The following is a 57,671-nucleotide window of genomic DNA, read 5'->3' as shown; positions in this document are numbered from 1 at the left end:
TTTGTCTGGGCAGATTATATTATTTACCACACTCCGATTTGGTGGTTTCAGTTGCCGAATGGTTTGAAAAAATATATCGATGAAGTTTTCACAGCCGGTCATGCAAAAGGAATTTATATGAGCGACGGTAGAACTTCTGAAAATCCGAAGATCAACTACGGAACCGGAGGAATGTTGGGTGGAAGAAAATATATGGTTACTACAAGCTGGAATGCACCGGAAACAGCCTTCACACTTCCCGGAGAATTTTTCAACGAAACAAGTGTAGACAATGGACCATTATTTGGTTTTCACAGAATGAATGCATTCGTTTCTTTAGAAAAAATGGAAAGTTTCCACTTCCATGATGTAGAGAAAAATGCAAATATCGAGCGCGATATGAAATTATACAGAGAACATCTTACAAACGTTTTTGAAAAAGAACTAAAACCACAATTAGTCTAATGAAAATCTATCTTACCGCAATAATAAAAGCAAAAGAAGAGCACAGAACCGAAATTTTGGAAGTTCTTCAAAATATGGTAACAGAAACCAGAAAAGAAGAAGCCAACGAGCTGTACACACTTCATCAAGGAATTGAAGATAAAAATCATTTTGTTTTCTACGAAATATGGAAAAATGAAGAAGGATTGAAACAGCATAACGAACAGCCTTACATTAAAGCCTTTGGAGATTTAGTTGATGAAAAGTTGCAGGAAAAACCACAGATTTATTTAACTGAAATTATTTAAACATTAAACTATTAAGAAAATTTAAGATGTTAAGTTTAATTAAGGAAAATCAACAGATTTTTTTTTAAAGCAAACGCTTAAAGCGTAACTAGATCTTAATATTCTAAACTTCTTAAATAAACCTTAATGGTTAGAAAATTATTAAATATGAAAAAATTAGCATTATTAATTCTTGCATTATTTACAGTAGGATTCATACAATCACAAACCAAAAAATCAAAAAATATGAAAAAGAAAATTCTGTTTGTCGTGACCAGTCATGACAAAAAAGGTGACACCGGCGAAGAAACCGGATACTATCTTGGTGAAGTTTCGCATCCTTGGGAAGTTCTTCACAAAGCCGGTTACGAAATTGATTTTGTAAGCCCGAAAGGCGGAACTCCGCCTGTTGATGGATTTGATTTAAAAGATTCTGTCAATAAAGAATTCTGGGAAAGTAAAGACAAAAGTAAAATCGACCAATCTTTACAGCCTTCACAAGTAAATCCAAATGATTATTCTACCATTTTTTATGCAGGAGGTCACGGCGCAATGTGGGATTTTGCGGACAATACAGAATTATCAAAAATTGCTTCAAAAATTTATGAGAACGGAGGAATTGTAGCTGCAGTTTGCCACGGTCCGGCTGGTTTGGTGAATATTAAATTGAATAGCGGAAAGTATTTGGTTGACGGTAAAAAAATTAACGCTTTCACCAATGAAGAGGAAGCTGAAGTAAAATTAACAAACGTAGTTCCTTTTCTTTTGGAAGATAAACTGAAAGAAAGAGGTGCGAAATTTGAAAAATCTAGACTTTGGGAAAATCATGTTGTAAGCGACCAAAGAGTAATTACAGGACAAAATCCTCAGTCTGCAAAAAGTGTGGGTGAAGCTATTTTAAAGGAATTAAATAAATAATTTCAGTAAAAACAGCCAATAATACGTTTGTCATTATGAAAGAAACGAAGTGGATTGAAGAGTCTCTAAAATTGAACCTAGATTCTTCCTTCGTCAGAATGACAAAAATTGAAAATATTTTAAGGTTAAATTGAAAACAAAATCAAAAAATAAGATAAAGACAAAATGCAATATAGAAAATTAGGAAACACAGATCTAGAACTTTCAGTGATCACTCACGGAGCGTTTGCGATTGGTGGAAATATGTGGGGTGGAAATGAAAAACAAGATTCCATCAACTCAATCCATGCTTCTCTAGATCATGGTGTAACTTCCATTGATACTGCACCTTTTTATGGTTTCGGATTGAGTGAGGAAATGATCGGTGAAGCTATCAAAGGAAAAGACCGTTCGAAAATCCAGTTATTAACAAAATTCGGATTGGTTTGGGATGGAAGCAATAATGGAAAAGGTGAATTTTTCTTCGATGCAAATGATGACGGCAAAATAATTCCTGTGTATAAATTTGCTTCAAAAGAAAACATTATCAAAGAAGTTGAGGAAAGTTTAAAAAGATTGGGAACAGATTACATCGATCTTTTACAATTGCATTGGCCCGATTCTACAACGCCGATTAGTGAAACGATGGAAGCGATGGAATTGCTCATTCAACAAGGAAAAATCCGTGCAGCAGGTGTTAGTAATTATTCTGTTGAGCAAATGGAAGAAGCCAATCAAACATTCAAATTAGCAAGCAATCAGGTTTCTTACAGCATGCTTAACCGTGCAATTGAAAATGATTTAGTTCCTTATTCTTTAGAAAATAATTCGGGAATTATCGTTTACAGTCCAATGGAAAGAGGCCTTTTAACCGGAAAATATTTTAAAGAAGATCAATTAAAAGAAAACGATCACAGAAACGGATATTTTTCACAGTTCGATTTAGATAAAGTAAAAAAATTCTTAGAAAAAATAGAACCTATCGCACAAGACAAAGGAACTACTCTTTCTCAATTGGTTTTACGTTGGACAACTTTACAACCCACAATTACAGTGGTTTTAGCAGGAGCAAGAAACGCTCAACAAGCCATTGAAAATGCAAAAGCAATGTCTTTTGATCTATCTCAGGAAGAATTGAATTTTATTAACTCTGAGCTATCTCAACTTTAATATCGTACTTAAAATTCGTTAAAAAACGAAATAATTCTCTCGCTGATTTTTCAGATTAAGCTGATTTCGTATACTTTTAAATTTGCAAAATCTGCATAATCAGCAAGTGTTAAAAATAAAAGAGCTTTTCATAAAACTTGAAAAGCTCTTTTTATAAACGACTTTAAAGTATCTAAAGATCTACTTTGCGATCGGCAAATGTGTAGAAATTGCAATTCTGTTCCAAGCATTTATGGTAACAATCGCCATGATAATTTGAGCGATCTGACCTTCATCAAATAATTGCTTAGCCTTATAATACGTTTCTTCAGTCAAACCTTTTTGGCTGATCAAAGTAATTTCTTCCGTCATTGCTAAAAGCACCTGTTCCTCTTCTGTATAAAGATCCAACGCTTCTCTCCATGCGTTTAAAAGATAAATTCTTTGTGGTGTTTCGCCGTATTTCATCGCGTCTTTTGTATGCATATCCAGACAAAAAGCACATCCGTTGATTTGCGACGCTCTTATTTTGATCAATTCTTTCTGAATATGGTTTAAAGAAATGGTTTGAAGATATCCTTCCAATCCCATCATTGCTTTGTAAGCGGCAGTGTCTACAGTTGCCATATTAATTCTTGCACTCATATTGTTTATGGTTTTTTAGTTAATGTATCTATTGAAAAATAAAATTCTTTTTGTGTTGCCAATAAAAAAGCTGCTGCACTTCCTACCCAAACCGAATAATCTAAAGGCGCTTTTATTCCCAAAGCAATACTCATTGATAAAGCGAAAACAAGCAATAAAATTCCGGTTCCGTAAGCTGCGATTTTTGTTTTTAAACCCAAGATCAGCATCAAAGGAAAAAGTATTTCTAAAAAAGTAGCGGCATAAGCAGAAAACGCACTTAGAGTTTCGGGAAGAAAAAACGTTAATTGCCGAGTATATTTTTCAAAGTTTCCCCAGTTTCCCCAAGCTGAGTTGTCACCCCAAAAACCAAATCTGTCTGCCACTGCAGAAAGCATCGTCATCGAAATCGTTAACCTTAAAAATAACTGTGGAAATATAGAATCTTTGCCTGTCATTGCGTTTGTTTTTATGAACAGGACAAAGTTGCGAATTAAGAATCGCAAAAATCTTAAACTGGTTTAAGAACGTAATTTTGCTCTTATTTCACTTAAATATTCCGGTGTAAAACCTAAAAAAGAAGCCAATAAATATTGTGGAATTCTTTGGATAAACCAAGGATACAGAGTACTAAAATGCACATAATATTCTTCCTTCGTCATCTCATAAATATAGCGGATTCTTTTTTCAGCAGCTGCATAAGCGGTTTGATAGATCATTCTGAAATAACGTTCCATCACCGGATGTTTTTGAAGCAACAATTCCTGAGAATGGAAATCAATCACTAAAATCGTAGAATTTTCAACAGACTGAATATTAAAATCTGTTTTCACCTGTTTTTCAAAAGCAAAAGTGTCGGAAATCCACCAGTTTTCGATGGCAAATTCTGTGGTTTGCTCTACACCTTTTTCATTTACAAAAAACTTTCTCAGACAACCTTCGAGAACGAAATATTTGAATTTACAAACATCTCCTTCAAGCATTAGATTTTCTTTCTTTTTTGTTTTTAAAACCTGGAAAAAAGAAAATACAGAAGCAAATTCTTCATCATTGATGGTAATAAATTTAAACCTGTTTAAACTTTTATTTTTCTGAGAAACAAAATAGAGAAAGCGAGATAATGTAGATTTGTCCAAGTAATATTCAAAGTCTCAAATCTTACTAATAAAGCTTTGAAGCTATCAAGCCATGCATTTGCTTTTTCTATTTTGAATCTTCTTTTATACAACTCATTATCAAAATATTTTTCATTCTTTGTATCCCTGTTACGAGGATTCCCTTTGATATTTCCAATAATTTCTTTTTTATACAGCATATCTCTAAGTTTTTTACTGTCAAAACCAGAGTCGGCATTAAGAAATAATCCCTTACACTCTATATCAGCAGCATCCAGAAGACCGAAAATCTCTTCCAAAGTATCTTCAATATTATAAAGATCATGATGTTCACCGCTTATTGGCTTTCCCATTGAAAGCATTTGTCCCTGATTATCACAGAGAAAAATACAATTACTGGTCTTAGATGATTTTCTTCCCTGATAACCTACCGATTCTCCTCCTGTTTTACTTCGGGTATGGCTTCCATCCAATTGGACACTGGAAAGATCTAATTTCCTTTTATTATTTTGAAGAAGAGAAATCCAAATTCTTTTGAAAGAGCCGTCCTTACACCATTTATTGAAATAATAATAGACTAATTGCCAGCTTATTGTTTCTTTTGAAAAATATTCTTTGAGGCTTAATTCCCGCCATTGGCAGCCTGTTTTCAATCGTTTTATAATGAGTTTAAAGATTTTTCCTAAATCAAATCTCGTGGAAAACCCTCGTTTGTCTTTGCTTAAATGAGGTAAAATCCATTTTTCCAGTTTATCTTTGCTTATGAGTTCCAGATTTTAGTTCTTTTTTTTGCAACTCTAAATTGCTAATTTTCTGGAAACTCTTTTTCTAAAAAGTTTAAACAGGTTTTTTATCTAAATGCGCTTTGAAAGTTTCCATTTTTGAAATTGTATAACCAAACTTAACTTTATTTTTTTAGTTTTACAATAACAAACAATAAATCATGGAAATCGTTGCCAAAATCTTAATCGCAGTTGTCGCTCTAGAACACCTTTACATTCTTTGGATGGAAATGTTTGCGTGGGAAACCAAAGGAAAAGAAGTTTTTAAAGCTGCTTTACCTGCCGAAATGTTTAAACCCACAAAAGGGTTGGCCGCCAATCAAGGTTTGTATAATGGTTTTTTAGCCGCAGGATTAATCTGGTCTTTTTTTATTGAAGATGAAAAATGGCAAACCAATATTGCTTTATTTTTCTTGAGTTGTGTGGCTGTAGCAGGAATTTATGGTGCCATTTCAGCGACTAAGAAGATTTTTTTCGTTCAGGCTTTGCCGGCAATTTTGGCGATTATTGCGGTGCTTTTGAAATAATTTAGTTCAAAAATATTTATTATTGAGAACACCATTTTTTCTATCGTTTATATAAAAATTCAGCTTTCTTCAAACCATAAAACATAATAAAAGCAACTATCTATAATTCAATACATTCCAATCTTAAATTTCGATTAAATATAAAATCCGTAAATTTGCACCATCATAAGAAATTGATGTACAGCTTTTTTATGCTTTCAGCATAATGATAAATTTAAGTTGTTCTGGCAAATATCTTTAATAATCCTGATGATAATTATTCTTTGATTCAATTTAAAAAAGATTGATTTCTTTTTTTACGTAATACATTCTTTGTCAAAGTAAAACCTTTTTAAGACAATAAACACGATCATTCATTTGATATGATTTTGTATGCTTTTTGTTATTAAAAAAAAGATTTTACTGTAAAAATCATACTGAACATTTTTGCATGCGGTGATATCACTCATCAAAGCATCGTTGTTTCAATTTCTTATTTCAAATACATTAACAAAATCTGAATATGGATACAATTGATACTAATCGAAAAGTAAAACTTAAAGTTGAAGATCTAACGATAATTTTCGGGAAAAATAAAGAAAAGGCGTTAGAACTTCTGGATAAAGGTTTTTCTAAAAAAGAGATTCTTGAAAAAACAGGATGCACAGTAGGAATTAATAAAGCAAGCTTTGAAATCTATGAAGGGGAATTCTTTGTTATTATGGGACTTTCAGGAAGCGGAAAATCAACTTTGCTGCGTTGTCTTAACAGACTGAATGAGCCGACTGCCGGAAAAGTATATATCAATAACGATAATATTACCGATAAAAATAATAAAGACCTTCTGGAAGTCAGAAGAACAGAAATGAGCATGGTGTTTCAGAAATTCGGATTGCTACCTCATCATACTGTTTTAAGCAATGCAGCGTTCGGACTTGAAATACGAGGAGAAAGCAAAACGATTCGTGAAGAAAAAGCGCAAAAAGCATTAGATATTGTAGGTTTAAATGGCTTTGAAAACCAATTGCCTTCACAGCTTTCAGGAGGTATGCAGCAAAGAGTCGGCTTAGCCAGAGCTCTAGCGAACGATCCCGAAGTTTTGTTGATGGATGAGGCTTTCTCTGCACTCGATCCGCTGATAAAATCTGAAATGCAGGATCAGCTTCTCGAATTACAGGAAACTCTACAGAAAACAATCGTCTTTATTACTCATGATCTGGATGAAGCCATCAAGATCGGAGACCGAATCGTCATTATGAAAGACGGTGTCATCGAACAAATAGGAACTGCAGAAGATATTTTAACCAATCCGGCAAGTGATTATGTAAAAGCTTTTGTAGAAAAAGTTGACCGTAAAACGATTATTACAGCGAAATCTCTAATGTTCGACAAGCCAACTGTAGTTCGTTTCAGAAAAGATGGTCCGGAAGGTGCCCTCAGAAAAATGAGAACCACAGGTTTGGAAACTTTACCCGTCGTAGATTTCCAAAATAAATTTCTGGGTTTTGTGACGCTGAGTGATATTGTTCAAATCGCAAAGAAAAAAGAACCAACTGTTGAATCGGTGATTAACAGTAATGTTCCTTCGGTATATCAGGAAGCAACCGTCGAAGAAATGCTCCCTTTAATTTCGGGAAGCAAATCAGCGATTGCTGTGGTAGATGAAACCAATAAATTTTTAGGACTGGTCACTCAATTATCTCTCATCATCGAGGCTACAAAGTATAATGAAGAAGAAATTATTGAATTAAAAGAAATCGCAAACAACCAATAAGATGAATAAAACTATAGATATAGGTCAATATGTAGAAACTGCTATCAATTGGCTCACCGATAACGCAAAACCTTTCTTTGATATCATAAAAAATGTTGGCAACTCTTCAATTTTAGGAATTGAATGGGCTTTAGTCAACACGCCTTTTTACATCATCATTCTACTTTTCACATTATTAGCTCTATGGAAAGCAGGAAAAGGAACCGCCATTATGACGGCAGCCGGACTTACTTTAATATTTTTAATGGGATTCTGGAAAGAAACCATGGAAACATTATCACTTATTTTTGTGGCAACACTTACCGCATTGATCCTTTCCGTTCCTCTCGGAATATGGGCGGCAAAAAATCAAATTGCGGCGAAAATTATTCGTCCATTACTCGATTTAATGCAGACAATGCCTGCTTTTGTTTACTTAATTCCTGCTGTATTATTTTTCAGTATCGGTAAAGTTCCCGGTGCATTTGCAACCATTATTTTTGCCATGCCACCTGCAGTACGTTTAACGACTTTGGGAATTGAATCTGTTCCTAAAGATATTGTAGAAGCAGCCCGAGCTTTCGGAGCAACTAATCGTCAAATCTTATTTAAAGTAGAACTTCCTTTGGCTATGAACACAATTTTAGCAGGGATCAATCAAACTATTTTATTATCATTATCAATGGTTGTAATCGCTGGAATGATTGCAGCAGGCGGTTTGGGTGAAAAAGTTTTGGAAGGAATTAATAATCTGGATATCGGTTTAGGATTTGAAAGTGGTTTATCAGTCGTGATTTTAGCCATTATTCTCGACCGGATCACTCAAGGATTTGTAAAGAAAAAAACAGCAAAATGAAAAGAATAAATTATATATTATTACTTACTTCTGTTCTCATTTTAGGAGTATTTAATTCTTGTAAAAACATAAAAAATTCCAAATACATCAACATTGGAATGGTTGATGGTTGGGCAGAAGACGTCGCAATGACACACGTTGTAAAAGCTATTTTGGATGAACAGGGTTATCATGTTGTCATTCAGAAAGCTTCCACAGATATGATTTTAGCTTCAATGAATAACGAAGACACAGACCTTTTTCTGGGAGTTTGGTTACCTTATACTCATGCAAGTAAAATAGCTAAGTTCCCGGAGTTGACCAACCTTGGAACAAATTACGACAACGGAAAGATCGGTTTAGTAGTTCCCGATTATATTCCCATAAAATCTATTGAAGAATTACCAAAATATGAGGAAAAATTCAAAAATAGGATCATCGGTATAGAAAAAGGAGCCGGAATGACCGCTGCAACAGACAGAGCCATTATTGATTACAAATTAAATTATAGACAGATCAATTCTTCTACAATCGCTATGATTACCGAACTTCAGAATGCAATAAAACGTAAAGAATGGATCGTTGTTGCAGGATGGCAACCTCACTGGATGTTTGGCAAAATGAAATTAAAATTTCTCGAAGACCCCAAAAAAACATTTGGGGAAGCAGAAAAAATTAAAACGTACAGCAGAAAAAGTTTTGGAAAAGATCATCCTGAATTAACGCAGTTCTTTTCTAAAATGTATTTTGATGACCAAACCATGACTGATCTTTTGACTAAAATGGAAAACAGCAAGAACAAAGAAACTACAGCTAAGGAATGGGTTAAAGACCATTCTGAACTCGTCAATTACTGGTTGGATAAAAACTGATCTTAATAAAATTATTTTTTAGTTTCTCTCGCAGGTTTTGCAGATAGCGCATATTTTTTCAGAAAGAATCATCTGCTAATCAACCTAATCTGCGAGAGATTTTATATTTACTCCAATAAAAGACTGATTCTCAAGAGCTCATCGATTCCTTAATTTTTTCACGGTGAATCAATCCCCAATTCACCAAAGTTTCGGTAACCGGAAAAACAGATTTCCCATATTCTGTAACAGCATATGTTACGGTGATTGGTTTTGTATCCTGAATCGTTCGGGTGATCAATAAATTTATTTCCAGTCCTTTCAATTCTTTGCTCAGCATTTTTGCAGAAATTCCCTCAATTCCTCGTTCCAGCTTTTTGAAATGAATATTTTGATCTGTACGATTGGTTAAATACCGTAGAATCATCAACTTCCATTTCCCACCTAAAACATCCAGACTGTCGCGCATTGCGAATAGTTCTTCTGTACAATTCGCTTCCCTTTCTACTCCGTTTTCTATGATCTTTGCCATCGATAGTTACTTTAATGTTACTAGTTACCAAGAGTTAACTAATAACAAATATAAACTATTCTGTTTTTACATTTGTACTTCAATGGAGAATTATGAAAGTAGTTATTTTAAATAAAAATTTACAATTGGAAGATGGCTTTGTTGAAAAACCTGAACCAAAAAGTAACGAAGTTTTAATACAAATTAAAGCAAGTGGTTTCAATCCGATCGATTATCAAATGCTGGAAAACGAGTTGGAAAGAAAGCTCATCAGTTCCCCAATTTTAGGACGTGAACTTTCAGGAATCATTGTCGACAAAGGCAATGATGTTACTCAATTCAATATTGGAGATAAAGTTTTTTGTGGAAGTGGCTCTATGGGAAGCAACGGAACTTATGCAGAATTTATCGCTGTTCCAGAAGCAATTGTAGCCTTGAAACCTAAAAATATTTCTTTTGAACAAGTAGCTGCAATTCCGTCAGTTGGAATGACTGCTTTACAGATCTTCAATCGTTTAAAGCTTAACCAAAATGACCCTGTATTCATTACAGGAGCCGTTGGCGGTGTCGGTTCTTTTTTAATTAAACTTTTATTGGCTCATAATTTCCATAACATCACTGCAACAGTCGGAACTGAAGAAAACAGAAATATTCTACTGAAAATGGGATTGAAAGACCATCAAATAATTAATTATAAAAATGAAAATCTGGTCGAAAATATTCTCAATGCCAATAACAATCATTTTTTTGATGTTGGAATTGATCTGGTTGGAAATTATATGTCAGAAATCACGGCACAAGTTCTACAAATCAATGGAACTTATGTCGATGTAACAGCATTGACTCATAAACAATCGCGCGAAACGCTTTTCAATAAAGGAAATATAATCATGAATATTTCAAATTATGCATATGCAATGACCCAAAATTATCAATATTATCAAAACAGTTTAAATGAAATTTCAAGATTGATTGAAAACGAAATCATCACTCCTCCTAATTATAAACATTTAGGAAGTCTTTCTCTGGAAACAGTCTTGAAAGCTCATTCGATGCTAAAAAACAATCAAACCCAAGGAAATAAATTAATAATGACTCATGAATAAAATACCAAGAAGAATTGTAACAGGAATTGAGAACGGAAAATCAACTATCATCGAAGATCAACCAATTGAAAATGTTGTAGAACATCTTCCGGGCTTGATCATTTCAGACATTTGGAATACTCAGAAAATGCCAGCAAATTTAGATTTTGAAACTCAAATTCCTAATACAGGATTTCCGCAAACACCGAAAAATGGAACGTACTTCAGATATGTTTTCATTCCGCCTGACAAAGATTTGGGAGTGGAATTTAAAGTTGGAGAACCTCATCCAATGATGCACCAAACTCAGACTTTAGATTATATCATTATACTTTCCGGAGAATTGTATTTAATTATGGAAGAAGGAGAAACACTGTTGAAAGCCGGAGATATTGTTATCCAAAGAGGAACCAATCACGCCTGGAGCAATCGTTCTGATGAAGCTTGCATTCAATTGGCGGTGTTGATCGATGCAGAATAATTTCTTTCGCAGATTTTGCGAATAATGCAGATTTTTTGTTTAAACTCCTTACACACAATCATCTGCTAAATCTGCAAAATCTGCGAGATATAAAATTAAAGTTTTAAAATTTCATTTAATTTTTTCTTCATTTTTTCAGGCTTAAATTGTCCTTCATGATAATACACCAACTCCTGATTTTCATTTAAAATAATCCACAATGGGTAAACAGGTTGATTTTTATTTTTAGATAAAGCCAAAACCAATTCATGAATTCCAGAGTTTCCGTTGGGTAAATAATTGAATTCTTTCCCTTGAAAAATGATTTTTTCTTTTGTTTTTTCAGCTTCAAAATTGATGAAATCAAAATTCTCATTGATCATTTCAACCAATTCTTTATCTTTATTTAATTGAAAAGATTCAATCTTGCAGATGGCGCACCAATCGGTATAAATATGAATAATTGTAGGTTTTGCTTCTTTCTGTTGCTGAATTTCCCAATCCGAAAAAGTGCCGCTTTTCATCTGTGAAAGACAAAAACTCGGCACCAACATTAAAAATAAAAATATCGTTAAGTTTTTCATTTTATCAAATTTTTGACCTTCATTACTTTAGAATTCATTTGACACAAAGATTTATTTAGGATAGCATATTATTTTAAGAGGCAAAGGCAAATAAATTTGCTTCGCTAAGCTTGAAAATATAGCTTAATCAACTTATTGATTCATCTTTGCTCCTTAAATATTTATATCTAAAAAATAAATCTTTGCGTTAAAAACATATACAAATCAATCTTACTTTAAAATATATTTCACGCCTAAAAAACCTCTGATTTTCTGCATTGGAGCATATCCGTACGTCGTATCAAAGGTATATCGATTCGGATTAGAGATTGGGTCGCCAACATTTTTATCAAACGGGTCAAACGGTCGCATCAAAGGATCTTTTGGGGTGAAATTGAATAGATTTTTAATTCCGCAATACACTTCAAATCCGGATTTAAAACTTTTCGAAACCTGAATATTCGCAAGATTATAAAACGGAGAATATTCCGGTCGGTAATCATTCGGTAAAACCGGCAATCGCATCGGTCCGTAAAATTGTCCTGTAAAATCTATCGTCAAATTACTCGGAAATTTATATGTTAGATTATATGTTCCACTCCATTTTGGGGCATGAAGTTGTTGGGATTTTTCAGTTTCGCCATCAAATTTTTGGTATACATCTAAATAGGTAACGCCAAAATTCACACTTAATGGAAAATTAAAACTATAATCTATATTCATTGATGCTCCTCTTGAAATTCCGTAACCATTAAGGTTATCATAAATAATTTTCTCAGGATCCGTATCAAAATCGCCGACAATTTTATTGCTGAAATAAGTATAAAACGCTGAAGCATCCAAATTAATCAACTTGTCACCAACAGGAATTTTCCAGACATAATTCAGGTTTCCATTAACCGATTTTTCGGGTTTTAAATTAGACTGAATCACAACATCTCGAGAACCCGTCAAAGCAGCATGGTCTTCTGTAAATAAATTGACAACTCTGAAACCTGTCCCGAAATTGAAACGCAAAGTATGATAAGGATTCGGGGAAAACTTCCATGCAAAACGCGGTGAATGTACAGCATGATGTATTTTATCGTAATCAAATCGGTAACCTAACAACAAAGTATTTTTATCATTTATTTCCCATTGGTCCTGAATAAAAGCGCCTAAAATTGGTGATTTCATTGGCTCATTTGTCAATCCATCACCGGATAAAGTTCCGGGCGTGTTGTCATCATAAAAAGTTCTTTTGAAAGTCACGCCTAAGATCAAATCATGATTTCCTAGTTTTTTATCCCAATACGTTTGTGCAAAAGCTACTTTTTGAGTCGCTTCAAAAGGATTGGTTCCGTAAAAAGAATTCTGGTCATGAAAATTGTAAGAAAACTGCGTCACAATATTTTCTTTCATCGGCCATTGATAAGCTCCAAAAGCTTCTACCCGGTTCGTATAAATACTTTCACCATAAACCTCATCGCTTCCACGATACGATTTATTCCACTGCATTTCTCCTCCAAAACGGTCTTCATACAAATACCTTAACGCAAAACTTGCCTGTCGATTTTCTTTTCTTTTGAAATTCCATTTATTGAAAATTGAAATTCTATTTTGTAACGCTGCATCGGTGAAATTGTCTTTATTTTCGTCGAATCTTTTGGTCGAATTAAAATAATTTAAACTTAATAATGAAGCTATTTTTTCAGACACATTAAATTTCGTAGACAAATCGACATTATTTTCAGCCCAGCTTGTTGTCATTAAATCGACACTCAATTTCGGAGCTGTCAAAGCATTTTTAGTAATAATATTGATGACTCCACCCATCGCTTCAGAGCCATAAAGTGACGAAGCCGGACCTTTTACTACTTCAATTCTGTCAATTAAACTATTCGGAATTCCACTCAAACCGTAGACTGTAGAAAGTGAGCTCACAATCGGCATTCCGTCAATCAAAATCATTGTGTAAGGTCCTTCCAAACCGTTGATGTGAATATCTCCTGTATTACAAACCGAACAATTCAACTGAGGTTTTACGCCGTTTACCATTGCAATCGCTTCAAAAACATTCGGAGTTGGATTTTTCTGGAAAAATTTCTGACTGTAAATTTCCACTGCAACTGGACTTTTCGACTTGCTGATTGGCTTTATTGTTCCGGTAATTACAACATCATCGATATCTTTTGTTTTGATTTCTTTCTTCTCAGAAATCTTAACAGAATCGGTTTTTTGAGTTTTATTTAAATCTAAACTGTCTGTTTCCTGAGCGAAACAAAACGACGATAAAAAAACTGCAGAAAATAATATTCGCTTCATGAAATAAAATTGTTAGACAAAGCTAACATTTATTTTTAGAACGACAAAACTTAAATAAAATTTGTTTTTAAATTTCAATTCATTAAAAAATATTAAATTTGAAATTCTAGATATAAAAGTAAAAATGAGATACCATCAGTCGGGAAATATCCCTCAAAAAAGGCATACAATTTTCAAATCTCCTGAAGACAAATTCTACTATGAGCAACTTTTCGGAACGGAAGGTTTTCATGGAATTTCTTCTTTGCTATATCACGTTCATCGCCCTACTCAAATCAAATCGATTGGCGAACCGAAAGATGTGACTCCGAAAATTGCCGTAGACAAAAACGTAACTCCAAGAATGTTTAAAGGAATGAATGTAACTCCTGAAGACGATTTTATGGACAGCCGAAAGTTTCTTTTGGTGAATAATGACCTGAAAATGGGATTGGCGAAACCGAGAAAATCAATGGATTATTTCTACAAAAACGCTGAGTGTGATGAACTTTTGTACGTTCATAACGGAAGCGGAACTTTGAAATCTTTTGTGGGAAATCTTGAATTTTCTTTTGGTGATTATCTGATTATTCCCAGAGGAACGATTTATCAGGTTGAATTAAATTCTGACGACACGGTATTTTTCGTTGTCGAAAGTCACTCACCGATTTATACTCCAAAAAGATATAGAAACGAATTTGGACAGCTTTTGGAGCATTCTCCATTCTGTGAAAGAGATATCATCGCTCCGACTTTTGTTGAACCAAAAGACGAAAAAGGAGAATTTTTAATTAAAGTAAAAAAAGAAAACCAGATCACCGATTTCATTTATGCAACGCATCCATTCGATGTTGTTGGTTGGGACGGTTATTTTTATCCTTATAAATTCAATATCAAAAACTTCGAACCCATTACAGGAAGAATCCACCAACCGCCACCAGTTCACCAGACTTTTGAGGCACACAACTTTGTAGTTTGTTCGTTCTGTGCAAGAATGTATGATTATCATCCGATGGCAATTCCTGCACCTTACAATCACTCGAATATCGATTCTGACGAAGTATTATTTTATACAGAAGGTGATTTTATGAGCCGTAATCATATCGATTTAATGGATTTCACCCTTCATCCGGGAGGAATTGTTCACGGACCGCATCCTGGAGCAATGGAAAGAAGTATCGGTAAAAAATTCACCGAAGAATACGCAGTAATGGTAGACCCTTTCCGTCCTTTGAAAATTACTGAAGAAGCGATGAAAGTAGAAGACCCGTCTTACAAAACTTCATGGCTGGAAAGCGAAGATCACAGTCTGGAAGATCGTTCACAGGAATAATACAGCTTTTGGTACTTAGCTTTTAGCTCTAAACTTGTTATAAAAAAATTGAGGACTGAATTTATACATTCAGTCCTTAATTTTTAACCAGCTTTCACCAAAACATGATAAATATTTTCTCTTATTTACGGGTTATAAAAACAATATGAAGTATCTTTAAAGGATTAAAGAAAGTCGTAGAATATATCTATAAAATTTTAGAAAAATGTACAATTATATTAGTGCAGAAGAAGCTGTATATACTGTAAAAAGCGGAAACCGTGTATTCTTTCATGGAAGTGCGTGTACTCCGAATCATTTAATTGACGAATTGGCAAGACAGTCTCACCGTGTTGATAATGTAGAAATTGTTTCTATTACACAACAGGGAAATGTAGAAGTTGCAAAACCTGAATACAAAGACAAGTTTTTCGTTAATTCTTTGTTTGTTTCCACACCGGTAAGAGATGCCGTAAATTCTGACAGAGGAGATTTTGTTCCTGTTTTTTTAAGTGAAATTCCGATTCTTTTCAGAAAAAACATTTTACCGCTTGATGTAGCATTTATTACGGTTTCTCCACCCGACAATCATGGTTTTTGTACATTGGGAACTTCTGTGGATGTTGCAAGAGCCGCAGTTGATACCGCTCAAACCATTGTTGCTATTGTTAATCCTTTGATGCCGAGAACGCACGGCGACGGAATGATCCACATCAGTAAAATTCATAAACTGGTTTGGCACGAAGAAGAACTTCCAACCGTTGATTACGGTGCAAAAGTAGGTCCGGACGAAATGTTGGTGGGTAAAAATGTTGCTGAGTTAATTGATGATAAATCTACACTTCAAATGGGAATTGGAACTATTCCCGATGCCGTTTTAAAATGTTTAGGAAATCACAAAGATCTTGGTGTTCATACCGAAATGCTCAGCGACGGAGTGATTGATTTAATTAAAAACGACGTTATCAACAATAAATATAAAGGTTATCACAATAATAAAACCATTACAAGTTTCTGTTTCGGAACTAAAAAATTGTACGATTACGTAGACGACAATACCGTTTTCGCATTCAATGATGTAAGTGCGGTGAATTTTCCGATCAATATCATGAGAAACAAAAAAATGGTTGCGATTAATTCTGCTATTGAAATTGATTTGACCGGACAAGTTTGTGCTGATTCTATCGGAACAATGCAATACAGCGGAATTGGTGGACAAATGGATTTTATGAGAGGTGCTGCCCTAAGCGAAGACGGAAAACCGATCATCGCCATCACTTCGAGAACAAAAAAAGGAATTTCCAGAATTGTACCATTCTTAAAACAGGGAGCGGGAGTCGTAACTACAAGAGGTCATATTCATTGGGTAGTAACAGAATACGGAAGCGTTTATTTATATGGAAAAAATCTTCGTCAGAGAGCTCAGGAATTAATCAGTATTGCACATCCCGATGACCGAGAAATGCTGGAAAGAGCAGCTTATGAGAGGTTTAAACATTAAAAAAATAAAAAATATAGCTTTTCAAACTAAAAAAGTTCTTACATTTAAGTAAAATAACCATGAAGTTTTTGGCAATCGTTTTGCCAAAAACTTTTGTTATATATAAATAGTACACAAATGAAGACGATTTACAATTCTATAAAAGAAAAAGTTGCAAAACATCCGAAAATTCAAGATTCAGTTTTAGGAACAGTAAATGAATGGAAAAGGAGTCATTATATCATTCTTTCAGAAATCATTAAAGAAGAATTAGCATCATCTGAAGAACTCAAAAACGATAAACGGTTTGAGTTGGGAAATACAATTTCGCACATTACTTTACAGCGTTTTTTTGAAAGCGATTATCAAGATAAAACACACAATGATCTACGTTTTTTAAAAACACTTGATAAAATATGCATTTTTTTAGGCTTTAAAGACCTCAACTCATACATTCATGATATTAAAGAACACCAAGTACTTGAAGAAAAGGTAAACAGCGATGTTTTTTCAGTAGATATTGTGTATCAATACTGTACAGCAGTTTTCGAATTATATAAAAATTTCCCTACCTTAAAATTAGACTTGTTCAAAGATTGGGTATTCGACAATTCCCCTTTTCTTGAGAGAGCTTCCGCATTTAGTAAAGAACTTTGTGAAAGACAGTTTGAACTTGTTACCAAAAACAATCGGTCAAATTTTGAAATATTTGATGTGAATATTATAACAGACGATCCTGATAAAAAGATTCTTGAAACTCAGGAGTTCTGGAATCTGCTCTTCAAAGTCGGAGAAACCGGAGAAGAGCACTTTGTGAATCAGCTCAACACCCAAATTTATTTTATCCGCAAAATAGATAATGTGTGGAAAATATGGGATAATTACAACCCAGATGCAGGAAGATTAAATAATAAAAATTAAAAGCCGTAAATAATTACGGCTTTCTTTGTTTTGAAATAATTTTGTTTTCCACATCTTGTATCTTTAACAAATGTAAAGTAAATAACAAAACAACAATAAACTTAAACAAACTTAAACAAACTTTAATATTAATTAAAAATAAGACAATCGATTACATAACGATTTTGTTTTTAATTATTTACAGGAATTTTGTAATTTGCAAGCCATTAAATAAAAGTAAAAATAGAAAATATGTCAACACTTACATTTGCCGAAAAAATTGCTCAAGCTGAGAATTTTTTACCAATTAATGGTACAGATTACATCGAATTTTATGTAGGAAACGCTAAGCAAGCGGCTCATTACTATAAAACAGCATTTGGATTTCAGTCTGTTGCTTATGCAGGTCCTGAAACCGGAGTAAGAGATCGTGCATCTTATGTTCTACAGCAAGGAAAAATCAGATTGATTCTTACAACAGGTTTAAAGTCTGATTCTCCAATTAATGAGCATGTAAAAAAACACGGTGATGGTGTTAAAATTTTGGCACTTTGGGTAGATGATGCGTATGCAGCTTTTGAAGAAACTACTAAAAGAGGTGGAAAACCATATTTAGAGCCTACAACATTAACTGACGAACACGGTGAAGTAAGAATGTCCGGAATTTATACTTACGGAGAAACTGTTCACATGTTTATCGAAAGAAAAAATTATACAGGTCCTTTCATGCCTGGTTACGAAAAATGGGAAAGTGCTTATCAACCGGAAGAAGCTGGTTTATTATACGTTGATCACTGTGTAGGAAACGTAGACTGGGACAGAATGATTCCTACTGTTGAATGGTACGAAAAAGTAATGGGATTTGTAAACATCCTTTCTTTTGACGACAAACAAATCAACACAGAATATTCTGCTTTGATGTCTAAAGTAATGTCAAACGGAAACGGTTTTGCAAAATTCCCGATCAACGAGCCTGCAGAAGGTAAAAAGAAATCTCAGGTTGAAGAATATTTAGATTTCTACGAAGGTGAAGGTGTACAACACATCGCTGTTGCAACAAAAGATATTATTCATACCGTAACTGAGTTAAAAAAACGTGGTGTAGAATTCCTTTCTGCTCCACCGGAAGCTTACTACGACATGGTTCCTGAAAGAGTTGGTCACATTGACGAAGATCTTAAAAAACTTCAGGATTTAGGAATTCTTATAGACCACGACGAAGAAGGTTACTTACTTCAGATCTTCACAAAACCTGTAGAAGACCGTCCTACTCTATTCTTCGAAATCATTGAAAGACACGGTGCCCAAAGTTTTGGTGCAGGTAACTTCAAAGCATTATTCGAAGCATTAGAAAGAGAGCAGGAAAAAAGAGGAAATCTTTAATCTAAAATAATAAATACAGAGTTTTGTCAGGATGCAGATCTTGACAAAACTTTTTTATAAAACACAGTATTATGATCAAATTTTTCAGCGGATTGCTCCTCATTGGAACAAGTTTTTTTGCACACGCACAATACGGAACTTTAGATGCTATTCTCACCAAACTTGAGGAAAGAAAAGGTATTAATCAAAATTTAAACGATGTAAATATTGATGACAAAAAATTTGTTTTGATAAAAGACCTGCCCGATCATACGGAAAGAAATTTCATTGTGATAAAAGGTCAGAAAGCAACGTATGTCGAAATATTTGACGATAAAGCCACTGGTGAAAGTACTTCTAATGTTTTTTCCGGCGACATCGTGAGAAGCCGAAAAAATATCATTTCACTGAGAGCCGATTTGCTTGAAAACAAAAAAGTTCCGATTCCCGTTACCAAAACACTGTTACTGACAAGACAGGATAACATCTTGTACCTTATCGACGTCAACAATAAAGACAGATGGATTGACGAAGAATCCTTTTCTAAAGCGAAGATTAAAGCTAAAAAGTAAAATCAGTATTGATTTTATTCTAATCTAAATTAAATTACAAAAATTATGAAATCATTTGTAGAATATTCATCAAATTCAGACTTTTCAATCCACAATATTCCTTTCGGAGTAACTGTTTTCAATAAAGAATTCATAGGATGTTGTACAAGAATCGGAGATCAGATTATAGATCTTGCAACCTTGTATGATCTTGGTTACTTTGAAGATATCGAAGGTCTTGATGACAATATTTTTGAAGCATACACTTTAAATGAATTTATTGAACTTGGAAAACCTGTAACCAACGCTGCACGTCTTAAAATACAGGAATTATTGCTTGAAGGTTCTATTTTATCTAAAGATGAAAAAACAATTGAAGAAGCGTTTTACGATGTAGATCAGGTGAAAATGATGATGCCTGTTCACATTCCAAATTACACTGATTTCTACAGCAGCATCGAACATGCGACCAATGTTGGGAAAATGTTCAGAGATCCTGCAAATGCACTACTTCCAAACTGGAAACATTTACCGGTAGGTTATCACGGAAGAGCTTCATCAATTGTGGTTTCAGGAACAGAAATCAACCGTCCAAAAGGTCAGATGAAACCTGCAGATGCAGACAAGCCTGTTTTCGGACCTTGCAAACAATTGGATTTTGAATTGGAAATGGCATTTATTGTCAATAAAAATACCGAAATGGGCGAAAGTATCTCTACAAAAGATGCCGAAGACGCTATTTTCGGAATGGTTGTTTTCAACGACTGGTCTGCAAGAGATATCCAATCTTGGGAATACGTTCCGTTAGGACCATTTTTGGCGAAAAATTTCGGTTCATCAGTTTCTCCATGGGTAGTTACTTTGGAAGCTTTAGAGCCATTCAAAACTACTTCTCCAAAACAAGATCCTGAAGTTTTGGATTATTTAAAATTTGAAGGCGACAAAAATTACGATATCAACTTAGAAGTTTATTTACAGCCTGAAAACGGTGAAGAAAACCTAATTTCTGAAAGCAACTACAAACATATGTACTGGAACATGACTCAACAATTGGCTCATCACACGGTAAATGGCTGCAACGTAGAAGTTGGTGATCTATACGCAAGTGGAACGATTTCAGGAAGTGATCCTAAATCTTTCGGTTCTATGCTTGAGTTAACATGGAGAGGACAAAACCCAATTCAGCTAAACAACGGACAGGAAAGAAAATTCATCGATGATAACGATACCATTACTATGAAAGCTTGGGCTGAAAAAGACGGCGTGAGAGTAGGTTTTGGTGAAGTTGCTGGTAAAATTATTCCTACAAAGTAATTATATTTTTAAACAAGAATATTTAGATGCTTCGACTTCGCTCAGCATGACACCGCTAAAAAACATTCTGCAAAACAGTTAGTATTAGAAATGTCATGCTGAGCGTAGTCGAAGCGTTTTTATAATTATATCTAATTTAAATACTTAAATCATTAAGTTAAGTAACAAAAATGAAAACAGTAATCCCATCCGAAATAACTCCAGTGCAACTACAAACGATAATGCAGACTGCCGTTTCACCACGTCCAATCGCTTTAGCTTCTACAGTTGATAAAAATGGAGAGATCAATCTATCGCCATTCAGTTTCTTTAATATGTTCAGCACGGTTCCTCCGATTTTGATTTTTTCACCATCGAGAAGAGTACGCGACAATACCACAAAACATACTTTAGAAAATGTTTTGGAAACTTCTGAAGTAGTGATCGGAACCGTTAATTTTCCAATTGTACAACAGATTTCTTTAGCCTCTACAGAATATGGTGAAGGAGTGAACGAATTCATCAAGTCCGGACTAACGATGAAGGATGCTGATCTGGTTACACCTAAATTAATCGAAGAATGTCCTGTTAATTTTGAATGTAAAGTTTTAGAAGTAAAATCTTTGGGAGATCAAGGAGGTGCGGGAAATTTGGTCATTTGTGAAGTACAGAAAATTCATATCCGAGAAGAATATCTGAATGAAGAAGGAAACCTGGATCAGAAAAAACTGGATATGGTTGCACGTCTTGGCGGAAATTGGTATTCTAGAAATAATGAGAATAATCTTTTTGAAGTCCCAAAACCATTGGTTACGAAAGGAATTGGATTTGATTTACTTCCGGATGCTATAAAACTCAGCAAAGTGTTTACTGGAAATGACTTAGGAATGTTAGCTAATGTAGAAGTTTTACCTTCTGAAACTTGTCATAACGACGAAAACATTCACTTGGAAGCTCAAAAATTATTATTAGATAGTAAAATTGAAGAAGCCTGGAAAATTCTAGTTAAGTAAATTTCAACTTGAAATTAAAATAAAAGGAGTGAAAATTTTCACTCCTTTTATTATTTTTTAAAAACAACATTGCGAACGTCCTTCTATCTGAACTATTGTTCCGAAATCAGATATGCAACCAGATACAACACACCTGCTCTCTCCATCACTAAGATAAAACTGATAACATCCGACTGGCGGACAAGATGCTCCTTTTCCTAAAATACTCTTTTTAGCTTCTCTGCTTAACTTTTGCCCTTTTTGTAAGTTCAATTTTTTCATGAAATTTTCTATTTAAATGATTATTAATGTATCACTAAAATAGGAAAAAATACAACATCATCATTAAAATTCTACAACAAATGAATAATCTTTTTTATAAGAATATTATTTTAAATCATAATCAACCAAATATTTAACAATAATCCTAAGTAGTTTTTTGCAAAAAACTCACCTTGATAAATATAAAGAAAGGAGTGAAAATTTTCACTCCTTTTTTATTTTTAAAACTAAATACTTAGTAACAGCATTGCCAACGTCCATTAGCATCTTTGCTTTGTGTTCCAAAATTAGGAGATTGACATGGTGGTACAATGCATAACACGCCTTGTCCATCACCAATATAATTTTTATGGCAGCCTGTTGCACATTGTATTGGTTCTAGACCTCCTACTCCTCCTGAGATACTTTTCTGAGCTGCTCTGCTTAATTTTTTTAAATTTGATTTTTTCATAAAAATTTTTGTTTAATGGTATTAATGTTTCACTAAAGTATGAAAATTATTAACACCAAAAATAATTTTAACAATAAAATCAAATATTTTGTTTGATAAATTTAATAGACTTTTCAACAACTTCATTCAACTCTTTTGGTAGCGCATCATCTCTCCAAGGTTCTTTAGCGCCAAATGTATGGTTTGCATTTTCAATAAGATACAATTCTGAAGTTGGATTTAAAATATGAAGATGTTCCGCATTTTTCACGTCTACACTTTCATCATGGGTTCCATGAATAATTAAAACCTGAGCTTTCGCCATTTCCATCGAACGTTCTACATCAAAACGATGCTCATCATTTTTAAAGTCTTCAAAAAACTGGAAATAATGTGGCATTTGCTGCTTTGTTCTTCCGTTCTCTACATAATAAACTCCGTTTTCTTTCCATTTTTCAAAATTTTCTTTTGTAGGAAATCTTTCTAAAGTATCTACGCTTGCCAAAGTAATCAACCCGTTAATTCTTTCGTCTTCACAGGTTTTAATAATAGAAATTCCTCCTCCCCGACTGTGACCGATTAATATTATTTTTTGGTCATCAACTTTTGGATCTTTAACGAAATGATCAATCACAACATTTAAATCTGACAATTCTTTTGAATAATTATTATTTCCAAAAGCTTCCAAATCAGCAAAATTCTCAGGATCTTCAACGGTAGTTCCATTATGCGAAAAATTAAATTTAACAAAGAAGAAGCCTGCTTCTGCAAACTTTTCTGCCATTAAATTCCAGGCACCCCAATCTTTATAGCCTTTATAACCATGAACAAAAATTACCAAAGGCATTTTCTCATTGGTTTCAGGGTAAAATGCATCCGCAAGGAAATCTTTGGTTTCAGGATTTGAGATGAGAATATTTTGATTTTTGATGATTTTCATGTATTTTATTTTTGAATTAATTGAATCCGACAGATATTTAATTTTCCGCAATTAGTCGAATCTTCAAGAGAAATATTTTAATTTAAACAAATTTTAAACCTAAAAATAGCACAAATAGAAATAAGCACAAAGGAAAACGTTATTTTTGCATTATGTCAGATTTAAGAACAGTTACTGTACAACGTTATATCCTTCCGCTTCGTGAAGGAGGCTCACTTCCTGCTTTGGCAGAAGCCGATGATGATTTTAAATATGTGTTGAAATTTCGTGGAGCCGGTCATGGTGTAAAAATGTTGATATCAGAATTTTTAGGAGGAAAAATTACTGAAGCTTTGGGATTACCAATTCCAGAGCTGGTTTTTGCCAATCTTGATGTAGATTTTGGAAGAACGGAAGCCGATGAAGAAATTCAGGATTTATTGAAAAATTCTGAAGGATTAAATCTCGGGCTCCATTATCTTTCAGGTTCTATTGCTTATGACTCAAGTGTGAAAGTTGATTCGTTGCTTGCTTCAAAAATTGTTTGGCTGGATGCATTTATCACCAATATAGACCGTACTTTTAAGAATACCAATCTTTTAATGTGGCACAAAGAATTATGGATCATTGATAATGGTGCGTCTTTTTATTTCCACCACTCATGGCAGAATTTTGATGCGGCTGCGAAAACTCCTTTTAAATATGTAAAAGACCACGTTTTGCTTCCACAGGCAACAAAATTAGATGAGGCAGATCAATTTGCTCATTCCGTTTTAAATGAAACTTTGTTCAGAGAAATCGTCAATACAATTCCACAGGATTGGTTGCACTGGAATGATGCCGAAGAAAGTCCGGACGAAATCCGTGAAATTTATTTCAACTTTCTGAAGACCCGATTAGAAAATTCTCAAATCTTTATAAACGAAGCCCAAAATGCAAGAGGATAAGATATACGAATACGCCGTAATACGTTTGGTACCGAAGGTTGAAAGAGAAGAATTTTTCAACATTGGACTGGTTTTGTTTTCGAAAAAAGAAAAATTTATCAAAGTAGAATTTTATCTCTGTCCCGATAAATTTAAACTTATGCACAGCAAACTTGATTATGATGATATTACTAAAAATCTTGAGAGTTTTAAAAATATTGCTGAAGGAAAAAAAGAAGGCGGCCCGATTGCTTTACTCGAAATTCCAGACAGATTCCGTTGGCTGACTGCGGTGAGAAGTGCAGTTGTACAAACTTCAAGACCGCATCCCGGAAAATCGAAAGATTTAAACCAAACTTTTGGTAAACTTTTTGAAGAGTTGGTAAAGTAGCAAACCAAAGCAATATTTTATGAGAGCATTCCACTCAAACACAAAAAATGATAGGTTTTTAAAGAACCTATTTTTTTTATTCCTATTGACAATTTCCACGTTTGGATTTTCACAAAAACAGAAAAGTACACTTCTTTTTGAGCACGCCAATGTCTCAGAAAATATTGTTTACAAAACCGATGAAACGGGTAAAGATATTAAGCTTGATATTTACCGTCCGAAAAATACAGAAAATAAACAACTTCCTGTTGTGATGTACGTTCACGGTGGAGCTTGGGTTGAAGGTGACAAAATCATTACAGCCGATAACTATGTTGAAAATACCATTTTAAAACTTTTAGAAAAAAACTATGTTGTTATCAGTATTAATTATCGTTTAGTTACAGAAAATATTCATTTTCCGGCACCGATTCAGGATACAAAAGATGCGGTAAGATGGGTTCGCAAAAATGCTGATAAATACAATCTTGATGAAAACAATATCGGAATGTGGGGCGTTTCTGCAGGCGCACATCTTTCGCTTTTAAGCGCTTATACTCAGGATAAAGATTTTGTGGGAGATTCAGAACTTTCAAAATATTCGGCAAAAGTAAATTATGTGGTTGATAATTTTGGACCGACTGATATGAACAGGCTTCTTCATACCCGTGCTCCAAAACCACTTTTGTTAACTGTAGGTTTAATTTCAAAAAAAATTATTGATATCAGAAGTAAACTGATCAAAGGAATAACTGGTTTAGACGGTAAAGAAAATAAAAAAGAAGTAGTAGAATTTTGTAAAACGATTTCTCCTCTACATTATACTCAAAATACGGTTCCAACTTTAATTTTGCATGGCAACAAAGATAAAATTGCACCTATAAGACATTCTAAAAGACTCAACAAAATGTTGAAAAAGCAGAAAACCACTCATGAATTAATCATTGTAAAAAAAGGTAATCACGGGTTTTCCACAACAGAAAAAGCTTATCAGGAGGAACTTAACAAAGCAATGGTCGACTTTATTTTATCTCAGGAAAAAGCTAATTTCGTCAATCATTAGAAAATCAATATCAGAATATAGTTTTTCAAAAAGAAGCAATAAACAACACTTTAAAAATCAAATATTTAATTTTAAAATAGAAATATATCACTTATTATTTCGCTAATTTGATATACATATTGATAAATTTTATATAGAAAATAATTACCTTGGTCAAACGCTTAAATTATTCATAATAAAAAAGCAAAAATATTAATTATTTACTCACATAAAAGAAAAACAATATGGAATTTCTAAATGGAATTAATGCATTGACCTTAGTATTCACATCCCTGCTTATCTTTGCGATTGCTTACCGTTTTTACGGAATTTATTTAGCCAATAAGGTTCTCCGTTTAAATGACAAAAACACAACTCCCGCTGTAGAATTTGCTGACGGAAAAGATTATGTTGCGACCAATAAAAATGTTCTTCTCGGACATCACTTTGCAGCGATTGCAGCAGCAGGACCATTGGTAGGACCGGTTTTAGCAGCTCAATTCGGATATCTTCCCGGAGCAATCTGGATTTTAATTGGCTGTGTTTTAGGAGGTGGAGTTCACGATATGGTGGTACTTTTTGCATCCGTAAGACACAAAGGACAAAGTTTGGCAACCATTGCATCCAAAGAAATCGGAAAAACTACCGGAACGGTTGCAGGTTTTGCCATTTTATTCATCTTAATTTTAACACTTGCCGGACTTTCTTTAGCCTGTATTAATGCAATGCACGAAGCATCATGGTCATTATTTACTGTGGTTATTACGATGCCGATTGCGATTATCATGGGATTGATTATGCGTTACAGAAAAAACTCGGTGACTTTTGCTAGTATTTTGGGCGGTGTCCTTTTAATTGCCGGAATTATTGGCGGGCATAATTTAATGCAGAATGAAACGATGAACAATATGTTTACATGGGACATTACAACCATTTCTATTGCAATTCCATTATACGGATTTTTGGCTTCTGTATTGCCGGTTTGGCTGCTTTTAGTTCCGAGAGACTACCTTTCAACTTATTTAAAAATCGGAACGATTATCATGTTGGCCATTGGAGTAATTGTGATTCATCCAACCATTCAAATGCCTGCTTTGACTGAATTTATTAACGGAGGAGGTCCCGTAATTGGCGGTCCTGTTTTACCTTTTATCTTTATTGTAATTGCATGTGGAGCGATTTCAGGTTTCCATGCGGTAATTGCTACAGGAACGACTCCAAAAATGCTGAACAGAGAAAAAGAAATTTTATTTGTAGGTTACGGAGCGATGCTTGTAGAAGGTTTTGTAGCATTAATGGCTTTGATTGCAGCTTGTACTCTAATGCCCGGAGATTATTTTGTCATCAATACACCAAAAGAAACGTATGATGCATTTTTAGCTACTCATCCAAGTTTACATGGTGTTGAAATTGATTATTTTTCTGAAAGAATAGGAATTGATTTACACGGAAGAACCGGAGGAGCTGTTTCTTTAGCTGTGGGAATGGCTCATATTTTCAATAAAATTCCTTACATGGATCAGCTGATGGCGTATTGGTACAATTTCGCGATTATGTTTGAAGCGGTATTTATTTTAACCGCAATTGATGCAGGAACGAGAGTTGGAAGATTTTTCTTGCAGGAAATGTTGGGATCTGTTATTCCTAAATTTAATGATAAAAACTGGACTCCCGGAATTATCATCAGTAGTTTATTGTTCACATTTGCTTGGGGATATTTGGTTTTTACCGGAAATGTAAGCAGCATTTGGCCACTCTTCGGAATCAGCAATCAGTTGCTCGCAGCCTGCGGTTTGATTGTCTGTACCACAATGCTCATTAGATTAAATCGAGGGAAATATGCGCTTTGCTCAGCAATTCCAGGAGTTTTCATGGCGATTATTACATTTTGGGCTGGCTACATTCAGGTGATTGATATTTACATTCCAAAACAGCAATACTTATTAGCAACGTTAGCAGTTGTAGCAATGGTTTTAATGCTTGTTGTTTTCGTTGGTGCGTTTAGAAAATGGTATCAGTTGTTAAAAATTAAAACTTCACATACTGATTTTTATGGCGAGACGGTTAAAGAATTGGTGGAAAGATAACCTAATTCTCTTGTCTTAAAACAAAAGAATCAAAAATTTAAGACTTGAAAACTTTTTCTAAAATTTAAAATAAAGAAGACATAATAAATATTATGTCTTCTTTATTTTAATCTTATGAACAAATTCTAATTATATTTTTTATTGATTTAAATCTTCGTCAGTTTAGCATATTTCAAAATCAAATTCTTCTCGCCTTCGTGTAAGAAAACGACTTTTGCTTTGATATTTTGCGGATCGGTTCCATCTAAGAATTTCACTTCTCCAATTCCGAAACGGTCGTGTCTTACCTTGTCTCCAACCTCGATATCTTGTGACGAAGCTCCGCTTGGATTGATAATCCTTGCATTACTTACCGGTTTTAATTTTTTAGGCTCAGCAATTGGTTTATCATTTTCGGTTTTAGAGATTGTTTTCTTTTCTATCTTTTTAAAGCTCTTCATTTCAGAAGGATGCTCGTCAAAAATATTGGAAGTAATCCCTGCATTATTAATAAACCTCTTCTCAATTGCTGGATTCAAATATTCAATATATTCTTCATCTACTTCACTTAAAAATCGTGAAGGTTCGGCATCAGTAATTTTCCCCCACTGAAAACGGGAAACTGCATAAGAGAAAAACGCCTGTTTTTCAGCTCTTGTCAAGGCAACGTAAAACAAACGTCTTTCTTCCTCTAAATCTTCTCTGGTTGCCGAACTCATAAAACTTGGGAAAAGATTTTCTTCTAATCCAACTAAATGCACAACCGGAAATTCAAGACCTTTTGAAAGGTGAATCGTCATTAAAGAAACCATATCTTCCTCGTCATCTTTTCTTTGTGTATCAGCGGAAAGCGCAATATTTTCAAGAAAATTCGGCAAACTAGGATCACCATCTTCTATCTGCATCTGTTCTTCAATGAAACCCTGCATCGAGTTCATTAATTCCTGAACGTTTTCTACACGCGAAATTCCTTCCGGAGTTTGGTCGTCTTTTAAAAATTTAATCAAACCGCTTCGCTTTGCCACTTCCATCGCAACACTGTATGCTGTTTCTGTTTTAAGCAAAACCTGAAACGCTTTAATCATCGACCAAAAATCACTTAGTTTTGTTAAAACTCCATTATTAAATTTCAATTGCGGAGCATAAATCCCCAAATTGTCTAACACTTTAGACACCGGAAGATTTTGTGAATCTGCAAAAACAATTAATTTATTTTGAGTGGTTTCACCAATTCCTCTGGTCGGATAATTGATGATTCTCATCAAAGCTTCCGAGTCATTTTCATTCACTAAAAGTCGAAGATAACCAATCAAATCTTTCACCTCTTTTCTTTGGTAGAAAGACAAACCTCCATACACTTTATAAGGAATATTTTTACGTCTTAAAGAGTCTTCAAAAGCCCTTGTTTGAGAATTGGTACGATATAAAATCGCAAAGTCGCTGAACTTTCTCTGCTCCCTGTTTCTCAGTTCCCAAATATTTCCGGCAACAAAATTGGCTTCATCAGCATCGGAAAGTGAGCGGTACACTTTAATTTTTTCCCCTTCCTCATTTTCACTGAAAACATTTTTCTTGAACTGCTGAAGATTTTTCGCAATGACAACATTTGCTGCATTAACAATATTTTGCGTTGAACGGTAGTTTTGTTCCAAAGAAACAGTCACCGCATCAGGATAATCTTTTTTGAAATTTAAAATATTATAAATATTCGCACCACGGAAAGAGTAAATCGACTGTGCATCGTCTCCTACCACACAAATATTTTCAAATTTTGAAGCTAAAGCTTTCACAATCAAATACTGAGAGTGATTCGTATCTTGGTACTCATCTACCAAAATATATCTGAATCTGTCCTGATATTTTGCTAAAACTTCGGGAAACCTTGTTAAAAGTTCATTGGTTTTCAACAATAAATCATCAAAATCCATCGAACCATTTTTGAAACAAGCTTCTACATATTTTTCATAAATTTTTCCGATGAATTTCATGTTGGCTTTTTCGTCAGCTTCCATTAATTCGGGATTATTATAATATGCTTTTACGGTAATCAGGTTATTTTTATAATTGGAAATTCTTGACTGAACTTTTTTAGGTTTATACAAATCAGCATCAATATTCATGTCTTTCAGAACTTTTCTGATCACATTCAAAGCATCCTGTTGATCGTAAATAGTAAAGTTGGAAGGATAACCCAAATAATGCGCTTCACTTCTCAAAATTCTTGCAAAAACAGAGTGGAAAGTTCCCATCCAAAGACTTCTCGCATTGCTCTGTCCTACAACTTTCGCAATACGTTCTTTCATTTCTTTCGCAGCTTTATTGGTAAAAGTTAAAGACAAAATATTGAAAGGATCTACTCCATTGGTAATCAAATGCGCAATACGCATCGTGAGTACACGTGTTTTTCCGGAACCTGCTCCTGCAAGTACCATCAAAGGTCCCTGTAAAGTAGTAACGGCTTCAAATTGTGATTCATTCAGTCCTTTCAAATAATCCTCCATGCTGCAAAAAAATTTTGGATGACAAAATTAGTGTATTATGAGGAGAATTCAAATTTGTATTTAATTTCCATTACTGAAGTAAAACTGAATAAAGTTTTAGAACCAAAATCTGACGCTATAAATTCAACCATTACCTAGAATTCTTAAAAAAATATTAAAAATTTTGTAACAATAAGTCTAATTTTACAACTCATTGACAAAACAATTTCTATTTTATGAAAAAACGACTTCTTAGTGTTGCAGCTGCTGCCTTTTTTGGAGCAATGCTGAATGCACAACAAATCAAATTTGAAGAGTATGATTTACCAAACGGTCTACACGTAATCTTACACCAAGATAATTCTGCACCGGTAGTAACAACAGGTGTAATGTACCATGTAGGAGCAAAAGACGAAGTAGTTGGAAGAACAGGTTTTGCACACTTTTTTGAGCACCTTTTATTTGAAGGAACTCCAAACATTAAAAGAGGAGAATGGTTTAAAATCGTTTCTTCAAATGGTGGACAAAACAACGCAAACACAACAAACGACAGAACATATTACTACGAAACTTTCCCTTCAAACAACGAGCAATTGGGACTTTGGATGGAATCTGAAAGACTTCGTCATGCGGTAATCAACCAAGTTGGTGTAGATACGCAAAGAGAAGTTGTAAAAGAAGAAAAGAGATTGAGAATGGATAACCAGCCTTATGGAAATCTTTTCACAAACGTACAGAAAAACTTATTTACAAAGCATCCTTATCATTGGTCTACAATTGGATCTATGGATGATTTGAATTCAGCTAAACTAGATGAGTTCCAAGCTTTCTATAAAAAATATTACGTTCCAAACAACGCAACTTTGGTTGTAGCAGGAGATATCAAACCTGAGCAAACAAAAAAATGGATTCAGGAATATTACGGAGCAATTCCTAAAGGAACGGTTTATCCTAAAAACTTCCCGAAAGACGAGCCTATCACAAAAGAAAAAGAAGTTACAGCATACGATCCTAACATCCAGCTTCCTGCTTATGTTTTTGCATACAGAACACCGGGTAACAAAGAAAAAGATGCTTATGTTTTAGATATGCTTTCTTCTTATTTAAGCAACGGAAAGTCTTCAGTTTTATATAAAAAATTGGTAGATCAGGAGAAAAAGGCACTTCAGGTAGCAGCTTTCAACCAAGGTCTTGAAGATTATGGTATTTTCGCATTCTTTGCAATCCCGATGGGATCAACATCAAAGCAGACATTACAGACAGACATCGATGCTGAAATCAAAAAACTTCAAACGACTTTAATTTCTGACGAAGATTATCAAAAACTTCAAAATCAGTACGAAAATCAGTTTGTAAATGCAAACTCAAGCATTCAGGGAATTGCAGCTTCATTGGCTACAAACCACGTATTGATGGGAGATACAAACTTAATCAACAAGGAAATCGACATTTACAAATCTATTACAAAGCAGGATTTACAGAATGCGGCTAAAAAGTATTTAAATTCTAACCAGAGAATCATCCTTAACTACTTACCTGAAAAAAAGTAATCGTATAAAAAACTTCGTGTTTTAAATATGATTATAAATTTTTAAATTTTTTACAATGAAAAAACAATTGACCTATATAGCCGTAGCATTTTTATTCTCAGGAATGCTTTCTGCACAAAAAATTGATATTAACGCAATGCCGAAACCAGGACCAACTCCTGAGATTAACATTGCAAAACCAAAAACTTTTCAGCTTAAAAACGGAATGACCGTAATGGTGGTTGAAAACAACAAATTACCAAGAGTAAACGTAAGTCTTTCTATGGACAGACAGCCTTATTTTGAAGGTGATGTAACCGGAGTAAGCGAAATCATGGCAGATCAGCTTGGTAATGGAACTACGACTTTAAGCAAAGACGCATTCAACAAAAAAGTAGACTTTTTAGGAGCTAACTTAAACTTCTCTACTGGAGGAGCTTCTTCAAACTCTCTTTCAAAATATTTCCCTGAAGTTTTAGGTTTAATGGCTGATGCAATCATCAATCCTAAATTTTCTGCTGACGAAATTCAGAAATCTAAAGACAGAGCTGTTGAAGGTCTAAAATCTTCAGAGAAAAGCGCAGATGCAATTGCTTCAAGAGTTTCTAACGCATTAGCTTACGGAAAAAACACTTCAAGAGGTGAATTTGAAACAGAACAGTCTATCAACAAAATTCAGTTAGCTGATGTTCAGAATGTGTATAAAAAATATTACGCTCCAGACAATTCTTATTTGGTAATTGTTGGTGATGTAAAATTTGACAAGGTAAAACCAATGGTTGAAAAAGCTTTCAACAACTGGAAAAAAGCTGACACAAAATTCCCAGCTTTAGAACCGGCTTCAAATGTAGCTAAAACTGAAATCAATGTAGTAGATGTTCCTTCTGCAGTACAATCTGTAGTTTCTGTAGGAAACCTGAACACATTGAAAATGAAAGATCCTAATTACTTCCCTGCAACAATTGCCAACTACATTCTTGGTGGTGGTGGAGAAGCTAGACTTTTCATGAATCTTCGTGAGAAAAACGGATTCACTTATGGAGCTTATTCAGATATGAGCGCAAGCAAATATTCTCCTTCTTTCTCTGCTGAAGCTAGTGTAAGAAACGAGGTTACTGATAAAGCAGTAAAAGAATTTATGAACGAAATCAACGGTATTTCTACTGTAAAAGCTGACGAACTTGCCAATGCTAAAGCTAAATTGAAAGGAAGTTTCATCATGGCATTAGAGCAGCCTGCAACTATTGCAAGATTTGCAGTTAACCAAAAAGTTCAGGACCTTCCGGCTGATTTTTACACTAACTATTTAAAATCTATTGATAAAGTAACTGCAGCAGACGTTTCTAACGCAGTAAAAGCAACTATTTTACCAAACCAAAGCAGAATTTTCATCGCTGGTAAAGCATCTGAAATTTCTGAAGGATTAGAAAAATTAGGTTACCCTGTAAAATATTATGATGCATATGCAAATCCTGTTGCTAAACCGACAGCACAGAAAGTTGACGCAAGCGTAACAGTAGCTTCTGTTGTTGACAAGTACATTAATGCAATTGGTGGAAAAGCTAATTTGTCAAAAGTGTCTTCATATACAACGAATGCATCAATGTCTATGCAAGGACAAAACCTTGATTTCAAAATTGTTAAAGCTCAAGGTGGAAAAGAACTTCAAACAGTTTCTGCTGGTGGAATGACAGTTCAAAAACAAGTTTTTGATGGAAAAACAGGGTATTCTGAGCAAATGGGACAAAAAGTTCAGATGACTAAAGAAGAAATCGCTGACAACTTAAAAAATACTGAGCTTTTCGAAGAACTAGGTTTTGCTAAATCTGCAGATTACAAATTGACAGGAATTGAAAAAATCAACGGTGAAGATTCTTATGCAATCAAAGCTGGTGATAAAGCTTATTACTATAGCGTAAAAACTGGCCTTAAAACAGGTGAAAGTGAAACAGTATCTGCACAGGGACAAACGTTCACAGTTCCTACTACTTTTGCTGATTACAAAGATGTTGCTGGTGTGAAAATGCCTTATACCATCACGGTTAATCAAATGGGTATGGATATGGTGATGAAAGTAAAATCATACGAATTAAACCAAGCTAAAGATTCTGACTTCAAATAAAAATTAATATATTTTTAATGAAAACGGTAGCAACTGCTGCCGTTTTCTATTTTTAGCGTAAATCTTATTTTGTGGTTCGGTAAAAAAACATTAAATTTGCCCATTCAAAAAGATATTAAAATTAATGGATACTATATTTACACTATTAATGATTCTTATTATGATTGCCAGCGTTTTATTGGTAATCGTTGTTATGGCTCAAAACCCAAAAGGTGGCGGTCTTTCTAGTACATTCGGAGGTGCATCTTCTGCACAATTTGGAGTACAAAGAACTAATGATTTTATGGAAAAATCAACTTGGACTTTAGGAGCAGTAATCATCGTTCTTATCTTGATAAGCGTTGTTGTGACTGGTAAACCTAAGCAAGCAGCACCGGTAATTCCTCAAGCTCCAACTAAAGAAGCTCCAGCAGGAAAAGCTCCAGCTTCTCAGTCTTCGGCTCCGGTAAGTGTTCCGGCAAATAAATAAGAAATACTTTATTTAAGATAAAATGAAAGCAACTCGATGGAGTTGCTTTTTTTATTTGAGTTTAATCTTTTCTATTTTATGCCTTAGCTTCAAACCTGCTTTCATAAATGAATATTGTAGAGGTTTGCTTTGTCTATAATATTTATCAATAAAAATCTGCATTGCTCCGTAAAATCTTTCGAGGTACACCTCATCTTTCACCGTACTTTCACCCTTATGATGAAGGATAGAAGCTTTTCCGTAATAATAGTTTTGATAACTGTTATTCAACAACGTAAAACAAAGATCAATATCTTCACCATACATGAAATATCTTTCATCGAGGCCACCAACTTTTTCATAAATCTCTTTTCTAACCAGAAAAAATGCCCCGGTAATCACCTCCACTTCTGAAATCCCATGCTCTCCTACATCATTTCGGTAATATGATTTTGAATTTTTCTTTTTAAAATTGGTAAATAATTTTTCGAAAGAATTAATCATACCCGGAACTGAACGTTTACTTTCCGGAAGAAAATTACCGTTCGCATCGTGCATTCTCACCCCCAAACATCCAAAATTAGTTTTGGAATCAGCAAAATCTAAAATTTCATTTAAATAAAAACCTTCCAGTTCTGTGTCCGGATTTAAAATTAGTAAATATTCTCCAGTCGCTTTTTTTATCGCTTTATTATTAGCTTTGGCAAAACCATCATTTTTTTCAGAAGCAATAAAATGTATTTTCGGAAATTCAGGAATGAGATCCCCCATGAGCTGTCGATAGAGTTATTATCAATTACAATAACTTCATAGTCAATCTTACTACTATATTTTTCAATAGAAAGCAGGCAGTTTCTCAAAAGCCGAGTTACATTATAATTAACGATAATGATTGAAAGTTTTTTACTCATTTTTAATCCTTTTCGTTATATGGAAGCCTGTTTGTGATCGATCTGCCCAAAGAAATTTCGTCTGCATATTCCAGTTCATCACCCACAGAAATCCCTCTTGCAATCGTTGAAAACTCCACACCCGAATTTTTGAACTTTTTATAAATATAATAAGCTGTAGTATCACCCTCCATGGTAGCACTTAAAGCAAAGATAAATTCTTTTGCCAGACCATGTTGCAACTTTTTTTCAATACTAGGAATATTCAACTGATGAGGACCTACTCCTTCCATCGGAGAAATTTTCCCACCTAAAATAAGATATTTACCTCGGTATTTTCCGGTATTTTCAATAGCAATAACATCTCGTACATCTTCCACAATACAGATTAGTTCATTGCTGCGTTTTTCATTGCTACAAATTTCACAAATATCAAAATCTGAAAAATTGTGGCATTCTTTGCAGTATTTAATTTCATTCACCAGATTGATGATTGAAGTTCCCAAACTTGTTGCTCTAGAATGAGGCTGTCTAAGTAAATGAAGAGCAAGACGCAAAGCGGTTTTCTTCCCGATACCCGGAAGTCCGGAAATCTCTTCAATTGCTTTTGCCAATACTTTACTTGGGTAATCCATAGCACAAAAATAAGAATTATAGTTGTAAAACAGAAGAGTCAATGCGCATTTGCAATGATAACTTTGAAGGATAAAATTTCAATGGCAATCTCACCTTGCAGAATTATTCATAAATCTGAAAAAACCACTATCTTTGATCATCAAAATATTAAACAGAAATAAACTAAATGGTACTCAACAACCTTAATTATCCGCTGGATTTTAAATTTAAAATCACAACTTTGGCCAGCGATTTCAACATTACAGACAGGCAAGGAAATTACGTAGCTTATGTTCGTCAGAAAATGTTTAAACTAAAAGAAGACGTTATCGTTTTCAATGACGAAAGCAAAACTAAAGAACTTTTCAGAATTCAGGCAAACCAATGGATTGATTTTAATGCATCTTACTCTATTAAAGATACGATCGGAAAAAATTTCGGAAGACTTGCAAGAAAAGGAATGCGTTCTATATGGAAATCTTCTTACAATGTTTTAGATGAAGCTGATCAACAAAAATTTACCATTACAGAAGATAATGCGTGGGTGAAATTTTTCGACGGAATGGTTGGTGAAATCCCAATTATCGGAATGTTTACCGGATATTTTCTTAACCCGTCATACACCGTAAAAGGAATGGATGGAAAAGAATATTTTAAGCTAAAAAAAATGCCTTCGATGTTCGGAAGAAGGTTCCAGCTTGACAGACTTATTGATATTGATGACGAAGATGAAAGTTTAGTAATTTTATCTTTATTGATGATGGTTTTACTTGAAAGAGCAAGAGGGTAATTTGCTTTTAGGAACTAGCTTTTGGCTTTTGGCATAAAACTCGAAGCTATAAATTTAAAAAAATTAAAAATGAAATATTTTATCATTCTCTTTTCAGCCTTAACTTTAGTTGCCTGTAAAAAGGAAAAAGAAACCGTTCCAGATTCAAAACCAACAGACTCTCTGAATATTGTTCAGGATTCTGCTAAAACAACTCCTACACCTGAGAAAGTTTTAGTTGATGTATTTCCTTTCCCGAAAGAAATCAAAGAATGCTCTTGCTATTTTGCAAAAAACAAGGCAGATTTTGAAAATGAACAATACATTTACGCTGATGATGCAGGAAAAACTGCTTACATGAAACTCGACGGAAAAAGAATTGCTATGAATTTGATTTCTTCAAGCGATATGGAAGCTGGCGAAGACCTAAGTAAAGAAATTGAAAATGAGAATTATAAAATCTCTGTAAAAGGTAAAAAAATAAAACACGAAGAAGCTTTGCTTTTTGAAGGTACTTTAACCATTGAAAAACCAGACGGAAGCAAAACTAACATTCCTATTTATGGTGAATGTGGATGTTAATAGCAATTAGCAAAAATATTGCTCCTGAATTTCGGGAGCATTTTTTATTTCGTAATTTTGATAAAAATAAATTTTTATGGAACTATCCAATATAGAACCGCAGATTATCTGGAAAAATTTCTCCAAATTAAATGCAGTTCCGAGACCGTCAAAAAAAGAAGAAAAAGTAATTGCTTTCATTAAAGAATTTGGTGAAAATTTAGGACTTGAAACTACAGTAGATAAAGTAGGAAATGTGATTATTAAAAAACCTGCTACTCCGGGAATGGAAAACCGTAAATCAATTGTTATGCAGTCGCATTTGGATATGGTTTGCCAGAAAAACAACGATGTAAATTTCGATTTTGAAACTCAAGGAATCCAGATGGAAGTTGACGGAGACTGGGTAAAAGCAAAAGGTACAACTTTAGGTGCAGATAACGGTTTAGGAGTTGCAACTATTATGTCGATTCTTGAAAGTTCAGACATTCCACATCCTGATTTGGAGGCTTTATTCACAATTGATGAAGAAACAGGAATGACCGGAGCTTTAGGTTTAAAACCTGGACAATTGAAAGGACAAATCCTTTTAAATTTAGATACAGAAGAAGATGACGAGATCGATATCGGATGTGCAGGTGGAATTGATGTTACCGTAACCCAAAACTATGCAACAGAAGCATCTAACGGACAAATCGTAAGAATTGAAGTAAAAGGTTTACAAGGTGGTCATTCAGGAATGGATATCCACAAAGGTTTTGGAAATGCCAATATCATCATGGGCAGAATTCTTTACAAAGCTTTGGAAAATCAAAACGTTCAGTTGATTTCAATTGATGGCGGAAGTTTGAGAAATGCGATCCCCAGAGAATCTGTAGCTTTAATTTCTGTGAGAAATGCCGGTGAACTTATTGAAAATGTAACCAACGGAATTAAAAAAGAAATCTTAGAAGAGTTTGCTTCTGTTGAAGCTCATCTTCAAATTAATATTGAAAACTCTACAAGCTCAGAAAAAGCGCTTTCTGTAGAAAATTCAAAGAAAATTATTTTGGTTTTAAAATCTCTTCATAATGGTGTTTACAGAATGAGCCCGGATGTACAGGATTTGGTAGAATCATCAAACAACGTAGCAAGAGTAGAATTAAAAGAAGGTGGTCTGAAAATTTTAAATCTTTCAAGATCATCTGTTGATTCTTCTAAAGATTCGGTTGCTGAACAATTGAAGTCTGTATCAGAATTAGCCGGAATGAATGTAGAATTCAGCGGATCTTATCCAGGATGGAAACCAAAACCAGGTTCTGAGATTGTACAAGTTTTAGAAAAAATTTACACCGAAAAATTTGCAGAAAAACCACACGTTGTCGCTTGTCATGCAGGTTTAGAGTGTGGAATTATCGGTGCTAATTACCCAGAAATGGAAATGGTAAGTTACGGACCAACCATCAGAGGAGCTCACTCTCCTGATGAAAAAGCAAATATTTCTTCAACACAGAAATTCTGGAGTTTCACGAAAGATATTTTAGCGAATATTCCGTTGAAATAAGAATGTAATTTTTATATTGAAAATATCCAAAGTCTTTTGATTTTGGATATTTTTTGATTAATAATCTAGATTTTGGCTAAAGCCAATATGAATTTATTTTTATAGACGGGCTAAAGCCCGCCTCTATTGAATTCTAAAAGCATAATATAAAAGAAAATCGAACATCTCAGGATTTCCGTATTCAATTTTGTTTATTTTTGTTTAAACTCATTCAAATGAAAATCACAAGCCCCCATCAACTTAATCAAGAACAAAAAGAACAGATCCTGCAATTGTGGAATAATGAATATCCTGAAAAATTAGCTTATAAAAACATAGATGGATTTGAAAACTATCTTGAAAAACTCAATGAGGTCGATCATTTTCTTTTATTGAATGATGATGAAAAAATTCACGGTTGGGCCATAACATTTGAAAGAGAAAGTGAAACATGGTTTGCGATCATTCTTTCTGAAAACCTTCATGGTAAAGGTTGGGGAACGAAAGTTTTGAATGAACTGAAACGATATAAAAATGAACTGAACGGTTGGGTTATTGATAATAGCAATGACCAAAAACTTAATGGCAATTTTTACAGATCGCCATTAGAATTTTATCTAAAAAATGAATTTAAAGTTTTATCTGATGTAAGGCTTGAACTAGAGATCATGTCTGCCGTAAAAATCAAATGGAAAAAATAATTAACATATAACAATGAAAAGTATTACTTTATTTTGCGGATCAAGTTTTGGTTCGGACGAAATATATAAAGAACAGGCAACTTTACTGGGACAAACTTTAGCGAAACAAAATATCCAACTTATTTATGGCGGCGCCAATGTAGGATTGATGGGAGCTGTCGCAGACGGAGTTTTAAAGGAAGGCGGAAAAGCGATAGGAATTCTTCCCCATTTTTTGCAGTCAAAAGAAATTGCACATCAAAATCTGACCGAACTTATTTTGGTAGAAACCATGCACGAAAGAAAAACCAAAATGAATGACCTTTGCGACGGTGTGATCGTTCTTCCCGGAGGTTACGGAACTCTAGAAGAGTTTTTCGAAATGATTACCTGGGCGCAATAGCTAAGTTTTCGTTGCGTGCGAAGCACGAACAATGAAAACCCTGTTGAACGGAAGCTTCGGGAGCTTTTTTCAGCATTATGGGTTTACCGACGAAGGATTTTAAAGATATACAGGAGACTTTCAGAAAGGTCTCTTTTTTTGTGGGTGAATTTGATGGTTTTTCTTGGTTTTATCGTGTTTTCCTTCACTTTTAGGCATAAATACCCTTACCCAAAATGCTAGATTTTTGGCTTTTCAAAGTTTTGGCTCATCTCCAAAAACCAAAGGGGCGGACCGCGCAAATCGAACGTTGCAATCGTTACCAAATTCCCAACTTTGCAGCAACTACATTTCGGCTGAAAAGTTTTGGGTGGAAATTTTCCTTTGGGCTGAATGCCTAAATTCTGTTGCAGATTTTTTAGCTTCATTCGTTTCCATGTGCTGCTGAGAAAACCGTAATGGCGGATTTTCACAAATCTTTTCGGCAAAATATGCATCGCAAAACGGCGGATAAACTCCTCATGGCTCAAAACCATCTGCTTTTTGATGCCTTTTTGGCGGTAATCTTTGTACTCCAACGTTACATTTTCCGCATCAACTTTCCTGATTCTCTGGTTGCTGATCGCGATTTTGTGCGTATATCTTCCCAAATATTCCACCACAGATTTCGGGCTGCCAAAGGGTTTTTTAGCGAAAACTACCCAAGGTTTTTCCCAAAGTTTTTGTCTGAGTTTTTCATAAGTTTCTGCTTCATTTTTTCGGTTTTCAAATTGATTTTCATCATTTTCCGTCTGATTTTTATTACATTTTAATGATAACCGAACCTTCAGCTTCTCACAAAATTTAGCCCTGAAAACTTTGCTCAAAGCCTTTACAGGAAACAAAAAATTACCGTCGCTTCTGATGTTTTTCCAAACTCCGTTTTCATCCACGCCGCCACCCGGAACGATGCAGTGCAAATGCGGATGCAGACTCAGATTCTGTCCCCAAGTATGCAAAATAGCGATCATTCCCATTTTTAAACCTCGATTTTCACCAAAGGTTTGCAGCGTTTCCCAAGCCGATTCAAATAAAATATCATACAACATTTTCGGAGCATGAAGTGCGGTTTTGTTCAGCACTTCCGGAACGGTAAAAACCACGTGAAAATAAGGCACTGGAAGCAGTTCGGTTTCCCGGTTTTCAATCCATTTTTCGCGGTTTTTGCCCTGACATTTCGGGCAGTGCCGGTTTCGGCAGGAGTTGTAGCTGATGCTGATATTTCCGCATTCGTCACAAGCGTCAATATGACCGCCCAAAGCCGATGTACGGCACTTTTTTAACGCAAATAAAGTTCTTAATTGCCAGGAATTTAATCCTAAATTTTCTAGTTTTGAACCTAAAATATTCAACACATCTGCGACTTCGTATCGAGGTTGAGATTCAGGTTGAGCAGACTGTATTTTTGAGATTTCTAAACGTTGATTTTCATTAAATTTAAAGCTTGAATTTTGGCTTTTAACAAATTCAAAACCAACTACTTCGCTCTGCATTCCTCAAACAAAGTATCCAGTGGAGAGAAGAGTTTTTGGGTAGAAAGTTGGGCGATTTGAAGGTAAACGAGGGTCGTTTCGATGTTTTCGTGGCCGAGGAGATTTTTGATGCTCACAATGTTCATCCCATCCTCCAAAAGATGCGTCGCAAAACTGTGCCGAAGCGTATGAACACTCACTTCTTTCAATATTTTTGCCGTTTTTGAAGCCTGTTTCACCGCCCATTGTACGCCACGTTGCGAATATCTTGAATCGAATTCTCCACCTGCACGATTTGCTCGAGGTTCTCCAAAGAGAAAATCTTCCGGTTTTTCCGCTTCAATATATTTTTTCAAACCCCGAATCAAATGTTCCGACAAAGGCAAATAGCGGTCTTTTTTGCCTTTTCCCTGAACCACTTTCAGCTGTTTTCGGTAAAAATCCAAATCGCATAAACGGAGATTTCTGACCTCCAGACAGCGCAATCCGCAACCGTAAAGCAACCCGATTAAGATTTTATGTTTTAAAAGTTTACAGCATGACAACATCTGCCAAACCTCCTGTTTACTGAGCACAACAGGCAGTTTTTTCTCTTTTTTAATTTCCGGAAGACTTAGATAATCGTAGCTCAAACCTTCCGATTTCAACAGAAACCGAAGTCCGTAAACCGTGTGTTTAAAATACGATTGCGAGGGTGATCTTGATTTTTTCTGAAGGTAAAAAAGGTAATCGTGGATCTGCTCAGGATCCAATTCTGTCGGGATTTTCCCGAAATGCAGCGACACCGCCGCGACGTGTCTGGAGTAATTATTGAACGTGCTCTGACTGCGTCCCAACACCGAAACCGTACGTTCAAAACGGCTTAAAAGTTCTGTAAAACCAGGCACTTCGCGCTTTGCCTGATTGATGATTTTGTTTTCTCTGAGCTCGTCTAAACTCTTTTTTTTGTAGCCATTCTATTGATTTTTTAATTAACTTTACAAAGTAACTGATTTATGCGATTGGGAAAGCTACCGAAGGTTTAGTTCAACTTGGGCTTCATAAAAAACCAATTGCTATTCTGAATATCGACGGATTTTATGATGCTTTAATTAAACTGGTTCAGACAATGGTTGATAAAGGTTTTTTAAAACAAATCAATCAGGAAATGCTTTTGGTAAGTGATTCTATTGATGCGCTTTTAGAAAAAATGAGAAATTATCAGGCTCCGACTGTTGGAAAATGGATTTCAAAAGAGGAAGTTTAAAAAATTTTAAGCTTAATTAATAATTAGGAAATAATTATTAAAGTTTGTAGATTTAAATATTGACTAATTATTATGATAAATGATAATCTAAATAAAATACTAACTCAATATGAGGAAAAATCTCCTTTGTACTCTTCTTTTAGCTTTAAAGCAGAGAAGATATTAAGGAAGTTATGTAAAAATTTTTCGATACATCAGATCATAAGTCGGATAAAAACAAAAGAAAGTCTTGCACAGAAAGTCATTAAGAAGAATAAATACGAGAAGCTTGATGATATTACCGATATTTTAGCGCTGCGGATTATTACTTATTTCGAAGACGACATATCAAAAATAGAGGAAATCCTTAACAAAGAATTTAAAATTGACTGGGAAAATTCTATTGATAAAAGAAATATTGAAATTGATAAATTCGGTTACAGAAGTGTTCATTACATTTTACAACTTAATGATCACAGAGCACAAACTACAGAGTATGCAGAATATAAAGATATTAAATTCGAAATTCAAATTAGAAGCATACTTCAACATTCGTGGGCAGAAATAGAACACGACCTTGGGTATAAATCTTTTACTGAGATTCCTCAAAAAGCAAAACGAACATTTTACAGAGTAGCGGCATTACTTGAGCAGGCAGATATTGAATTTACAAAGCTAAAAAAGGAAATTAAGGACTTTGAAAATACTATTACTAAAAATTTAAAAAGTAAAGAAAAATCCATTGAAATCAATGAATCGACAATCATTGCGTTTGTAAAAAAAAATCAACTTTTGCGAGAAATTGAAAATGAAATCAAGAAAGCATTAAAACTTAATGAAAACCCTAAGTTCGATTCTACTTACATATCATCAAATAATTTCTCATCACAGCTTAAAGATTTAAAAATATTTGATTTAACACAGCTTGAAGAAAATCTTATTAATTACAAAGAGCAAATTAGTATCCGACAAATAGATTATTTAAAATCTTTAAATGAAAATGTTACAAATAGTAAAATAAAAATATCTTTAGTACAAGGCGCTCCAATAGTTTGGTTAATTGATTATCTTAAAAACAAGATATAAAACGTTAAAAACCAAAAAACTCCTAACGAAAATCTTCAGGAGTTTTTTTATGTTGTTTGAAATTTCTCTAAGGATAAGGAGCAATTGCTACAGCCAGACCTTCCATCGAAGGAACCATATGTAATTGGCAACCCAATCGGCTATTGCTTTCAACATGAAAAGCTTCGCCCAACATTGCATCTTCTTCATCGCCCATTGGATCTAGTCCCGGATCTTCCAATACATAAACCTGACATGAAGCGCACATTGCCATTCCGCCACAAACTCCGATGGTGCCTTCTTCTGCCAATTCATATGAACGGATAATTTCCATTAAATTCATGGACATATCCGTTGGAGCAACCACTTCGTGAGTAACACCTTCTCTATCGGTGATTTTTATATTTATATCGCTCATTTTAATAAATGTTGTTAGTTGATGGTTGATAGTTGATGGTTTTCAGAAATGTATTAGCTAACAACCGACAACCAGAAACTAAAAACTAAAAACTAAAAACCAAATTAGTCTATTTTCTTTACAACTGCTTTTTCAGCTTCTTTACGGCTTCCGTCGAAACCATCTACTCCACTTACGGTTGTATATTTTAAAACGAATTTTTTACCCGGATTTAATCTATTGTAAACACTCTGACACATCAAAGTCGCCTCGTGGAAACCACAAAGAATTAATTTTAATTTTCCAGGATAGGTGTTGATATCACCAATTGCATAAATACCGTCAATATTGGTTTGATAGTCTAAAGCATTGTTTACTACGATTGCATTTTTCTCGATATTTAATCCCCAGTTTCCGATTTCACCCAATTTTGGTGTCAATCCGAATAATGGAATAAAATAATCAGTTTCAATATCGTAAGGATCTTGTCCGTCAACTGCTACAGTAATTGCTTCTACTTTTCCGTCACCTTTAATTGCGGTAACTTCAGCAGGAGTAATCAATTTAATTTTACCTTGATTCTTTAAATCCTGAACTTTTTCTACAGAATCTAAAGCTCCTCTAAACTCATTTCTTCTATGTATTAATGTCACTTCACTTGCAACATTTGATAAGAAAACACTCCAGTCTAAGGCAGAATCTCCACCTCCGGCAATAACTACTTTTTTATTTCTGAAATGTTCCGGTTCTTTAACGAAATATTCAAGACCTTTTTCTTCATAATCTGCAACATTATCCATTGTAGGTTTTCTAGGCTCAAAAGTTCCTAAACCTCCTGCAATAGCAATAGCTTTACATCTGTGAACTGTACCTTTGTTGGTAACCACTTCAAACCACTCGTCATCTACTTTTGTGTAAGAAACTGCAGTTTCTCCTAAAGTGAATCCTGGCTGAAACTGTTTGATCTGCTCCATTAAATTATCTACCAATTCACCAGCATTTACAGACGGATAACCCGGAATATCGAAAATCGGTTTTTTAGGATACAATTCTGCCAACTGACCTCCCGGTTGAGGAAGTGCATCGATAATGTGACATTTCATTTTTAAAAGACCTGCTTCAAACACGGCAAAAAGTCCCGTAGGTCCTGCTCCGATAATCAATATATCTGTAGTGATCATAATATGATGATAATTTAATAATTAATAGCAGCAAATTTACTAATTTTAATGCGAAGCATATTTAATTATACTCAAATAAAAAACTGAGATTTATCAAAAAGACACAAAAAGCTGATAATGAAAAAATTGGCAGTGTTTTTGCAAAATTTATATTATGAAGAAGATACTCCACATTATTACCATATTCGCTTTCTTTTTAGGTTATTCCCAATTGACCAACGTAGCCGATGGCGAATCGATCTCCTTAAGAATACATTACGGATTTCTAAATGCCGGAACAGCAAATCTCACCACCCAAAAAGTCAATTACAGAGGAACTCCACATTTATATGTAAAAGGAACCGGACAAACGACTGGAGCTGTGAAAGCTTTTTTTAAAGTTGAAGATTTATATGAAAGTTATATTAATATCAATACAGAATTACCAAGTTTTTATGTAAGAAATGTGAAAGAAGGTAGTTACAGACAGCATTTGCAAACTGTTTTTAATCACGATAATCAAACATTGATTTTAACAGATAAAAAAACTCCTGCAAATGGTTCAAAGCTTATAAAATCTGTAAAAGGCGTACAAGACATGCTCTCATGTTTTTATTATCTGAGAAGTAAAACACCCGCAGAGCTGAAAGTAGGAACCATTATTAATATGAATGTCTGGATTGATGATGAAATGTTTCCTTTTCAGCTTAAAGTAACCGGAACTGAGAATTTAAAGACAAAGTTCGGAACTATTAATGCTTTAAAAATTATTCCTTCGGTAAAAAGTGGTAGGGTTTTTAAAGAAAAAGAAGGAGTAACAATGTGGGTAAGTAATGACTACAATCACATTCCTTTGTTACTGAAAGCTGAATTGGCCGTTGGCTCTTTAAAAGCAAGTATTGATGATTACAAGAATGTAAAATTTCCGTTAAAGTTTACAAAATAAAAAAAGCCTCCGGAGTTTCCAGAGGCTTATCAACCTAAATTAACATACTTGCGAAATTACTTTCCCAGGTATTTATGAAAAACTTTCCCTTTGCGTATTATACAAACCTTTTAACTTTGTAAATATCACTTAGGGTTTTATCATTTGTGTTTTTATAACTATTTTGATTGATTTTTAAGGCATCTTTTACAGAGCTTTTCAGCTCTGCAATGATGACACTTAGGTTAATCAATTGTGTTTACAGACTAAATAAGTTTTGGTTTTACTTTTTAGTATCGTTTTGCAGAGCTTTTCAGCTCTGCAATCAGACACTTTTTCTTTTCTCATCATGTATGTTTTCAAACCAACTTCAAAATTTAAAATTTCTATTATTGACATATTTTAAAATCCTGAACTTACTTTAGATTAATGTCTCAAAAAAATTGCCTTTAAAGAAATTCTTTTACGTCCATCTTTCATAGTGTAAAAATAGAAAGACATAGGGCTATCTTCACAATATTTATTGTAGATGTAGTTCGACCTAGTTGTAGATATTTATCTACAAATCATCATGGAGCAACAATGAATATAATCGACAAGCCTTCTGTGAATAAATCTTTAAAATAGATAGTAATAACGTAAGAAGTTGAGTAAATAAAAAATCCTCCGTAAAAATTCCGGAGGATTACCAACCTAAATTAACATGCTTTTGAAATCATTTTCTAGGGAGTAATATGGAAAAACTTTCCCAGTGCATATTACTTTTTTCAATTCCGCAATTAGTCACGGCTTTATCATTTGTGTTTTTATCAATATCTTTATTGATTATAAGGCATCTTTTACAGAGCTTTTCAGCTCTGCAATGATGACACTTAGGTTAATCAACTGTGTTTATAGTTATAATAAAATTTGGTTTTACTTTTTAGTATCTTTTCGCAGAGCCTTTCAGCTCCGCAATCAGACACTTATTCTTTTTTCATCATCTATGTTTTCAAACAAGTTCAAAATTTAAAATTCATCTTATTGAAGATTAAAAAACTCTGAACTTACTTTTTGATTAATGACTCAAAAAAACGTCCTTAAAAGAACTTCTTTTTTGTTCATCTTTCATAGTGCAAAAATAGAAAGATATAGAGCTATCTTCCCAATAAGTATTGTAGATGTATTTCGATATAGTTGTAGATATTTATCTACTACTATATTAATCTGAATGGGAAATAAGAAAGACTAATGATAATTTTTGATTAGATCTGCCAAATCAACTACATTCTCGATATGCAGTTTATCAAAAATTCTTTTTTTGATTGTACTTATGGTGTTCTGCTTTACGTTAAGATTATTTGCAATTTCTAAATTACCATATCCTTTTGCGTACATCTCTGCAATTTCCAGTTCTCTTTCCGTGAGTTTTTGTAAAGGGTTGATGATGTTACGATTCTGTAATGAATCTATTAATAAACCCTGCGTAATTGAAGAAATATATTTTCCGGTTTGATGAATTTTGAGAATCGCTTCTTTTATTTCGTTTTCTTCACTCAGCTTGCTGAGAAATCCGTTTGCTCCTGCATTAATATATTTAATAGACTGTGTACTTTCATCAACTCCTGAAAAAACTAGAATCTTAACTTCAGGTTTGATGCTTTTGATTTCAGAAATTATATTCAGGCTATTTCCGTCTGGGAAAATAGCATCTATTACAACAATTTCTATTTGCTGCATTTCAACAGTTTCTAAGACCTTCTGAAGTGTAGATGCATGAAAAACGCCTCCCTCAAAACCAATCTCCTCAATAAGAAATTCTACGCCCTGCCTTATGAGACTATGATCATCAGCAAGTAAAAAATTAATGGTTTTAGTATCTAGATTACTCATTTATTGACATTCAAATTAATTGTGAAACGCACTGTTGTACCTACGTTTTGCTCGCTGTCTACCGAGATATCCCCAGAATACAGCTCTACAATTTCCTTACATAAGCTCAATCCTAAACCCGCACCTAAGTTCTCTACATCTTCCGAAAGAACTCCTTGGTAATAGGGTTCAAATATTTTTTCAAGATCAGATTTTGAAATTCCAACTCCGGTATCTTTTATTGTGGTGATTAAAGCAACCGTATTTTCATCAACAGACTCTGCTTTTGTTATCACACGTATTTCTCCGTTCTCAGTAAATTTATTTGCATTGGCAAGTATATTCATAAAAACCTGATTGATCTTTGTATTATCAGAATACACCTCAATTTTCGGGTCTATACTTTCTTCAACAATAAACTTATTATTTCTTGTTTCAATATAAGGTTCTATCGAATTTAAGATAGAGGTTACTTCATTTTTAAGATTAAAAACCACCGGTATTAACTGGTTTTCTACATGTTGATTTTTGGTATATTCTAAAATCTGATTGGCCTGCATCAATAAGGTATTATTGGTAAAACTGATCGACTTTAAATATTCTTTAATACTGTCATCATTGGTTTTTTTATTGATTTTTCTGATGAAAATTCCAATAATCTTCAACGGCGAACGCAGTTCATGACTCAACATTCCCAAAATTCTGTTTTTAAAATTAAGGTTCTCTTTAATCTGCTTGTTGGCTGCATTGAGTTGGTTTTCATATACAAATGCGATTCTGGTCAAATACATTATTAATATAGACACAATAAACATCAAAACCATTGCTCCCAAAATCAGATTTGTTCTAATCTTATTGTTTTCAGAATTTTGTAAAGCATATTCTTTTTCAAGATCGGCTTTAGAATCTTTGATCGCAAAATCATAAATATTCATCACCCCATTACTATAAATAAGAAGTTTATTAAATATAGTATAAAATTTATTGTTGTTATTTTGTTTTCCGATTACCTGCACCTGCATTTTCTTTATTTCTCCGGTATAATAATTTTGAACAAGATTCATTACACTGTCTACATCAGCTTTTATAGCAGTTGCTTCAGGGATCTTTCCTTGCTTCACGGTAATAATTGTACTCTCTTTACGTACGTTCTCTTTCCCGGATATTGCATCTCCCAAACGTCCGAAAAGACCTTTTTTCTTAACCGTATCAGCAATCGTTTTTGTTTCTACTTGAAAATCATATTTATCCAAATTATAATTGCTCTCATACTTTTTCAGCGAAGGTAAAGGAGTGGGAGCTTTAAAATTTGATTGGGTAGAATATTGATAAGTAGAATCAACCAAAAGCTTCAGGTTTTTACTGCCTAAAGAGTCTTTTTTTTGAAATGATAATATATTTTTTAATTTAGGAAATTTAGCCTCATAGCTATTAATGTTGTCTAAATTTGCGCCTAATTTATCTAACGAAGCAAAATAAGAATCCAAATACTTTTTGTCAGCATTTACAAGATATTGCTGAAGAGAATTTTGAGCGTTTAAAAGCTCTTTTCTGGAGTTATCTGTTAATTTTTCAAGAGAATTTACTTCTTTTAACTGATTTTCAATGAATGCTAAATTCTTTCTATTGATAAATTCGTTATAAAAAAAGCCTGCAATGATAAGCTGTATCAATAAAATACAAAAGATAAGAGAGTAATGAACGATTTTTCTGAATCTAAAATTTAACGCTTTAGGTTGGCTATCTGTTGACTTCATATACATGTATTTAAAGCTTTTTTGCGATCAGTATCAGATTTGAACTCTTAGTTACAGACTGCAAAAATATTCTGGTATATTATCATTTGTTTAGAATGATATATTTTGTAGATCGGAAAAAATCCTATCACAACACTTATACTTTATTCTCTGAATTCTATAAAAAAATGTATTTTTTTCTTAAAAAAGATTCGTCTTTAAGTGATTTATAAAGTTAATAAAAAATCCTGTGAAAATTCACAGGATTAAAAATTATTTATGTTAAATTAATTACAATGTTTTAAACTGTTCTAAAGTTCTTATATCATTCTCAAAGAACATTCTGATGTCACTCATTTGGTATAGAAGCATGGTAATTCTTTCAATCCCCATCCCGAAAGCGTATCCTGAATACTTCTCAGAATCAATATTTACATTTTTCAAAACAGCAGGATCTACCATTCCGCAACCCATAATTTCTAGCCAGCCTGTTCCTTTGGTAATTCTATAATCGGTTTCAGAATTCAATCCCCAATATACATCAATCTCAGCACTTGGCTCTGTGAATGGGAAAAATGAAGGTCTCATTCTGATTTTAGATTTTCCAAAAAGCTCAGTAGTAAAAAACTGAATCGTCTGCTTTAGATCGGCGAAACTTACATTTTCATCAATATATAAACCTTCAATCTGATGGAAAATACAATGTGAACGTGAAGAAATTGCCTCATTTCTGAAAACTCTTCCCGGAGATAAAATTCTGATAGGCGGTTCGTTTTCTTCCATATAACGGATCTGAACCGAAGAAGTATGCGTTCTCAATAAAATATCCGGATTCTGCTCGATGAAAAAAGTATCTTGCATATCTCTTGCAGGGTGATATTCCGGAAGATTCAGCGCGGTAAAATTATGCCAGTCATCTTCAATTTCCGGTCCGTCTGCAACGGCAAAACCAATAGATTTAAAAATCTCAATAATTCTGTTTTTCACTAAATTAATCGGATGTCTAGATCCTAAATCTAAAGGAAAAGCAGGTTTTGTAAGATCTTCTTTTTCTAAAATAATAGAAGAAGCAGAAGCATTTTTCAAATCTTCCAGCTTTACATTAACCGCTTGCTTCAGAGTATTGATTTTCTGTCCGAATTCTTTCTTCTGGTCGTTGGGAACTTCTTTAAATTTTTCAAAAAAATCATTCAGAACTCCTTTTTTCCCATTATACTTGATTCGGAAGTTTTCTATTTCCTCTTTACTTGTCGTATTGAAGCCATTAACCTCAACAAGCAATTCTTCTATCTTTTCAATCATTGTTTTACCCTTTCAAAAAAATGTATTTGCAAAAATACGATTTTCAGTTTAAAAAACCTTTTCAATTTTTCATAAAAAAATCTGTTTCGCGAGAAACAGATTGTATAATTGTTATTTAAAGCTGATTTGATTTAATCTAAAACAGTAGCAACGATGCTTATTAAAATTGTAAAAATATTAATTCCAAAAATCAGATAATATTCTTTCTTTTTCCTCAATATATTGATTAAACTGAAGAAAAATGCAAAAACCACAAACAACATCGCCGGAATTGTAAACAGTTCTACAAAAATCTGAATGATTTGATTGCTGTAAGAAATATAATAAAGAATCTGAAGACTCAATAAAAACATCAGACAAGCAATACTAATTATTAAAACGACCTTACTCATCTTGTTTTGTTTAAATTATTTTTTCTCTAAAGCTTTCACTCTAATCTGAAGCGTCACTTCATTTTTAATCACTCCATTTGCAGCAGGAGATTGAAATTTCACACCAAATTCTTCTCGCATAACATCTTTAGGCTCTGTTGCAATACTTACTTCTGCTCCATTTACAGCAACATTTGCTTTAAACTGAGTCGGTTTTGTAATTCCTTTTATCGTTAAATTTCCATCTAAAATAGTATTATAATCACCTTCTGCAGAAGGGCTTACTTTGGTAATTTCATAAGATGCTGTCGGAAATTTTCCAACTTCAAAAAAGTCAGCACTTTTTAGATGACCGTTTAGTTTTTCAAGATCATTTTTTTTATTTTTCAGATCTTCCGAAGTTAACGAAGCCATATCTGCAACAAATTTTCCGCTTTCCAATTTTCCGTCTTTTACAGTTACATCGCCGCTCTCAAACTTAATGGTTCCGAAATGACTTGTATTTTCAGATTTAAAAACCTTATATCCTTTCCATTCTACATTACTGTTTAAAGTATCCAAAACAAATCGGCTTCCGTCTTTCGTTGTTGTTACTTCATTAGCATCACTTGTTACCGGTTTTTCTTTAGAACAAGAAACCATAGTGAACAAAGCAGGAATTGCGAGAGAAAATAATATTCTTTTCATTTTGATATAATTTATGCATGGCTAAATTACTAAAAATATGCCAGTCTTCCCCAAAAACCCTTATTTTTGCAGTATGCTATTAGAGATAAACAACTTATATTTTTCTCATTCTCAGGAAAAACCGCTTTTTCAAAACTTTAATCTGAAACTGGATGAAGGTAAAATTATTGCATTGGCAGGCGAAAGCGGTTGTGGAAAATCTACGTTATTAAGTCTTATCTACGGATTACACGACTGGAATCAGGGTGAAATTGTATTTGAAGGCAGAAAACTGATGGGCCCGAAAGGAAATCTAGTTCCGGGTGAAGCTGAAATGAAATTTGTTGCGCAAAACTTTGATTTAATGCCCTATGCAACGGTTGCAGATAATGTCGGGAAATTTATTTCTAATATCAATTTAGCCAAGAAAAAAGAGACGGTTTTAGAACTTTTAGACGTTGTTGGCTTAGTTGAATTTGCAGATGTTTTACCAAAAAATCTAAGTGGCGGACAACAGCAAAGAGTTGCCATTGCAAGAGCACTTTCTGTATTGCCAAAGTTACTTTTGCTCGATGAACCGTTCAGTAATCTAGATTTTGCAAGAAAAATTGAACTTCGTGAAAAACTGTTCAGATATGTAAAAGAAAACAATATTTCTTTGGTAATTTCTACTCACGAATTGCAGGATATTATTGCATGGACAGACCAAATTATCGTTTTACAAAATGGAAGACTGATTCAAAATAATAGCGCAGAAGAAACCTATAAAGATCCTTACAATCCTTATGTTGCAAAACTTTTTGGAGAAGTAAATATTTTTAGTGAAGATGAAATTTCAGAATTGCAGATTTCAAGATTTTTCTATTATCCGCATCAAATCAAGATTTCTGAAAATGGTGTTGAAGCAGAAGTCTTAGAAAGCAGATTTGCAGGAAATCATTATTGGAATAAAATCAAATTCAGAAACAAAGAAATGGTGATGTTTAGTAACAATCAGCTTGAAAATCTTATTAAAATTACTTTCGATTAGTACCTTCTTTAAAACTTATTATTAATAAAATATTAAGTCTCTTAATGTTAGTATGTGGATAATTTTCAACGATTTAGCCTTTTCCATACAAAATATCTTTATACTTTTGTAAGACAACAGCTTAAGGAAATTTTTGGTTAATTCTCTTTCTGCCTTCCAGACCTAAATTAGCATTACTGCAATCACGTCTTTGAAAGATTACTCTGTCCAATTCTTTCCTTTTTTTATTGATTTTTGGCAATTAGTTGAAAGACTATTCTAATTACCAAAAACCAACATTGCTTATATATTAAGCCTTCTTTACAAATTCAGATTTCAAAGCCATCGCACCAAAACCATCAATTTTACAATCAATATTATGATCGCTGTCTGGTCTTAAACGGATATTTTTTACTTTAGTTCCTGCTTTTACTGGTTTCGGAGCGCCTTTTACCGGAAGATCTTTCATTACAATTACCGAATCTCCATTTTGAAGTTCATTTCCATTGATGTCTAAAATCTGATCTTCATTTCCTGCTTCTTTAGGATCCCATTCGTGGAAGCATTGTGAACAAACCATTAAACCGTCTTGTTCATACGTAAATTCAGAACTACATTTCGGACAAATTACTACATCACTCATATTATATTTTTTTGCAAAGGTAACATTTTAGGCTGGATGACGGAATTCTACCCTTAATTATGGGACTTTAAAAACAATAATTTATACATTAGTGAAAATAATTTTATGAGATTATTACAAAAAATACTTTTCATCTTAAACCTGTTACTTTTGGTATGGCTATTTGTAATCCATATTCCTGAATTTGATTTAGCAAGAGTTAAAAATCAATCCTATTTTAGAACTCAGATTTCTGAAATAGAAAATAATAATTCAGTTGAAGAATTAAGGAATATTGCAAAATCAAACCTTTTTTCAATCAAAAGAATACATGAGATAAATGATGAGAAAGCTAAAAACCAATTTTATATAATAACTTTAATTCTTGTTTTACAGATTTTTCTATATTTTAATTCAAGAAAAATCTAGAAAAATAATTTGTTTCAATATTCTAATCAAAGATATTACTGCTCAGGAGCAACGATTTTAAGTTTTGAATTTCAAAACATCAAACTTTAAACCTTGAACCTTAAACTAATTTCGTATTTTTGCAGATTCAAACAGCTTACAGCAATTTATGGAATTAATTCACAGAAACCTGGCAATCGGAATTCACGATGCTTTACAGGAAACTTTTTTCGAAAAAAACAAATACGCGGATAAAGTAATAGAAAGACTTTTGAAATCCCACAGACAATGGGGAAGCCAAGATAGAGCCGTTGTTTCTGAAATTTTCTATAATATCATCCGTTGGAAAAAACGCCTTGAATATTATATGGGTGAAGGTGTAAAACCAAATAACATCTATAAACTAATCATCGCTTATCTTCTTTGGAGCAAGACTAATTATAAAAGATTTGAAGAATTTGAAGGAATCAAAATTGCCGACATTACTACAAAACTTAGAAAAGGAACTGTTCCTACAAAAGCTATTGAGCATTCTATTCCGGAATGGCTTGTTGAAACTCTGGAAAGAGAATTAGGCGAAAAATGGGAAAAAGAAATGCATGCTTTGAATGAAAAAGCACCAACCGTTTTAAGAGCAAATTCTTTAAGAACGACTCCTAAAGAACTTATTTCTGATCTTGCACACGAAAATGTAGTTTCTTATCCTATTAAAAATTATCCTGATGCGGTACAGCTTGAGGAAAAGAAAAATGTTTTTCTTACCACAGCTTTCAAAGAAGGTTTGTTTGAAGTACAGGATGCTTCTTCACAAAAAATCGGTTATTTTCTTGATGTAAAAGAAGGCCAAAGAGTGGTTGATGCTTGTGCAGGTGCAGGTGGAAAAACACTTCACATAGCTGCTTTAATGAAAAACAAAGGTCAGATTATCGCATTAGATATTTTTGAATGGAAATTAGCTGAGCTAAAACGTCGTGCAAAAAGAGCCGGAGCTCACAACATTGAAACAAGAGTAATTTCTGATACGAAAGTAATCAAACGTCTTCACGATAAAGTAGACCGACTTTTAATTGATGCTCCTTGTTCTGGTTTAGGAGTTTTAAAAAGAAATCCTGATAGTAAATGGAAAATCGACCAAGCTTTTATCGACAGAATTAAGACAGAACAGCAGCAAATCATGCAGGATTATTCTAAAATGCTGAAAGTGGGTGGTAAAATGGTGTATGCAACATGCTCTATCCTACCTTCTGAAAACAACAAGCAAGTAGAAGAGTTTATTAAAAACAATCCTAATTACAAAATGATTAAAGACGAAAAAGTAATGCCAAGCGAAGGTTACGACGGATTCTACATGGCTTTGATCGAAAGACTTTCTTAAAATAATTTCAACATATTATACATGAACTACTCTATTTTTTGGAGTAGTTTTTTGTTGATATTATAGACATAAAAATATTCAGGAGTATCATAAAGTATAATCTTAGTGCCAATTTTTTCTTTTCCTAACCTAAACGGATACCAACTTTTCTTTTCTATCGTAATTTTCTGTGGGGTATTATCTTCATTTCCATCAAAATATGAAAATGTTTTAGCATTATGAAAAATAAGAAAAAAATACGAATCTTGAGAATTGATATAATATTCAAAATCACAAAATCTGAACTGTGATTTCATTAAATCCGCATAATCATTTCCAGACTTAAGCTTGTCTAAGTTCATACCAAAAACAAACTCATTATTTTTCCAGAAAATCTTCATGGTGGGATTATCGGATAACGGAATTTGTTCATTTATAATTTCATCGACCAAGTTTGATTTTACTTTGGTTATTTCTGAAATAAACTCTTGAGAATTCGCTAAAATCTGAATTTTATCTGTTTCACTTAACCAATAATCCGTTTTAATTAATTTTCCATGGAGCTTTTTTCTATTTTTAATAGCATACTCAACCATTTTCAAAACATCTTCAACACTTACTTTTTGGCTTTGAATTCTTATTGCAACTCCACTTCCACCTTGCATCTTCTTATATCCTTCATCAAGTTTCAGTAATTTATAATTGGTATCATTCTTTTCCAGGATAAATAAACTAGTCTTATCAGGATACAAATATGTTTTTCTTTCGAGCATTACAGTATCTTTAAAACCTAGCTTATCTGCAATTTGTTTTGAAAGTCTACCTAAAATCTCCATTTTAAGTTCCTCTGCTGAAACCGTTTTTTCTCCAAAATTAAATTCAGAAATGTAAAGCGTTTTTACATTTCCGTAATTTTTGATTTTGGTTTTAGTCGAATGACCAGTATAATAATTAGAAAAAATTAAAAAAATCAGTAAAGAAAAAATAGACTTCATGTTTTTAGTTTAAACGGTAAACGAAATTCTAAAATTAATATTTTACATCTAAACCATTACAAAGAGATTTGACAAATCATCAAGTATAAATTACCTTTGTAAAAACCATCAATACATTATGTTTAAATCTATTTTAGCAAGTTTTTTTATTTTATTATCTGTTTTGAGTTTTTCGCAGACTTACGAAATTCAATATGAAAGTTCGTACAACGGAAAAGCTCAACCTAATCAGAACCAGACAATTGTTTGGGTAAATGAAAATGAAAACTTTATTTTAAATACAAAAATTAAAGAACAAAAAAGCGATTATCCTTTTGAAATCAGCAAAATTGAAAAGCCTTCAAACACGATTATTTCTTATGCATTTTTAAAACCGAATGAAGCTATTTCCACTTCAGACAAAGAATCGATTGCTAAACAGGAATTCGAATTAACTACTCAAACTAAAAAGATCTTAGGCTACAATTGTAAAAAAGCAGTTACAAAAATCAACTCGAATACCATTGAAGTTTGGTACACCAATGATTTAAAAATAAAAGGCGGACCATCAAGTTTGGGACAAAACTTAGGCTTGGTTTTGCAGGTTGAAAGAAACGGAAATTCTGCAACAACTGCAGTTTCTTTAAAGAAAATTAAAACAACAGGAATTGACAAGATTATCAATAAAACGATCTCTACTACAGATTTATTGAGCTATAAAGATCTTCTTTGGAAAAGCAGATTTACAACGTTAAAAGTTTTTGAAAATGAAATTATCAATTTCTCAGATCAGTCAAAATCTGATGAAAAAATAAAAAGATTTGCCAACGGAACGATTATTTTAAAGAAGGTAAAGTTTCCAAAAATTGCTCAGGGCGATAATATTTTTGTAGAATTAAAGCAACAATCCAACGGTGACGCTTACGACAGAACCGGAACTGTATTTTTTATTCCTGAAGAAAAGTCTCAGACGTTTTTTGATGGTTTAGAAAAAGGAGCAAAAACACTTCCTGTATACGAAAATGGCAACGGAAAACAATATCACGGA

Annotated in this window: 57 protein-coding genes and 3 pseudogenes (2 of these 60 only partly in view); 36 read left to right on the top strand and 24 right to left on the bottom strand. The window is 33.6% G+C overall.

Annotated elements, in window-relative coordinates:
• From FDY99_RS15090 to FDY99_RS15075, 4 genes are all read left to right on the top strand, one after another.
• A protein-coding gene (locus tag FDY99_RS15090) for an NAD(P)H-dependent oxidoreductase (protein WP_139422628.1) crosses the window boundary here: on the top strand, window positions 1-444 show its 3' portion. Its footprint begins 171 nt before the window's first position; only the last 444 of its 615 coding nucleotides appear in the window; its start codon lies beyond the left edge, outside the window; its stop codon occupies window positions 442-444.
• Window positions 444-731, top strand: a complete 288-nt coding sequence (locus FDY99_RS15085; RefSeq protein WP_139422626.1) for a putative quinol monooxygenase — start codon at window positions 444-446, stop codon at window positions 729-731. The genes FDY99_RS15090 and FDY99_RS15085 overlap by 1 nt, the downstream gene beginning before the upstream one ends.
• A gap of 147 nt (window positions 732-878) precedes the next feature.
• The gene (locus tag FDY99_RS15080) at window positions 879-1,628 is read left to right on the top strand and encodes a type 1 glutamine amidotransferase domain-containing protein (RefSeq protein WP_185148735.1); all 750 of its coding nucleotides are present in this window, start codon (window positions 879-881) and stop codon (window positions 1,626-1,628) included.
• A 165-nt stretch (window positions 1,629-1,793) separates the two neighbouring features.
• The gene (locus FDY99_RS15075; protein ID WP_139422624.1) at window positions 1,794-2,777 is read left to right on the top strand and encodes an aldo/keto reductase; all 984 of its coding nucleotides are present in this window, start codon (window positions 1,794-1,796) and stop codon (window positions 2,775-2,777) included.
• Window positions 2,778-2,957: 180 nt separating this feature from the next.
• Here FDY99_RS15075 and FDY99_RS15070 read toward each other — a convergent pair whose 3' ends face one another.
• From FDY99_RS15070 to FDY99_RS15055, 4 genes are all read right to left on the bottom strand, one after another.
• Window positions 2,958-3,401, bottom strand: a complete 444-nt coding sequence (locus FDY99_RS15070; RefSeq protein ID WP_139422622.1) for a carboxymuconolactone decarboxylase family protein — start codon at window positions 3,399-3,401, stop codon at window positions 2,958-2,960.
• Window positions 3,402-3,406: 5 nt separating this feature from the next.
• On the bottom strand, window positions 3,407-3,838 hold the full coding sequence (locus tag FDY99_RS15065; protein ID WP_139422620.1) for a DoxX family protein: 432 nt from the start codon (window positions 3,836-3,838) through the stop codon (window positions 3,407-3,409).
• Between the two features lie 63 nt (window positions 3,839-3,901).
• A complete protein-coding gene (locus FDY99_RS15060; RefSeq protein ID WP_317129835.1) occupies window positions 3,902-4,363 on the bottom strand; it encodes a Crp/Fnr family transcriptional regulator in 462 nt (153 codons plus the stop codon).
• Window positions 4,364-4,455: 92 nt separating this feature from the next.
• Window positions 4,456-5,232 (bottom strand): transposase, encoded by a 777-nt coding sequence (locus tag FDY99_RS15055; RefSeq protein ID WP_228448942.1) that lies wholly within the window; start codon window positions 5,230-5,232, stop codon window positions 4,456-4,458.
• Window positions 5,233-5,438: 206 nt separating this feature from the next.
• Here FDY99_RS15055 and FDY99_RS15050 point away from each other — a divergent pair, with 206 nt between their 5' ends.
• The 4 genes from FDY99_RS15050 (at window position 5,439) to FDY99_RS15035 (ending at window position 9,243) form a co-directional block, all read left to right on the top strand.
• Window positions 5,439-5,804 carry a DUF1304 domain-containing protein gene (locus FDY99_RS15050; protein WP_139422616.1) on the top strand — a complete coding sequence of 122 codons (366 nt, stop codon included), beginning with the start codon at window positions 5,439-5,441 and terminating at the stop codon, window positions 5,802-5,804.
• Between the two features lie 502 nt (window positions 5,805-6,306).
• On the top strand, window positions 6,307-7,557 hold the full coding sequence (locus FDY99_RS15045) for a quaternary amine ABC transporter ATP-binding protein (protein ID WP_139422614.1): 1,251 nt from the start codon (window positions 6,307-6,309) through the stop codon (window positions 7,555-7,557).
• A gap of 1 nt (window position 7,558) precedes the next feature.
• On the top strand, window positions 7,559-8,392 hold the full coding sequence (locus FDY99_RS15040) for an ABC transporter permease (protein WP_139422612.1): 834 nt from the start codon (window positions 7,559-7,561) through the stop codon (window positions 8,390-8,392).
• A complete protein-coding gene (locus FDY99_RS15035; protein ID WP_139422611.1) occupies window positions 8,389-9,243 on the top strand; it encodes a glycine betaine ABC transporter substrate-binding protein in 855 nt (284 codons plus the stop codon). The genes FDY99_RS15040 and FDY99_RS15035 overlap by 4 nt, the downstream gene beginning before the upstream one ends.
• 130 nt (window positions 9,244-9,373) lie before the next feature.
• Here the strand turns inward: FDY99_RS15035 and FDY99_RS15030 are convergent, their stop codons facing one another.
• Window positions 9,374-9,754: a winged helix-turn-helix transcriptional regulator gene (locus FDY99_RS15030; RefSeq protein ID WP_139422609.1), complete on the bottom strand. Its 381-nt coding sequence runs from the start codon at window positions 9,752-9,754 to the stop codon at window positions 9,374-9,376.
• 92 nt (window positions 9,755-9,846) lie between these two features.
• Between FDY99_RS15030 and FDY99_RS15025 the strand changes: the two genes are divergently transcribed.
• Window positions 9,847-10,839, top strand: coding sequence for a quinone oxidoreductase family protein (locus tag FDY99_RS15025; RefSeq protein ID WP_139422607.1), 993 nt, complete (start codon window positions 9,847-9,849; stop codon window positions 10,837-10,839).
• A complete protein-coding gene (locus tag FDY99_RS15020) occupies window positions 10,832-11,299 on the top strand; it encodes a cupin domain-containing protein (protein WP_139422605.1) in 468 nt (155 codons plus the stop codon). Before FDY99_RS15025 ends, FDY99_RS15020 begins: the two co-directional genes overlap by 8 nt.
• A 95-nt stretch (window positions 11,300-11,394) precedes the next feature.
• On the opposite strand, the gene FDY99_RS15015 is transcribed toward FDY99_RS15020, so the two are convergent.
• On the bottom strand, window positions 11,395-11,862 hold the full coding sequence (locus FDY99_RS15015) for a thioredoxin family protein (protein WP_139422604.1): 468 nt from the start codon (window positions 11,860-11,862) through the stop codon (window positions 11,395-11,397).
• Between the two features lie 210 nt (window positions 11,863-12,072).
• A complete protein-coding gene (locus FDY99_RS15010; RefSeq protein ID WP_139422602.1) occupies window positions 12,073-14,145 on the bottom strand; it encodes a TonB-dependent receptor plug domain-containing protein in 2,073 nt (690 codons plus the stop codon).
• A gap of 124 nt (window positions 14,146-14,269) precedes the next feature.
• Between FDY99_RS15010 and FDY99_RS15005 the strand changes: the two genes are divergently transcribed.
• From FDY99_RS15005 to FDY99_RS14975, 7 genes are all read left to right on the top strand, one after another.
• Window positions 14,270-15,457 (top strand): homogentisate 1,2-dioxygenase, encoded by a 1,188-nt coding sequence (locus FDY99_RS15005; protein ID WP_139422599.1) that lies wholly within the window; start codon window positions 14,270-14,272, stop codon window positions 15,455-15,457.
• Window positions 15,458-15,662: 205 nt separating this feature from the next.
• The gene (locus tag FDY99_RS15000; protein WP_139422597.1) at window positions 15,663-16,937 is read left to right on the top strand and encodes an acetyl-CoA hydrolase/transferase family protein; all 1,275 of its coding nucleotides are present in this window, start codon (window positions 15,663-15,665) and stop codon (window positions 16,935-16,937) included.
• A gap of 117 nt (window positions 16,938-17,054) precedes the next feature.
• The gene (locus FDY99_RS14995) at window positions 17,055-17,837 is read left to right on the top strand and encodes a hypothetical protein (RefSeq protein ID WP_139422595.1); all 783 of its coding nucleotides are present in this window, start codon (window positions 17,055-17,057) and stop codon (window positions 17,835-17,837) included.
• Between the two features lie 231 nt (window positions 17,838-18,068).
• Complete coding sequence (gene hppD / locus FDY99_RS14990) at window positions 18,069-19,199, top strand: 4-hydroxyphenylpyruvate dioxygenase (protein WP_074229923.1); 1,131 nt, start codon at window positions 18,069-18,071, stop codon at window positions 19,197-19,199.
• A 71-nt stretch (window positions 19,200-19,270) separates the two neighbouring features.
• Window positions 19,271-19,750 (top strand): hypothetical protein, encoded by a 480-nt coding sequence (locus tag FDY99_RS14985; RefSeq protein WP_139422593.1) that lies wholly within the window; start codon window positions 19,271-19,273, stop codon window positions 19,748-19,750.
• Window positions 19,751-19,795: 45 nt separating this feature from the next.
• Window positions 19,796-21,043, top strand: a complete 1,248-nt coding sequence (fahA, locus tag FDY99_RS14980; RefSeq protein WP_139422591.1) for a fumarylacetoacetase — start codon at window positions 19,796-19,798, stop codon at window positions 21,041-21,043.
• 170 nt (window positions 21,044-21,213) lie between these two features.
• Complete coding sequence (locus tag FDY99_RS14975; RefSeq protein ID WP_139422589.1) at window positions 21,214-22,035, top strand: flavin reductase family protein; 822 nt, start codon at window positions 21,214-21,216, stop codon at window positions 22,033-22,035.
• Window positions 22,036-22,092: 57 nt separating this feature from the next.
• On the opposite strand, the gene FDY99_RS14970 is transcribed toward FDY99_RS14975, so the two are convergent.
• The 3 genes from FDY99_RS14970 to FDY99_RS14960 form a co-directional block, all read right to left on the bottom strand.
• Entirely contained in the window at window positions 22,093-22,296 is a 204-nt protein-coding gene (locus tag FDY99_RS14970; protein ID WP_139422587.1) for a hypothetical protein, read from the bottom strand.
• Between the two features lie 235 nt (window positions 22,297-22,531).
• Complete coding sequence (locus tag FDY99_RS14965; protein WP_139422585.1) at window positions 22,532-22,747, bottom strand: bacteriocin-like protein; 216 nt, start codon at window positions 22,745-22,747, stop codon at window positions 22,532-22,534.
• A 79-nt stretch (window positions 22,748-22,826) separates the two neighbouring features.
• Window positions 22,827-23,666: an alpha/beta hydrolase family protein gene (locus FDY99_RS14960; RefSeq protein ID WP_139422584.1), complete on the bottom strand. Its 840-nt coding sequence runs from the start codon at window positions 23,664-23,666 to the stop codon at window positions 22,827-22,829.
• A gap of 152 nt (window positions 23,667-23,818) precedes the next feature.
• Here FDY99_RS14960 and FDY99_RS14955 point away from each other — a divergent pair, with 152 nt between their 5' ends.
• The 4 genes from FDY99_RS14955 to FDY99_RS14940 all read left to right on the top strand — a co-directional run bounded on the left by FDY99_RS14955 (window position 23,819) and on the right by FDY99_RS14940 (window position 28,070).
• Window positions 23,819-24,592: a HipA family kinase gene (locus FDY99_RS14955; protein WP_139422581.1), complete on the top strand. Its 774-nt coding sequence runs from the start codon at window positions 23,819-23,821 to the stop codon at window positions 24,590-24,592.
• Entirely contained in the window at window positions 24,579-24,962 is a 384-nt protein-coding gene (locus FDY99_RS14950) for a DUF3037 domain-containing protein (RefSeq protein WP_074229931.1), read from the top strand. The genes FDY99_RS14955 and FDY99_RS14950 overlap by 14 nt, the downstream gene beginning before the upstream one ends.
• 19 nt (window positions 24,963-24,981) lie before the next feature.
• Window positions 24,982-26,004 (top strand): alpha/beta hydrolase, encoded by a 1,023-nt coding sequence (locus FDY99_RS14945; protein ID WP_139422579.1) that lies wholly within the window; start codon window positions 24,982-24,984, stop codon window positions 26,002-26,004.
• Between the two features lie 224 nt (window positions 26,005-26,228).
• A complete protein-coding gene (locus FDY99_RS14940) occupies window positions 26,229-28,070 on the top strand; it encodes a carbon starvation CstA family protein (protein WP_185148734.1) in 1,842 nt (613 codons plus the stop codon).
• 146 nt (window positions 28,071-28,216) lie between these two features.
• Here FDY99_RS14940 and FDY99_RS14935 read toward each other — a convergent pair whose 3' ends face one another.
• Window positions 28,217-30,550: an ATP-dependent helicase gene (locus FDY99_RS14935; RefSeq protein WP_139422577.1), complete on the bottom strand. Its 2,334-nt coding sequence runs from the start codon at window positions 30,548-30,550 to the stop codon at window positions 28,217-28,219.
• 215 nt (window positions 30,551-30,765) lie between these two features.
• On the opposite strand from FDY99_RS14935, the gene FDY99_RS14930 reads away from it, so the two are divergent.
• From FDY99_RS14930 to secG, 3 genes are all read left to right on the top strand, one after another.
• A complete protein-coding gene (locus FDY99_RS14930) occupies window positions 30,766-32,079 on the top strand; it encodes a M16 family metallopeptidase (RefSeq protein WP_139422575.1) in 1,314 nt (437 codons plus the stop codon).
• 55 nt (window positions 32,080-32,134) lie between these two features.
• The gene (locus FDY99_RS14925) at window positions 32,135-34,180 is read left to right on the top strand and encodes a M16 family metallopeptidase (protein ID WP_139422573.1); all 2,046 of its coding nucleotides are present in this window, start codon (window positions 32,135-32,137) and stop codon (window positions 34,178-34,180) included.
• Window positions 34,181-34,304: 124 nt separating this feature from the next.
• Window positions 34,305-34,649 carry a preprotein translocase subunit SecG gene (gene secG, locus FDY99_RS14920; protein WP_074229936.1) on the top strand — a complete coding sequence of 115 codons (345 nt, stop codon included), beginning with the start codon at window positions 34,305-34,307 and terminating at the stop codon, window positions 34,647-34,649.
• A 51-nt stretch (window positions 34,650-34,700) separates the two neighbouring features.
• Here secG and FDY99_RS14915 read toward each other — a convergent pair.
• Both FDY99_RS14915 and recR read right to left on the bottom strand, forming a co-directional pair.
• Window positions 34,701-35,539 (bottom strand): annotated as a pseudogene (locus FDY99_RS14915) (glycosyltransferase family 2 protein).
• 2 nt (window positions 35,540-35,541) lie between these two features.
• Window positions 35,542-36,153 carry a recombination mediator RecR gene (gene recR / locus FDY99_RS14910; RefSeq protein WP_139422571.1) on the bottom strand — a complete coding sequence of 204 codons (612 nt, stop codon included), beginning with the start codon at window positions 36,151-36,153 and terminating at the stop codon, window positions 35,542-35,544.
• Between the two features lie 167 nt (window positions 36,154-36,320).
• On the opposite strand from recR, the gene FDY99_RS14905 reads away from it, so the two are divergent.
• The 5 genes and pseudogenes from FDY99_RS14905 to FDY99_RS14885 all read left to right on the top strand — a co-directional run.
• Window positions 36,321-36,923, top strand: coding sequence for an LURP-one-related/scramblase family protein (locus FDY99_RS14905; RefSeq protein WP_139422568.1), 603 nt, complete (start codon window positions 36,321-36,323; stop codon window positions 36,921-36,923).
• A 69-nt stretch (window positions 36,924-36,992) separates the two neighbouring features.
• Window positions 36,993-37,484 (top strand): hypothetical protein, encoded by a 492-nt coding sequence (locus FDY99_RS14900; RefSeq protein ID WP_139422566.1) that lies wholly within the window; start codon window positions 36,993-36,995, stop codon window positions 37,482-37,484.
• Window positions 37,485-37,560: 76 nt separating this feature from the next.
• Entirely contained in the window at window positions 37,561-39,006 is a 1,446-nt protein-coding gene (locus FDY99_RS14895; protein ID WP_139422564.1) for an aminoacyl-histidine dipeptidase, read from the top strand.
• A 215-nt stretch (window positions 39,007-39,221) separates the two neighbouring features.
• Window positions 39,222-39,686 carry a GNAT family N-acetyltransferase gene (locus FDY99_RS14890; RefSeq protein ID WP_139422562.1) on the top strand — a complete coding sequence of 155 codons (465 nt, stop codon included), beginning with the start codon at window positions 39,222-39,224 and terminating at the stop codon, window positions 39,684-39,686.
• 13 nt (window positions 39,687-39,699) lie between these two features.
• Window positions 39,700-40,065, top strand: a pseudogene (locus FDY99_RS14885) (LOG family protein); the annotation flags it as partial.
• A 221-nt stretch (window positions 40,066-40,286) separates the two neighbouring features.
• Here FDY99_RS14885 and FDY99_RS14880 read toward each other — a convergent pair.
• Together FDY99_RS14880 and FDY99_RS14875 are read right to left on the bottom strand one after the other, a co-directional pair.
• Complete coding sequence (locus tag FDY99_RS14880) at window positions 40,287-41,579, bottom strand: IS91 family transposase (protein WP_228423886.1); 1,293 nt, start codon at window positions 41,577-41,579, stop codon at window positions 40,287-40,289.
• Window positions 41,564-42,445 (bottom strand): tyrosine-type recombinase/integrase, encoded by an 882-nt coding sequence (locus tag FDY99_RS14875; RefSeq protein WP_228448715.1) that lies wholly within the window; start codon window positions 42,443-42,445, stop codon window positions 41,564-41,566. The genes FDY99_RS14880 and FDY99_RS14875 overlap by 16 nt, the downstream gene beginning before the upstream one ends.
• A gap of 140 nt (window positions 42,446-42,585) precedes the next feature.
• Between FDY99_RS14875 and FDY99_RS14870 the strand changes: the two are divergent.
• Together FDY99_RS14870 and FDY99_RS14865 are read left to right on the top strand one after the other, a co-directional pair.
• Window positions 42,586-42,804 (top strand): annotated as a pseudogene (locus FDY99_RS14870) (LOG family protein); the annotation flags it as partial.
• A gap of 72 nt (window positions 42,805-42,876) precedes the next feature.
• On the top strand, window positions 42,877-43,869 hold the full coding sequence (locus FDY99_RS14865) for a GTP pyrophosphokinase (RefSeq protein WP_139422560.1): 993 nt from the start codon (window positions 42,877-42,879) through the stop codon (window positions 43,867-43,869).
• 67 nt (window positions 43,870-43,936) lie between these two features.
• On the opposite strand, the gene FDY99_RS14860 is transcribed toward FDY99_RS14865, so the two are convergent.
• Both FDY99_RS14860 and FDY99_RS14855 read right to left on the bottom strand, forming a co-directional pair.
• Complete coding sequence (locus FDY99_RS14860; protein WP_139422558.1) at window positions 43,937-44,266, bottom strand: 2Fe-2S iron-sulfur cluster-binding family protein; 330 nt, start codon at window positions 44,264-44,266, stop codon at window positions 43,937-43,939.
• Window positions 44,267-44,370: 104 nt separating this feature from the next.
• The gene (locus tag FDY99_RS14855) at window positions 44,371-45,426 is read right to left on the bottom strand and encodes an NAD(P)/FAD-dependent oxidoreductase (protein WP_072952612.1); all 1,056 of its coding nucleotides are present in this window, start codon (window positions 45,424-45,426) and stop codon (window positions 44,371-44,373) included.
• A 154-nt stretch (window positions 45,427-45,580) separates the two neighbouring features.
• On the opposite strand from FDY99_RS14855, the gene FDY99_RS14850 reads away from it, so the two are divergent.
• Window positions 45,581-46,351, top strand: a complete 771-nt coding sequence (locus FDY99_RS14850; protein WP_139422557.1) for a DUF3108 domain-containing protein — start codon at window positions 45,581-45,583, stop codon at window positions 46,349-46,351.
• A gap of 1,206 nt (window positions 46,352-47,557) precedes the next feature.
• On the opposite strand, the gene FDY99_RS14845 is transcribed toward FDY99_RS14850, so the two are convergent.
• From FDY99_RS14845 to FDY99_RS14825, 5 genes are all read right to left on the bottom strand, one after another.
• Window positions 47,558-48,202, bottom strand: a complete 645-nt coding sequence (locus tag FDY99_RS14845) for a response regulator (protein ID WP_139422552.1) — start codon at window positions 48,200-48,202, stop codon at window positions 47,558-47,560.
• Window positions 48,199-49,938, bottom strand: a complete 1,740-nt coding sequence (locus FDY99_RS14840) for a sensor histidine kinase (RefSeq protein WP_139422550.1) — start codon at window positions 49,936-49,938, stop codon at window positions 48,199-48,201. The genes FDY99_RS14845 and FDY99_RS14840 overlap by 4 nt, the downstream gene beginning before the upstream one ends.
• 270 nt (window positions 49,939-50,208) lie before the next feature.
• Window positions 50,209-51,219 carry a phenylalanine--tRNA ligase subunit alpha gene (gene pheS / locus FDY99_RS14835; RefSeq protein WP_066678062.1) on the bottom strand — a complete coding sequence of 337 codons (1,011 nt, stop codon included), beginning with the start codon at window positions 51,217-51,219 and terminating at the stop codon, window positions 50,209-50,211.
• Between the two features lie 131 nt (window positions 51,220-51,350).
• Window positions 51,351-51,611: a hypothetical protein gene (locus FDY99_RS14830; RefSeq protein WP_139422548.1), complete on the bottom strand. Its 261-nt coding sequence runs from the start codon at window positions 51,609-51,611 to the stop codon at window positions 51,351-51,353.
• Window positions 51,612-51,626: 15 nt separating this feature from the next.
• Window positions 51,627-52,277: a YceI family protein gene (locus FDY99_RS14825; RefSeq protein WP_139422546.1), complete on the bottom strand. Its 651-nt coding sequence runs from the start codon at window positions 52,275-52,277 to the stop codon at window positions 51,627-51,629.
• Window positions 52,278-52,350: 73 nt separating this feature from the next.
• Between FDY99_RS14825 and FDY99_RS14820 the strand changes: the two genes are divergently transcribed.
• Window positions 52,351-53,286, top strand: coding sequence for a sulfate/molybdate ABC transporter ATP-binding protein (locus FDY99_RS14820; RefSeq protein WP_139422545.1), 936 nt, complete (start codon window positions 52,351-52,353; stop codon window positions 53,284-53,286).
• Window positions 53,287-53,575: 289 nt separating this feature from the next.
• Here the strand turns inward: FDY99_RS14820 and FDY99_RS14815 are convergent, their stop codons facing one another.
• A complete protein-coding gene (locus FDY99_RS14815) occupies window positions 53,576-53,908 on the bottom strand; it encodes a zinc ribbon domain-containing protein YjdM (RefSeq protein ID WP_074229998.1) in 333 nt (110 codons plus the stop codon).
• A gap of 105 nt (window positions 53,909-54,013) precedes the next feature.
• On the opposite strand from FDY99_RS14815, the gene FDY99_RS14810 reads away from it, so the two are divergent.
• Together FDY99_RS14810 and FDY99_RS14805 are read left to right on the top strand one after the other, a co-directional pair.
• Window positions 54,014-54,316: a hypothetical protein gene (locus FDY99_RS14810; protein WP_139422543.1), complete on the top strand. Its 303-nt coding sequence runs from the start codon at window positions 54,014-54,016 to the stop codon at window positions 54,314-54,316.
• Between the two features lie 148 nt (window positions 54,317-54,464).
• Window positions 54,465-55,670 carry an RsmB/NOP family class I SAM-dependent RNA methyltransferase gene (locus FDY99_RS14805; RefSeq protein ID WP_139422541.1) on the top strand — a complete coding sequence of 402 codons (1,206 nt, stop codon included), beginning with the start codon at window positions 54,465-54,467 and terminating at the stop codon, window positions 55,668-55,670.
• A 26-nt stretch (window positions 55,671-55,696) separates the two neighbouring features.
• Here FDY99_RS14805 and FDY99_RS14800 read toward each other — a convergent pair whose 3' ends face one another.
• The gene (locus FDY99_RS14800) at window positions 55,697-56,644 is read right to left on the bottom strand and encodes a hypothetical protein (RefSeq protein WP_139422539.1); all 948 of its coding nucleotides are present in this window, start codon (window positions 56,642-56,644) and stop codon (window positions 55,697-55,699) included.
• Window positions 56,645-56,762: 118 nt separating this feature from the next.
• Between FDY99_RS14800 and FDY99_RS14795 the strand changes: the two genes are divergently transcribed.
• A protein-coding gene (locus tag FDY99_RS14795) for a GLPGLI family protein (protein ID WP_139422537.1) crosses the window boundary here: on the top strand, window positions 56,763-57,671 show its 5' portion. Its footprint extends 756 nt past the window's final position; 909 of the gene's 1,665 nt are visible here — the first part of the coding sequence; its start codon is at window positions 56,763-56,765; the stop codon falls past the right edge of the window.

Origin of the sequence: Chryseobacterium mulctrae (assembly GCF_006175945.1) — a bacterium.
GTDB lineage: Bacteria > Bacteroidota > Bacteroidia > Flavobacteriales > Weeksellaceae > Chryseobacterium > Chryseobacterium mulctrae.
This window is presented reverse-complemented; position numbering and strand designations above follow the sequence as displayed.

Excerpts from the sequence above, each read along its gene's own strand:
- FDY99_RS14945 (WP_139422579.1), top strand. The coding sequence starts at position 24,982 with ATGAGAGCATTCCACTCAAACACAAAAAATGATAGGTTTTTAAAGAAC.
- FDY99_RS14985 (WP_139422593.1), top strand. The coding sequence starts at position 19,271 with ATGATCAAATTTTTCAGCGGATTGCTCCTCATTGGAACAAGTTTTTTT.
- FDY99_RS14890 (WP_139422562.1), top strand. The coding sequence starts at position 39,222 with ATGAAAATCACAAGCCCCCATCAACTTAATCAAGAACAAAAAGAACAG.
- FDY99_RS15040 (WP_139422612.1), top strand. The coding sequence starts at position 7,559 with ATGAATAAAACTATAGATATAGGTCAATATGTAGAAACTGCTATCAAT.
- FDY99_RS14830 (WP_139422548.1), bottom strand. The coding sequence starts at position 51,611 with ATGAGTAAGGTCGTTTTAATAATTAGTATTGCTTGTCTGATGTTTTTA.
- FDY99_RS15075 (WP_139422624.1), top strand. The coding sequence starts at position 1,794 with ATGCAATATAGAAAATTAGGAAACACAGATCTAGAACTTTCAGTGATC.
- FDY99_RS15070 (WP_139422622.1), bottom strand. The coding sequence starts at position 3,401 with ATGAGTGCAAGAATTAATATGGCAACTGTAGACACTGCCGCTTACAAA.
- FDY99_RS14905 (WP_139422568.1), top strand. The coding sequence starts at position 36,321 with ATGGTACTCAACAACCTTAATTATCCGCTGGATTTTAAATTTAAAATC.
- FDY99_RS14845 (WP_139422552.1), bottom strand. The coding sequence starts at position 48,202 with ATGAGTAATCTAGATACTAAAACCATTAATTTTTTACTTGCTGATGAT.
- FDY99_RS14925 (WP_139422573.1), top strand. The coding sequence starts at position 32,135 with ATGAAAAAACAATTGACCTATATAGCCGTAGCATTTTTATTCTCAGGA.
- FDY99_RS14975 (WP_139422589.1), top strand. The coding sequence starts at position 21,214 with ATGAAAACAGTAATCCCATCCGAAATAACTCCAGTGCAACTACAAACG.
- FDY99_RS14955 (WP_139422581.1), top strand. The coding sequence starts at position 23,819 with ATGTCAGATTTAAGAACAGTTACTGTACAACGTTATATCCTTCCGCTT.
- FDY99_RS15020 (WP_139422605.1), top strand. The coding sequence starts at position 10,832 with ATGAATAAAATACCAAGAAGAATTGTAACAGGAATTGAGAACGGAAAA.
- pheS (WP_066678062.1), bottom strand. The coding sequence starts at position 51,219 with ATGATTGAAAAGATAGAAGAATTGCTTGTTGAGGTTAATGGCTTCAAT.
- FDY99_RS14940 (WP_185148734.1), top strand. The coding sequence starts at position 26,229 with ATGGAATTTCTAAATGGAATTAATGCATTGACCTTAGTATTCACATCC.
- FDY99_RS15035 (WP_139422611.1), top strand. The coding sequence starts at position 8,389 with ATGAAAAGAATAAATTATATATTATTACTTACTTCTGTTCTCATTTTA.
- FDY99_RS14950 (WP_074229931.1), top strand. The coding sequence starts at position 24,579 with ATGCAAGAGGATAAGATATACGAATACGCCGTAATACGTTTGGTACCG.
- FDY99_RS14895 (WP_139422564.1), top strand. The coding sequence starts at position 37,561 with ATGGAACTATCCAATATAGAACCGCAGATTATCTGGAAAAATTTCTCC.
- FDY99_RS15050 (WP_139422616.1), top strand. The coding sequence starts at position 5,439 with ATGGAAATCGTTGCCAAAATCTTAATCGCAGTTGTCGCTCTAGAACAC.
- FDY99_RS15010 (WP_139422602.1), bottom strand. The coding sequence starts at position 14,145 with ATGAAGCGAATATTATTTTCTGCAGTTTTTTTATCGTCGTTTTGTTTC.
- FDY99_RS14825 (WP_139422546.1), bottom strand. The coding sequence starts at position 52,277 with ATGAAAAGAATATTATTTTCTCTCGCAATTCCTGCTTTGTTCACTATG.
- FDY99_RS14880 (WP_228423886.1), bottom strand. The coding sequence starts at position 41,579 with ATGCAGAGCGAAGTAGTTGGTTTTGAATTTGTTAAAAGCCAAAATTCA.
- FDY99_RS15005 (WP_139422599.1), top strand. The coding sequence starts at position 14,270 with ATGAGATACCATCAGTCGGGAAATATCCCTCAAAAAAGGCATACAATT.
- FDY99_RS15015 (WP_139422604.1), bottom strand. The coding sequence starts at position 11,862 with ATGAAAAACTTAACGATATTTTTATTTTTAATGTTGGTGCCGAGTTTT.
- FDY99_RS14970 (WP_139422587.1), bottom strand. The coding sequence starts at position 22,296 with ATGAAAAAATTGAACTTACAAAAAGGGCAAAAGTTAAGCAGAGAAGCT.
- FDY99_RS15060 (WP_317129835.1), bottom strand. The coding sequence starts at position 4,363 with ATGCTTGAAGGAGATGTTTGTAAATTCAAATATTTCGTTCTCGAAGGT.
- FDY99_RS15080 (WP_185148735.1), top strand. The coding sequence starts at position 879 with ATGAAAAAATTAGCATTATTAATTCTTGCATTATTTACAGTAGGATTC.
- secG (WP_074229936.1), top strand. The coding sequence starts at position 34,305 with ATGGATACTATATTTACACTATTAATGATTCTTATTATGATTGCCAGC.
- FDY99_RS14960 (WP_139422584.1), bottom strand. The coding sequence starts at position 23,666 with ATGAAAATCATCAAAAATCAAAATATTCTCATCTCAAATCCTGAAACC.
- FDY99_RS15025 (WP_139422607.1), top strand. The coding sequence starts at position 9,847 with ATGAAAGTAGTTATTTTAAATAAAAATTTACAATTGGAAGATGGCTTT.
- FDY99_RS14965 (WP_139422585.1), bottom strand. The coding sequence starts at position 22,747 with ATGAAAAAATCAAATTTAAAAAAATTAAGCAGAGCAGCTCAGAAAAGT.
- FDY99_RS14805 (WP_139422541.1), top strand. The coding sequence starts at position 54,465 with ATGGAATTAATTCACAGAAACCTGGCAATCGGAATTCACGATGCTTTA.
- FDY99_RS15085 (WP_139422626.1), top strand. The coding sequence starts at position 444 with ATGAAAATCTATCTTACCGCAATAATAAAAGCAAAAGAAGAGCACAGA.
- FDY99_RS14820 (WP_139422545.1), top strand. The coding sequence starts at position 52,351 with ATGCTATTAGAGATAAACAACTTATATTTTTCTCATTCTCAGGAAAAA.
- FDY99_RS14995 (WP_139422595.1), top strand. The coding sequence starts at position 17,055 with ATGAAGACGATTTACAATTCTATAAAAGAAAAAGTTGCAAAACATCCG.
- FDY99_RS14800 (WP_139422539.1), bottom strand. The coding sequence starts at position 56,644 with ATGAAGTCTATTTTTTCTTTACTGATTTTTTTAATTTTTTCTAATTAT.
- FDY99_RS15000 (WP_139422597.1), top strand. The coding sequence starts at position 15,663 with ATGTACAATTATATTAGTGCAGAAGAAGCTGTATATACTGTAAAAAGC.
- FDY99_RS14935 (WP_139422577.1), bottom strand. The coding sequence starts at position 30,550 with ATGGAGGATTATTTGAAAGGACTGAATGAATCACAATTTGAAGCCGTT.
- FDY99_RS14860 (WP_139422558.1), bottom strand. The coding sequence starts at position 44,266 with ATGAGCGATATAAATATAAAAATCACCGATAGAGAAGGTGTTACTCAC.
- hppD (WP_074229923.1), top strand. The coding sequence starts at position 18,069 with ATGTCAACACTTACATTTGCCGAAAAAATTGCTCAAGCTGAGAATTTT.
- FDY99_RS14810 (WP_139422543.1), top strand. The coding sequence starts at position 54,014 with ATGAGATTATTACAAAAAATACTTTTCATCTTAAACCTGTTACTTTTG.
- FDY99_RS15045 (WP_139422614.1), top strand. The coding sequence starts at position 6,307 with ATGGATACAATTGATACTAATCGAAAAGTAAAACTTAAAGTTGAAGAT.
- FDY99_RS14840 (WP_139422550.1), bottom strand. The coding sequence starts at position 49,938 with ATGAAGTCAACAGATAGCCAACCTAAAGCGTTAAATTTTAGATTCAGA.
- FDY99_RS14855 (WP_072952612.1), bottom strand. The coding sequence starts at position 45,426 with ATGATCACTACAGATATATTGATTATCGGAGCAGGACCTACGGGACTT.
- FDY99_RS14865 (WP_139422560.1), top strand. The coding sequence starts at position 42,877 with ATGATAAATGATAATCTAAATAAAATACTAACTCAATATGAGGAAAAA.
- fahA (WP_139422591.1), top strand. The coding sequence starts at position 19,796 with ATGAAATCATTTGTAGAATATTCATCAAATTCAGACTTTTCAATCCAC.
- FDY99_RS14900 (WP_139422566.1), top strand. The coding sequence starts at position 36,993 with ATGAAATATTTTATCATTCTCTTTTCAGCCTTAACTTTAGTTGCCTGT.
- FDY99_RS14930 (WP_139422575.1), top strand. The coding sequence starts at position 30,766 with ATGAAAAAACGACTTCTTAGTGTTGCAGCTGCTGCCTTTTTTGGAGCA.
- FDY99_RS15065 (WP_139422620.1), bottom strand. The coding sequence starts at position 3,838 with ATGACAGGCAAAGATTCTATATTTCCACAGTTATTTTTAAGGTTAACG.
- FDY99_RS14850 (WP_139422557.1), top strand. The coding sequence starts at position 45,581 with ATGAAGAAGATACTCCACATTATTACCATATTCGCTTTCTTTTTAGGT.
- FDY99_RS15030 (WP_139422609.1), bottom strand. The coding sequence starts at position 9,754 with ATGGCAAAGATCATAGAAAACGGAGTAGAAAGGGAAGCGAATTGTACA.
- recR (WP_139422571.1), bottom strand. The coding sequence starts at position 36,153 with ATGGATTACCCAAGTAAAGTATTGGCAAAAGCAATTGAAGAGATTTCC.
- FDY99_RS14815 (WP_074229998.1), bottom strand. The coding sequence starts at position 53,908 with ATGAGTGATGTAGTAATTTGTCCGAAATGTAGTTCTGAATTTACGTAT.